Genomic DNA, 55,653 nt, shown 5'->3' with positions numbered 1-55,653 from the left:
TGCTCATTGACCCAGGTGCACAGCATGCTGTTACGGTTGGTTTCCTGGTCGTTCAGGGCATAGTGCTTGATGTAAGCGTATACACCAAACTGCTCGGCACCCTGAATGGCCTGGGCAGCCAGCTTGCCGCTGAGCAAGCCATCCTCGGAGTAGTACTCAAAGTTACGGCCGCTGAAAGCAGAGCGATGAATGTTCATGGCAGGAGCATACCAGCCGGAAACATCCAGATCATTGGCCATGCGGCCGATGGAAGAACCAAACTTGTAAACCGTATCGGTATTCCAGGTGGAGGCCATCAACACAGTACCAGCAAAGCCGATGGAGCCCTGTTTGGTAAAGTTGTTGTTGATGGAAGCAGGGCCATCACAGTCGTAGGTCTGCACCTTGCCGATGTTTGCCACAGGGGCAGTCTGGTAGCCGCCCAGAGCAATCAGGGTATCCATGTCGGTAACGGTGAGCTGATCCAGGAAGGTATCCCACTGGGCATCATCGTAGGCAACGCCGCGCATATCCACCAGCTGCAGGCCATTTTGGGCACCGGTGGTGGGCATCTGGTCATCGGCGTTGTTGTAGTTTGCAGGGTCGTAGTTGGCGTTGTTCAGGAAGGCAGCCTTGTGCTCCTCAGACATGGAGAGGCTTGCAGGGACAGCAGTTGCCTCCTGATAGTTGGCAAAGCCATCCTTACGGGAAAGGTAAACCACATCGCCCTCCACATCCTGGAACTGGTTGGTGGGAGCGGTTTTGTCGGTGGAACGGCCATCGCTGTACACAATGGTGGAAGGCACATTGTATACCTGGCTGTCCAGCACGGTATGAGAGTCGGAATTGATGCTGATGACATAGTCACCGGCTTCCAGCACATAGGCAGCAGCGCCGTAGCTGTCGTAGGAAGCCATGTCCTCGGCCTTAAAGCTGATGGTCACAGTCTGAGATGCGCCGGGCTCCAGAAGATCGGTTTTGTCAAAAGCCACCAGGTTGGCGGTTGCCTTCTCGATGCCGCCGTTGGTGTAGGGAGGATTGAAGTAAACCTCCACAACCGTCTTGCCGGCCACGCTGCCGGTGTTGGTAACGGTTACATCAAAGCTGAGGGTGCCGTTTTCCTCGGTGATGGGGCCCATCTTCTGGCTGAAGGTGGTGTAGGACAGGCCGTAGCCAAAGGGATATGCAACAACAGCGTCGTAGTCAATCAGGCCTTCGGCGGCAGCAGTTTCGTAGAACTTATAGCCCACATAAATGCCCTCAACATAGTTGATAAAGCTGGGCATTGCAGTGGTTTCCTGCTGGGTGATAAAGTTCACGGAAACCACCTTGTGTTCGTCCATGTTGTCGTAGGTGAACTGACCAAAGTTGTTGGCAGTGGGAGACTGGAACAAATCGTACAGCCAGGTATCCACCGTTTTGCCGGAGGGGTTTACCTCGCCGGTAAACACCTTGCCCACAGCATCAAAGCCGTTTTGGCCAGGGCAGGGAGTGTAGACAGCGGCGTTCACACCATACTCCTCCAGGAAGCCCAGCTCCATGGCGTTGTTGGTGTTAATAAGTACAATCACCTTGTCGAAGTTCTTGCTGACCATATCCAGCAGGTCTTCTTCCCGGTTGCTCAGCTCCAGGTAGTGGTCCCCTGCATCCCAGTCAGCGCCTTCGTTCAGGTCTTCGTCGTATACACCGTTGAAGTAGCTGTTGCCGGTGAGGGCATCCCGCTCTTTCCAGCTGCCATCAGCCACAGAAACCATATCGGTGGGCATATCCGCATTTTCGCCGCCGGGACGGGAGATTACCACCAGCGCAGTGTCAGAAAATTCCTTTGCACTGTTCATCAGCTCGTCGGTATAGGCATTCACATTGGGTTCGGGAAGAGTCCAATCCTGTGCCCACATACCCACGCTGGGACGCTCGGCCTGATAGGTTTCGTAGAAGTTTACCAGGTCCTCGTTCACATTCAGGCCAGCGTTTTTAAGGCCGGTAATCAGGTCGGTTACAGCGTACTGGTCGTTCAGAGCACCAGAACCAACACCACCGTACACGGGAGCGGTGGATGCCCAGCCAAATACATTCAGGTTGGAGCCGCTGGTCAAAGGCAGGACGCCGTCGTTCTCCAGCAGGGTTACACCCTCACCAACCAGTTCCATATTTACTTCGTATGCCTCGGCCATGCTCTCATCCGTGATGGAGCCGCCGCCCATGGCCAGGTTGATTACGGTGAACATGGGGCCAAAGCAGATTGCGTTCACAGTAACAATCAGGGCCAGCAAAAGAGCCATGCCTGCCTGGCTGCGCACCAGGAACTTTTTGCTTTTGGACAGTTTGACGCAGCCCACCATTGCAACAATCGCCAATAGCAGCACTACGCCGAAGCCAATCAGCTCGGTTTTAATTGATGTGAGAATCTTTACAACATCGTCCATATTGATAGACAGCATTTTGTTTCCTCCTTATACGCAAAATTTCGTCTATTCAGCCATTTTGCCGCATCGCTGTGCCTTAATGGCCACCGTTCCCGATCGGCAGCCATGTTGCAGCGTACCCTCCGCAAACTGACTGTAAAGCAGGGAGCTACCGCAAGATAACCGTCCCTGCTTTTTTCATTGCCAGTATATCACATTTCTTACCGATTCTTTACAAAGCCTTCACAAACTGTACATTTTTTGCGCAAACAGCAGTTTGGATTGTCTGTTTATCACAAACAAAAGCCGCGGAGTTTCGGCAATTTGCCAAAAACCCTGCGGCCACCTGATTAATTAAGTGGATTTTGCTGTATTGTTATCCGACTCCGGCAGCGGAATCAGCACCTTTACCACAAACCAGTCCTCCTGCTGTTCCACCTTTACGCTGCCGCCATACTTTGCAGCAGTATACCGGATGCTTTTAAGGCCAAATCCATGGTAGTTTTTATCCTGCTTGGTGGTAATGGGCAGCCCCTGCTCAAACTGCCGCCGGTCTTTGCAATAGTTCTCAAACCGCAGCAGCAAAAACGCTTTTTGAGCGCTGACCGTTACATGAATGAGCCTGCAATTTTTATCCGGAATGGTAAGTTCACACTCGATGGCGTTGTCCAGTGCGTTGCCAAAAATAGTGCAGATGTCCCGCACATCCAAAAAGTCCAGCAAGCTTCCATCTGCCACGCAGGTAAGGGCAATGCCGTGTTTTTGGCAGTACAGGCTCTTGCCGGTGAGCACGGTGTCCAGCACAGGGTTGCCCGTTTTGTTCTGGGCCTCGTAGGCCTTAATGTCCTGTTCCATCTCATCCAGCCAGGCATTCCGCCGCTGGGGGTCCTGTTCTGCCCGCAGGGCCGCAATCTGATGCTTCAGGTCGTGATATTTGCGGTCGATTACCTCAATGGTATCCCGTGATTGGCGGTACTGCACATACTGGTTTTGGAGTACATTCTGGATGGAATCCAGCTCGTAACGCATCTGAAGCTCCCGCCGCTGAAGGTGGTAGGCATACAGCACCGCAACACCGCCCAAATCCACCAGAGTGCGGGTGTTGAAGATATCCAGCAAAAAGGGACTGCTAAAGCCGGTATCTGCGTAGGCATAGCTCAAATTGCTCACAAAAAAGGCCGTCAAAACAATAATTACAGCCCCTCCCAGCTCCCGTGGGGTAACGGCTGTGTGGATTTCTGCCAGGCTGATGCGGCCTTCCAGCCGGTACATAAACCCAAAGACCAGCCCATAGCAGCCCAGCATACAGCCCAGCTGCATCCACAAACCCGGGCCTATCCCCTGCACTACCAAAAAAGCGTAGGTCTGCCACTCCAGGGCCGCTGCAAATTCTGCCAGCACAAACGCCCGCATACACTGATAGCTGGCCTGGGCAAACCCAGTGCGGCCAGCCAGCTGCAAAAACAGCTGCATTAGGGCCACTGCCACCCCCATGCAGGGCATCCAGAACAGCAGGGGGACATTATCGGTCAGCTGCAAAAAAAGCATCTGCACTGCCAGCACCGCCAGGGCCGCCATCCAAAAGCGTTTGCCCCGCACACGCTGGGGCTCCTGGCTCAGATACACAAGGCAGGCCAGCCATTCGGCCAGGGCTGTATGCAGCCGGGGAATATCCCCTAGTAGATCAATCATTTTGCCACCTCACCCACATAGCCGGCCAGTGCCTCCATAAAATCATTTTTGCGGGCACGACTGATGGGCAGCTCCTGCCCTTTTACCAGTGCACAGCCATCCCGTACCGCATCCACATACTCCAGATTCACCAGGTACCCCTTGTTGCACCGAAAAAAATTCTGACCTTCCAGTTTTTCCTCTGCTTCCTTCATGGTTCCGCTGCTGGTGTATATTCCATCCTCTGTATGGAACAACAGGTTATGTCCCTGGCTTTCCACATAATGCAGCCGCCCGATATCCAGCTTTTGCGCGCCGCCGCGAATGGAGATGGTCATATACCGCCTGGCCCGTTTTTTCATCCGGCCAATGGCCCGGTTAAGCCGCTGGGAAAAAGCAAAATAGCTTACCGGCTTGAGCACATAATCCAGCGCATCCACCGCATAACCCCGGATGGCATACTGGGCCATATTGGTAATGAACACAATCACCACTTCCGGGTCCACCTTGCGGATTTCTTCGGCGGCGGTCATACCATCCATGTATTTCATCTCCACATCCATCAAAACAATGTCGTAGGCGTGGTGGTACCCTTCCACAATTTCGTCTCCATCGGTAAACCGGCAGACGGCGATCTGCTGGCCACTTTCCTGGGCATACCGCCGCAAAAACTCCTCCAGCTGAGCTGCATAGCTATCTTCATCCTCTACAATGGCAATGCGAATCACCCACAGCACCCCTTCCCCCGGTATTGACTCTGTTCTTTGGCAGATATTGTACTATCTATTATAAGGGGATGCCCCTGTCTTTTACAAGAACAACCTTTGCTGCAAGCCCTTTTGATTGGCAATTTTGCTTGCCCCTATCCCATCTGTTTTTTTGCATTGTTTATATTTCCCCCTTGATTTTTAAAAAAAAATATTGCACAATGATAACAACAACAGGTCCTTTGCCAAAGCGGCTTTAGCCGTTTTCACATCCATAGCCCTGTTGTTTTATTGCGTAATACAACAACGAGGTACCCGTCTCATGATGATTTCTACCAAGGGGCGTTATGCCCTGCGCGTGATGCTGGACCTGGCCTCCAGCCCGCCGGAGGATTATGTCTCCCTGGCTGGCATCGCAGAGCGGCAGAGCATTTCCATGAAATACCTGGAAGCGATTGTGGCCCTGCTTAACAAAGCAGGCTTTTTGGAAAGCCGCCGGGGTAAGTCCGGCGGTTACCGGCTTTCCCGCTCACCCGAAACCTACTCCATCTGTGCTATCTTAAAGGCAGCCGAAGGAGAGCTTACCCCCGTAAATTGCCGGGGCTGCTCAGACGGCGACTGCCCCCGGGCCGACCAATGCAGCACGCTGCCCCTATGGCTGCGGCTGGAAGCTTTGGTGGACGGATTTTTGGAAAGCATTACCTTAAAAGATTTGATGGACGGCACACTGCCGGACTCCTTCGCTGCCCGTTCCAGCAGCGAAATTTCAGCCCAATAGATTTTCAAGTCCTATTGACTTGGTGGGAATTAAGTGTTATCATAACAATGTCGATGCCGGACCAGGCGGATGCCGGGTCTGTGCCGAATATAACTTCCACCGCCGGGCCGGTTCCCGCGCCCTTGTGCGGTTTGTATTTTTAGGAGGACAGTAATGAACCGGATTTATGCCGATAATGCGGCTACCACCAAACCCAGCCGCCGTGCAACTCAGGTTATGCTGGAGGTTATGGAGCAGAATTACGCCAACCCCTCCAGCCTGCACACCCCCGGCCAGCTGGCCGCCGTTGCTTTGGCCGAAAGCCGCAGCAAGATTGCCAGCATCCTGAACTGTGAGCCGCGGGATATTATTTTTACTTCCGGCGGCAGCGAGGCCGACAACCAGGCCATCCTCACCGGTGCTGTGCTGGGCGAGCGCAAGGGCAAAAAGCACATCGTATCCACCAAGTTTGAGCATCACGCTGTGCTGAACACCCTGCAAAAGCTGGAAAAACAGGGCTTTGAGGTAACCTACCTGGATGTTCATTCCAACGGTATGGTGCACCTGGACGAGCTGGAGGCTGCTCTCCGGCCGGACACTGCTCTGGTTACCATTATGTATGCAAACAACGAAATCGGCTCCATTCAGCCCATCCGTGCCATTGGCGAAATCTGCCGCAAGCATGGCGTGCTGTTCCACACCGACGCTGTGCAGGCGGTAGGCCATCTGCCCATTGATGTACAGGCCGATAACATTGATATGCTCAGCCTGTCCGGCCATAAGTTCCATGGCCCCAAGGGCGTTGGTGCGCTGTACATCCGCAAGGGTGTTGCCCCTGCCGTTCTGATTGAAGGCGGCGCCCAGGAGCGTGGCAAGCGTGCCGGTACCGAAAACCTGCCCGCCATTGCTGGCATGGCTGCTGCACTGGAAGAAGCTGTGGAGAAGATGGACGAGCACACCGCTCACCTGCGCGCCATGCGTGACCGCCTGATTGAAGGCATCACCAAGATTCCCCACTCCACCCTCACCGGCGACCCGGTCAACCGTCTGCCCGGCTGCGCCAGCTTCTGCTTTGAAGGCATTGAGGGCGAGGCTCTCCTGCTGCTGTTGGACCAGAAGGGTGTATGCGGTTCTTCCGGTTCTGCCTGCACCTCCGGTTCTCTGGACCCCAGCCATGTGCTGCTGGCCATTGGCCTGCCCCATGAGGTAGCTCACGGCTCCCTGCGTTTGAGCCTGAGCCACGAAAACACCATGGAAGAAATGGACGCTATCGTGGAAGCCGTTACCGAAGTAGTTGGCTATCTGCGCTCTATCTCCCCCGTATGGGATGATCTTCAGAAAGGAAACAAGGATTATGTTATACAGTGAAAAGGTAATGGACCATTTTCTGAAACCCCGCAATGTTGGCACCATCGAAGACGCTGATGGCGTGGGCGAGGTTGGCAACGCCAAGTGCGGCGACATCATGAAAATCTACCTGAAAATCGACAACGACATCATTACCGATGTAAAGTTCAACACCTTTGGCTGCGGCAGCGCCATTGCTTCCAGCAGCATGGCTACCGAGATGATTAAGGGCAAGTCTGTAGACGAAGCTCTCAAGCTCACCAACAAGGCTGTGACCGAGGCTCTGGACGGTCTGCCCCCTCAAAAAATTCACTGCTCTGTGCTGGCTGAGGAAGCTGTACAGGCCGCCATTGCCGACTATCGCACCCGCAACGGCTTGCCTGTGGATGATATCCCCTCCTGCAACGGCTGCTGCTCCGGCTGCTCTCACGAGCACGAGCATCTCCACGGCCATGGAGAAGACGAGGAATAATTCTTCTTTCTTTTATGCATAATCTCCCCCCCTGGGTTTTCTCACCTTGCCGGTGAGTCTGCCCAGGGGGCTTTTTTCAGGCCGGGCAGCTGCGGCATCCCGCTTTTTTGCCGCTTTTAAAGCAAAACTTGCCCATATTCAAAACCTTACCCCTGCGGCAAGGCCGGTTTGCTTGGCTCCTGTGTAAACCTGGCTTTTTTCAACTTTTTCTTGTAATAAGTTTCCAATCCCAGTATACTGAATATGATAGACTTTTTTGAATAAAAGTGCTTGACATCTTGAAAGGAGGATTCATGTTGAAACACAGCAATCGTATCATAGCTGCACTGCTGTGCGCAGCCATGACCTTATTTTTTGCCGGCTGCTTTGCCAAAGGCTCCAAGCTGAGCCTGCCTGCGGAAGTTGAATTAAAACAGGGCCAGATTCAGCAGCTGATGGTGGAACAAAACACGCAGGGTTTGCAGCTGAAATGGAGCAGCAGCAACTCCCAGGTAGCCCAGGTGGATGAGGATGGCTTTGTGGCCGCCCTTTCTCCTGGTACTGCGGAAATTTCTGTATGGGATACCGGCAGTGCCCTGAATGCAAGCTGCAAAGTCACCGTGATTGCCGCCGAAACCGCCATCCAGGTGCCCACCAATTTAACCCTGGCCTTGAACGGCACCTCCAGCCAGCCACTTAACCCCCTGATAGAAGGCGAGGATACCACTGCCCAGCCGTTTACTTACAGCAGCAGTGACCCCTCCATTGCTACTGTGGACGAGCAGGGCACTGTTTCTGCTGTTGCTGTTGGCAGCTGCATTATTACCACTCAATGGACCAGCGGTGAACGCTCCGCCACCGCCCAAACCCGTGTGACGGTGGTAATTCAGCCCGAGAAACTAACCTTAAACAAGAATTCCGGCACTGTGGAAGAAGGCGAAAAAGAGACCATTTCCCTTTCCTTTGCACCTGCCGAGGCCACCTTGCCTTCGGCCCAGGATGTGAAATGTACCGTAGAGAATGCTTCCATTGCCAAGGCCACCGTACAAAAATCCAGCAAGGAACCTGCAACCTTGGAGCTGGTGGTGGAGGGTCTGAAGGAAGGCAGCACCAACATTACCCTGACTTTGGGCGAGCTGAACACCGCCTATGCCATTACGGTGAAAAAGGCAACCAAACCCACAGCCACCCCCACTGCTACCCCAGTTGCTGCTGCACCTGGAGCCGAAAATCCAGCCGTGCCCGAGGTAACACCCGAACCTGCACCGGAAACAACGGCTGAACCTGCACCGGAGGACTCTGCCAGTGATGCGCCTGTGGCCACCCCCACGCAGAACCCCACCATCGCACCCACCAAAGCCCCGGCAAACAGTTCCAAACCATCTGGGGGTTCCACCTCAAAACCCACTACTTCTAACCCTGCTGTACAGCCCACGGCCGCTCCTACTCTCACATCCACTCCCTCGCCTGAGCCTACCCCTCAGCCTACTCCTCAGCCTACTCCCCAGCCTACCCCCGAACCCACTCCTGAACCTACTCCCGAGCCGACCCCCGAGCCCACTCCAACACAGCCTCCCGCTGCTTCGGAACCGCAGCCGGATTCCCTTCCTGACGCTGCCCCTGGGGAGTAACGAGTATCATATGTAAACAAACAGCTCCTTCTTAGCTGCCTTCCCAAAGTGCAGAGCTGTTTTATAGCAAGAAAATCCCCACCTGGAAAGAGCCTATGCTCGAAATCCAGGTGGGGATTTTTGCTTATTTTTATAAGTCTTTGCGAAAGCTTCCAACGCAGCCTTGCATCCGCAGTATCACTGCCTCTTGGATGAAATAGAGTGCCTGCTGCATTATTGGCTTACCACCGCCCCCAGCTCCTGCTGGGTGCTTTCAAAGAGATTCAGGCTGCTGGCCGATACCAGATACACGCTGCTCTCCCCTTGTTTTTGGAGGTAGCGGCTTTGGGTCATGGTATTGGTAATGCCGCAGTTCCAGGTGGTAGTCTGCCCGTTCACCGTTACCCAGATGGTCAACTCCGGTTCCTCCAGACCATATTCCGGGGCAGCCTGCTCCAACTGGCGCTGGGCTGTGAGGGTGGACAGTGCGGTGAGCATACTGGATATTGTGCTTTGGTCCAGTTGATACTCCGGCTCCTGGGTGAGATACCAAACAAGCTCGGTTTCCGGCTCCTGCTGGGTGTCCGTGTCGCTCTCCTGGCTCTGTGCCGGGTCACTTTCCTCACTTTCTTCCGGGTCGCTTTCCACCACCTGTTCCCGCTGTGCAAAGGAGAGGCTCTCCCCCTGCCAGGTGTAGCCAAATGCCTCGATATCGGCCGACGCAAAATCCGAAAGAGATAGGGTGGTTTCTGTGCTCTCCGGCTCTTGCTGGGCCAGATTGGCCCAGCACAGCAGCCCGCCCAGCACCAAAATAGCCAGGCCAAACACCAGAGCCAGCTTGTGTTTTGCTCCCATTATGCTCTCCTCCTGCGGCGAATGGTAATAACTGCACCGGCTACCAAGCAACCCACCGGCAAAACCAGCGTGGTCAGGTTGCCCCACAAAGCAGACTGTGCCGCATTCACTGTGAGAACATCGCCGGAAAGGCTTTTTGCTGCAATCAGAATGCCGCTGTCCTGGCCGCTCATCCAGCTGGCACAGCCCAGCAGCAGCTGGCTGTTGCCGCCGCCCACTGCATAATCCATGGACTCCTGCATCATCCCTGCACTGGTAAGCCAAATCAGCTTGCTCTCGCTCTCATTTTCGTTGGTGCGTACCGCTGCGGCACCCACCACAAAGGGGCCTTCAATATCGCCCGCTTCTTTTTCGGTGGTGGTCATCTCGTAGCCTGCGGCTTTGTTGTAGGCAGAGGAACTGGTGCGCAGCAGTTCTTCCTGGGTTACATTCTCCAGCTCCGAAAACTGAATAGCCTGGGCATAGGGCAGCATTACATACAAATCATCCAGGCCGCTGGTGCTCTCGTGGCTTTGCACCTTGGGCAGCAGATAGTAGTTGTAGCCCCTTGCATGGTAGGAGGAATTGCCTTCCACCACCAACCCCTGCTGCCGCTCCATGCCGAATTCCGCCATCAAGCTGTCCAGATTGGGGGTGCTGACGCTACTGTCGGTAAGCACCATCAGATTGCCGCCCTGTTCCAGATAGCTGCGCAGAACCTGCACATCCTCCTGGGTGTAGTCCACCGTAGGCCCTGCCACCAAAAGAGCCGAAGCATCTTCCGGAATGCTTTCGGCCGACACCAGAGAAAGGCTTTCCAGCTGAATGTTCTGCATGGCAAGGGCATTCTGCTGGCTGGAGGTCAGGCTTTGCTCTCCATGGCCGGTGAGCTGGTAAATCTTTGGCAAATCCTCGGTTGTTACATAATACACCGCACTGGTAAGCTGCTGTTCGCCGTCAAACTGAACATCATAGCTGCCAGTGGTGTAGTAGTTGGAATAATCGTAGGCATACAGGTCCTGGGCATCCACCAGCTTGCTGCGCTGGCCGCTCACCACCAAAATACTGCCCTGGCTTGCATCGGCTGCATCGTACTGCTGGGCAAAAGTGGGGTAGATGGCCGGATCCTTCTGTTCCCAGTGGAGGTGGCTGCTTTCCTCGGTATACCGCTGCAAAAAGGTTAGGATGCTTTCATCCTCCTGGCCGGTCTGTGCCAGGTAGTAAAAGGTCACATCCTCCTGCAACTGGCTCAGTAGCTGCTTGGTGGTATCCCCCACCGAGTACAGGCCGGAGTGGCTGATGTCAAACTGCGTCCATGCGCTGGGCAGTGCTCCCATTACCAAATTAAGCAGCACCACCACTGCCAGTACGCAGGCTGTGAGTATGCTTGCCATTGTTCCATGCCGGAACGCAGCCTTGCTGCCTTTGGCGCCTGCAAGTTGTGCCTTCCACCGGGCAAGCCACTGTTTGCATTGTTTCATGGTTGTTTGTTCTCCTTTCTGCCCTTAGTTCCAACGGCGTTTTTCCAGCGTTTGTCCCGTAAGGAACAAAAACAGGCCGATTACACTCAGGTAGTACACCAATGCCTGCACACTGAACAAACCATTTACAAACTGCAAAAAGGGCGAAAAAAGGCAAACACCTTCCAGCAGGGCGGAAAACGCCTGGGAAAGCCACCCGCTGCGGGCCACAAACAGCCCCAGCAGCACCGCAAACCCCGCAGCAAACACAAAGAATCCCAGGCTGATGCTTTGGCTGCGCAGGCCAACAACCACTGCCACTGCCAGCAAAATCAGCGCAAACAAGCCCAGTGCCAGCACGCTTCCTGCGGTAAACAGGGTTTGAATACTGGGCATCAGGTAGCTGGCCAGCAGCACACCAAACCCAGCCAGGGCTGCAATGATTTGATTTTCGGTCAGTGCAGAAAGATACATACAAACCGAGAGAGCGGCCGCACCCATGAGCAGATAACACAAAATACCGCTGTAACTGGCCAGCAGGGACACCGTGCCGAACTGCATCATCACCAAAGGATACAGGGCCATCACGCCCACCGGCACCGCAAACACTGCCAGCAAAGCCAGGTATTTACCCAACACAATGGCGCCAATGCTTACCGGGCTGGTAAGCAGCAGCTGATCGGTTTTTGTGCGTTTTTCCTCTGCAAAACTGCGCATTGCAATCAGGGGTACAAAAATCAGCAGCACAATCACAAAGCTGTACAGGGTCATGGTAAAATCCGTGTATCCCCCCTGAAGGTTTACGGCCGTGAAATACAACCCTCCAAACACCAGCAGAACCGCTGTCAGCAGCCAGCCCATCATGCCGTTGTAGTAGCTTTTGAACTCTCGCTTCAAAATGGCAATCATTGGTCTTCCTCCTGTTCCCCTGGCTGTTCAAGCTGGCTATCTTCCTGCGGGCAAGCATCCAGTTCCTGCTGCTCAGCTTCTTGCTGCTCAGGTTCCTGTTGCTCGGTCAGTTGCAGGAACACATCTTCCAGGCTCATGGTGTCCACCACAAGACCCAGAACCGGGCAGCCTGCCTTTGCAAGGTTTTCGCTTACAGCCGCCCGCAGGTCCAATCCCTGAGCCACCTGAAGTTCAACCGTAACCTCGTCTCCCTTTTGCTCCAGAATCTGAATGCTTTCCACGCCCTCCAGGCACTGCAAAGCCTGCTGCACCGGCTGGGCTTGGCCCAGTGCTGTTACCCGCAGCTGGGTTTTTGCCTCCAGCTGCCGGGCCAGTTCCTCAGGCGTTCCCTGGGCCAGCAGCTTGCCCTTTGCAATAATGAGTACATGGTCGCAAAGGGCACTCACCTCGCTGAGGATATGGCTGGACAAAATGACGGTATGCTCCCGGCCAAGTTCCCGAATCAGGCTGCGTATCTCAATCACCTGAGCCGGGTCCAGACCCACGGTGGGTTCATCCAGAATAATCACCTTGGGATTGCCCAGCAGAGCCGCCGCAAGGCCCACCCGCTGCCGGTATCCCTTAGAAAGCTGTTTGATGAGCCGATGCTGGAATTCCACCAATCCGGTGCGCTCCATCACCTGGGCTACCTGCTGGCTGCGCTCTTTGCGGGCTACATCTTTAAGCTCTGCCGCAAAATCCAGATACTCCGCCGGGGTCATATCCAGATAGAGCGGCGGCTGTTCCGGCAGATAGCCTACGCAGGCTTTGGCCTTGGCAGGCTGTTCCAGAATGTCCCACCCGGCAATGCTTACCTTGCCCTCACTGGCCGAAATATACCCGGTAAGCACATTCATGGTGGTGGATTTGCCTGCCCCGTTGGGGCCGAGCAATCCGCAGATGGTGCCCTCCGGCACCTGAAACGAGATGTCCTCCACAGCAGTATGTCCGCTGTATCGCTTGGTCAAATGTTCCACTTGAATCAAGCAAACCACACTCCTTTTTGCGCTCCCAGGCTGCACAAAGCCCGGGGCAGTTTGTGGTTCAGTATACTCTTTGATGGTGAAAATTCTGAAAAATCCATTTGAAAATCCTGCAAAAGTTTTGCTTTGCACCAGCCTGTCAGCGCCTGCTTTGCAATCTCACTATGCAGGTTGGATTGGGTACTAAAAGATACTCTTTAAGTTAGAGCAGTCGGTACTGTAATCCTGGCATAAGCCATCTGCCTTGCCGATATTCTTCCATCCTTCATCTTACTATCTTCTTTTAAGGCTCTCTTAGCACCCGTTCCGTCTTTTTATGCAATTGCTCCTACCCGGCACCTGGGATAATTTATAAAAAAACAGACTCCAGGCATACCCTGAAGTCTGTTTTTTGTTGATGTTTAGGACTTTTTTTCGCCAAATTTGTACTCTGTGCCATTCAGCAACCGCTGGATGTTGGCTCGATGCATCCAAATCACCAATGCAGCCATTACAGCCGCACAAACCACCGTAAACAGGACGCTGCGGTGGCTGTACCAGGACCAAAGTCCGGTGAACACCGGATAAAGGGCCGCCGCTGTGATGGAAGAAAGGCTTACAATGCGGGTGGAAAAGGCCAGCACAAAGAATACCACCAGCAGAGCCAGCAGCACCACCGGCTCACTGGCCAGAATGGCACCGGCAGCTACCGCAACGCCCTTGCCGCCCTTAAAGCCAAACCAAACCGGCCACAAATGCCCGCACACTGCACCGATGGCTGCCAGGTAGCCAGCGTATACACCGTTCACTTCGGCACCAGTTGCCAGGGTAGCCAGCCAGTGGCAGAGCAGCACTGCCACCACACCTTTGCCCATGTCCCCTGCCAGGGTAAGGGCCGCAGCCTTTTTACCGTAGGTGCGCAGGATATTGGTGGTGCCTGCGTTGCCGCTGCCCTTGCTGCGCACATCCTCGTGGTAGATGCAGCGGCTTACAATCACACCAAAGTTGATGCCGCCCAGCAGATACCCTACCAACAGGGCAACCACCAACAGCAAAGCCACAGTCTGTGTGAGATTCATGGAACTACTCCTTCCAGTGTTGTTGTGGGGATTATTTTATGCCGCAGCGATTACTTGGTATTTCCGTCGCCCCGTTCCCGCACAACCAACCGGATGGGAGTACCTTCCAAACCAAAGGTCTGGCGAATCTGGTTCTCGATATAACGCTGATAGGAGAAATGGAACAAGTCCTTGCGGTTTACAAAGCACACAAAGGTGGGCGGGCGGGTGGAAATCTGGGTCATGTAGTAGATTTTCAGCCGGCGGCCCTTGTCGCTGGGGGGCTGTACGCGGGCAGTGGCACGGGCCAGCAGCTCGTTCAGCATACCAGTGGTTACACGCAAGGCATTTTGCTGGTCCACATACTTAATCATCTCAAACAGCTTATCCAGCCGCTGGCCGGTTTTGGCACTGATGAAGATAATGGGGGCATAGCTCATAAAGCTAAAATCGTTTTCCAGCTGTTTGCGGAACACATCCATGGTTTTGTCATCTTTTTCGATGGCATCCCATTTATTCACTGCAATGATGCAGGCCTTGCCCTGCTCATGGGCGTAGCCCGCCACCTTGGAGTCCTGTTCGGTAAAGCCCACGGTGGCGTCAATCATAATTACGCACACATTGCTGCGCTCCACCGCTGCCAAGCTGCGCAGAACACTGTAACGCTCCACACCTTCCTCCACCTTGCCCCGCTTGCGCAGGCCAGCGGTGTCGGTAAAAATAAAGCTGCCGTGCTTGTTGTCCACCTGGCTGTCGATGGCATCACGGGTGGTACCTGCCTGGTTGGCAACAATCATCCGCTCCTCGCCCAGAATGCGGTTTACCAGGCTGGACTTGCCCACATTGGGGCGGCCGATGACTGCCACGCTGATGCGGTCATCTTCTTCGCCGCTGTTTTCGCCAAAGTTCAGATGCTCACAGATGGCTTCCAACAAATCACCGGTGCCGTGACCATGCACACTGGAAATGGGGTATACATCGCCCAGGCCCAGGCTGTAAAAATCGTACAGCTCCAGGGGCGGCTCACCGATTTTATCCACTTTATTTACAGCCAGAATCACAGGCTTGCCGCTGCGCATCAGCATATTGGCAATGACCTGGTCCTGTGCGGTTACGCCGGCCCGCAGGTCGGTCACCATCACAATGCACTCCGCTGCATCAATGGCCAGCTGGGCCTGCTGGCGGATGTGCTTGAGGATGTCGTCATCCCCCATCTCAATGCCGCCGGTATCCACCAGCAAAAATTCGTGGTTCTGCCATTCACAATTGCCAAAAATCCGGTCTCGAGTTACACCGGGTGTATCTTCCACAATGGCCAAACGCTGGCCAATGAGTTTGTTAAACAGGGTGGATTTGCCCACATTGGGGCGGCCAACCACTGCCACAATGGGTTTTGCCATAAAAGCCTCCTTTGTTGAGGGATGGATAGAGTTGTTCCGGCCGCCAGATCCATGCCTTGATCCGGGCCGCTGCATCGGGCCAATTTGCCCGCAAAAACGACAAGAAAAAGGGGAAGGCGAAGCCCTCCCCTTGCTCTTACGGAAAGCGGATTACGCTTCCTTCTTGATGATTTCCTTGCCCTTGTAGTAGCCGCAATTGCCGCATACCTGGTGGGGGAGCTTGTACTCGCCGCACTGGCTGCACTTCACCAGTGCAGGGGCTTCCAGCTTCCACACAGAGGAGCGACGCTTGTCGCGCCGTGCCTTGGAAACCTTTCTCTTTGGTACTGCCATTTGTAAGCACCTCCTCAATGTGAATGAAGTTAATTCAGCAGTTGTTTTAATATAGCAAGCCGTTCGTCTACGGGAGTAGTGGAGCCCTGCTCACAACAGGTACAACCTGCTGCTTTGGGTTTTCCGCAAACATGGCATAGCCCTTGGCAATCCGGACTGCACAGCAGTACCGGGGGGATTTCCATCATAAGTTCCTCGCAAACCAGTTCTTCCAAATTCAGTTTGCCGGTCTCATCGATGGGCAGTTCCAACAGGTCGTCATCCAAATCAACCTGGCGTACCAGCCAGTCCCGCTCAATGCTATATTGCTCATGAATGGGGGCAAGGCAGCGGGCGCATTCGGTTGTAACCTGTGCGGTTGCAGTCAAGTGCAGTTCCACACCATTTTCGGTTGGATGTGCAGAAAACGCTCCCTCCACCGGTGCAAGCACCTGGTAACCTGGGAAATCGTATTTGCTTACATCAAAATGCAGGGTTGCACGGTACGGCTCCCGTCCATTCTGAAAAAACCGCTTTAAATCAAATTGCATGGTTCACCTCTAAAAGACTGCCTTACCAGTATAACGAATCTGTTTGAATTTGTCAATACAAAAATTAAAAGCGGGAGCCATTTTTTCGACTCCCGCCCCTGGTTATACCTTTACAGATATTTTTTTACTTCTTCGGGCAGAGTTTCTTCGGCCGTGGACAGGGTAATGGTTACATTGGTATCCCCTGCTGCGGCCTCCACATCGGCCAGGAATTTTGCCAGACCAGTCAGGTCCTTATCTACAACCTTCAGCAGACCATCGATGTACAATTCGGTAATGTCGTAGTTGCCGGCCAGGACACCTGCCACGAAACCGAACATCATATCATAACCAGCCACATTGTACCGATCCAGGTCGATCAGGCGTGCTGCATGGTCGATGTCGTAAGTAAGCTGCATGGACTTTTCCACTACCACTACATTGCCGTTGGTAGTTTTGGTTACAGCGTTGATGCTGTCGATCATTGCCTTGGTCTTGCCGGTGCCTTTGGTGCCAACAATCAGTTTAATCATAATAAAGTCCCTCCTTAACTGGTGTGGGGCCTAGCAGGCTGGCTGCGGCCCTTTCTATGCTTGTTCCGAAAACAATGCCTTAGTGCAGCTTTGCTTCCAGTTCTGCCTTACGGTCTTCGTAGCCAGGCTTGCCCAGCAGAGCAAACATATTCTTTTTGTAGCTCTCCACGCCAGGCTGGTCAAAGGGGTTTACTGCCAGCAGGTAGCCGCTGATGGCACAGGCCCGCTCGAAGAAATAAATCAGATAGCCCAGATCGTACTCGCCCAGGCTGGGAGTCTCCAGTACAATGTTGGGAACACCGCCGTCGGTGTGTGCCAGAATAGTGCCTTCCATGGCCTTGCGGTTGACCACGCTCATCTCCTGACCGGCCAGGAAGTTCAGGCCATCCCGGTCCTGTTCATCCAGCTGGATGAACAAATCCCGTGCGGGTTTTTGGATGTCCACCACTGTTTCAAACATGATGCGGGCGCCTTCCTGTACAAACTGGCCCATGGAGTGCAGGTCGGTGGAAAATACCACGCTGGTGGGCATAAGGCCCTTGCCGTCCTTGCCTTCGCTCTCGCCAAACAGCTGCTTGTACCACTCGTTCATCATGGTGAAGTTGGGCTCGTAAGCGGCCAGCAGCTCCACAGCCTTACCCTTGCGGTACAAAATGTTGCGGGCGGCAGCGTAGCGGTAGCAGTCGTTCCACTGGGTTCCGTCGGCGTAAGCGGCGCGGGCGTCGGCTGCACCCTGCATCAAAGCGTCGATGTCACAGCCTGCACAGGCGATGGGCAGCAGGCCCACAGCCGTGAGAACCGAGAAACGGCCACCCACATCATCGGGCACCACAAAGGTCTGCCAGCCGGCTTCGTCCGCCTGCTTTTTGAGGGTGCCGCGGCTGCGGTCGGTGGTGGCGTAAATACGCTGTGCCGCCTGCTCGCCATAGCGGCGCTCCATGTAGTCCTTAAATACACGGAAAGCCAGTGCAGGCTCGGTGGTGGTGCCGGACTTGGAAATCACATTCACGCTCACCTCTTTGCCCTCGCAGCAGTCCAGAATGTCCTGCAAGCAGGAGGGAGAGATGGAGCTGCCTGCAAAGAAAATCTGGGGATTGCCTTTTTTGCAGGTGTTGTTGTACATCTGGCCCTGAATGGCCTCGATGGCGGCACGGGCACCCAGGTAGGAACCACCAATGCCGATGACCACCAGAACATCCGAGTCGCTGCGGATTTTTTGAGCAGCAGCCTTGATGCGGGCGAATTCTTCCTTATCGTAATCCACGGGCAAATCTACCCATCCCAGGAAATCGTTGCCGGGGCCAGTACGGTCCATCAGCTGCTGATGGGCTGTCTGAACCTGCGGCCAGATGGCGCTGAACTCAGACTCCTGCACAAACTTTTCCAGGTATTTGCCGTTGAATTTTACACTCATATTGCGACCCCCAATGGTGTGGTTTGTTTGTAATAACTATACCTTTTTGTCATAAAAAAGTCAAGCTAAATCAAGAGTTATGCACAAAATCTTATCACTTTATACACAAAAACAGGCAGGGTTCCCCACACCCTGCCTGCTGTTTCTTTTGTTATTGCAGCAAACCTGCCAACAGCCGGTTCAATGCCAGCCGCAAATCCAGCCGGGGCACCTCCTGGGCTGCCGTTACCGGCCACTGCCCCAGCTGCTGCTGGCCGCACCACACCGTAACGGTGCCAAGCTGCTGGCCCTGCTCCACAGGTGCCTGCACGCTGGGCTCCAGTTCCACCTTTACCTCCAAATCCGCCGTTTCGCCCTGCCGCAGCAGCACACCGCCGGGCATTTGATAGGTAAGAGCCACCGTTTCCTGGCTGCCCTGTTCCACCGCTATGGTTTGAGGTGCTTCGGAAGGCAGGCTGAGGGGATGGTTTTCGTAGTTGGCAAACCCATAGTCCAGCAGTGTTGTAGCCGCCGTGAACCTTTCTCCGCTGCTGGGACTGCCCAACACCACCGCAATGAGAGAAAGCCCATTGCGGGTGGCACTGGCGGTCAGGCATACTCCAGCCCCGCCTGTTGTGCCGGTTTTCAGGCCGGTGATTCCCTCATAGCGTTTCAAAAGCTTGTTGGTATTAATCAGCTGGGTCTGACCCTGACGCAAACTATCCATCCATATGCCGGTGTACTCCATAATTTTGGGGTGCTTGGTTAAAATCTCCCGGCTCATACGGGCCACATCCCGTGCAGTGGAAAGATGGCCCGGTTCGTCCAGCCCGCAGGCGTTGCGAAATGTGGTGCTGGTCATGCCCAGCTCCTGTGCTTTTTGGTTCATGGCTTCCACAAAGGCTTGCTCGCTGCCTGCCAAAAATTCTGCCACTGCCACCGCTGCATCATTGGCGCTGGATACGCAGATGGCCCGCATCATCTCATCCAGGGTCAGCTGCTCGCCTGGCTCCAGCCAAATCTGGCTGCCGCCCATGCTGTATGCGTGCTCGCTCACCGGCACAATATCGGTAAGCTGTACCCTGCCCTGCTCCAGTGCTTCCATGGCAAGCAGCATGGTCATAACCTTGGTGATGGAGGCAATGGGCACCTGTGCATCCGCCTGTTTTTCGTACAGAACAGTGCCGCTGTCCTGGTCAATCAAAATGGCCGTTTTGCAGGGCACATCGAACTGGGGCAGTTCAAAACGGCCCTGTTCCAGGCCCTGTGCCGCCACCGGCAGCGGCAGCAGCATCGTAACCATCAGCAGGGCTGCCGCTGCGCCCGCCTTCCATTTGTGTTTCATAATCCCTTCCACCCTTCTGCATTGCAGCCTGGGGCCGCAGTTTCCGTGTTAGTGCATCTATATGGCCCGGCTGGGCCGGATATGCCCACAGGCCTTGCCATGGGAAGGTTTTTTCTTATATAATAAGGATAAACATTCGTTTTTGATTGACAACCAAAGGAGCAACTTTACATGCGTGTTAGTTTTTATACGCTGGGCTGCAAGGTAAACCAGAACGAAACTGGTGCCCTGGCCCAGCTGTTTTGTCAGAACGGCTACACCCTGGCAGGGCCGGAGGAAGAAGCCGATGTATTTGTGGTGAACAGCTGCACCGTAACCGCCGGGGGCGATAAAAAAAGCCGCCAGTGGCTGCGGCGTGCCAAGCGGCAGTACCCTGGTTCTGTCACGGTTCTTACCGGCTGCTATCCCCAGGCTTTTCCGGAGGAGGCTGCTGCCGTGGAGGAAGCTGATGTGGTAATGGGCAACGCCAACCGGCACGCCATTCTGCGCAATGTGGACATTGCCCTTTCTACCCAGGAACGGGTGGTGGACATTGTGCCTCACCAAAAGGGCGAAGCTTTTGAGGAGCTGCCCATGGAGCGGTTTGAGGGCCACACCCGTGCCTTCATCAAGGTTCAGGACGGCTGCAACCGCCGGTGCGCTTACTGTGTCATCCCCCGTGCCCGGGGCCAGGTGCGCAGCCGCAGCGAGGAGAGCATCCTCAACGAGCTGAAGGCTCTGGCTGCTGCCGGGTACAAGGAGGTTGTGTTCAGCGGCATCAACCTGCCCAGCTACGGCCAGGACACCGGCACCAACCTCACCCAGCTGGTGGAGCGCAGTGCTCAGGTGGAAGGCATTGAGCGCATTCGTTTGGGCAGTCTGGAGCCGGATGTACTCAGCGATGAGGACATCGCCCGCATGGCCAAGGTGAAAAAGCTCTGTCCCCAGTTCCATCTGTCCCTGCAAAGCGGCTGCACCGCTACCCTGCGCCGGATGCGCCGTGTATACACCGCCGAACAGTATGCCGATGTGGTGCAGCGGATGAGGGCCGTGTTTGGCAGCCAGTGCAGCTTTACCACCGATGTGATTGTAGGCTTTCCCGGTGAGACCCAGGAGGAATTCCAGCAGAGCATGGAGTTTGTAAAGAACCTGGGCTTTTTAAAGGTACATGTATTCCCCTACTCCCAGCGCTCCGGCACCCCTGCGGCCACCTTCCCGGATCAGATTGCCGAAAGCGTGAAGGCCCAGCGAGCCAAGGAGATGCAGACCGCAGCAGACCAGGTGCGCAATCAGCTGGCCCAGCAGATGGTGGGCCGCTGTGAGCCGGTTCTGCTGGAAAAGGCCCTCAGCAGCAACCTGTTTACCGGCTATACGCCCCTGTATCTGCCGGTGGTGGTGCAGGCTCCCGGTGCAGAGCCCGGCCAGATTTTGAACTGCAAGCTGGAAGAGTGGGACGGCGAGCGCTGCCGTGCCATCCCAATGCCCACTGTATGATGATTGTTTCTTTTTAAGGTTTTTGCATTTTACCCCCTGTCTGACCTGTACAGATGGGGGGTTTTATGCTATATTTTTACTGTATGGAATCATGCACACATTGGAAGGAGTTATGTGATATGAGCAACATGCGTGGTATTTATACCTCGGTTATCGACATTCGCCGTCGGGTATTTACCGAGGTTGCCCGCCTTTCGTACGAAGGGCAGAATTATGCCGAGGAAGTATCCCGGCTGCCCTACAAAATCATTCCCGGCGAGGTAAACAGCTTCCGGAACAGCGTATTTCTGGAGCGTGCCATCGTTTCTGAACGGATTCGTCTGGCCATGGGCCTGCCCCTGCGCCCCATGGACGACCAGGCTCCTCTGAACGCCGGTATGGAAAACAGCATCATTGCCCAGAAATACTACGATCCCCCGCTGATTAACATCATCAAATTTGCTTGCAACGCCTGCCCCGAAAAGCGGGTGGAGGTTTCCAACCTGTGCCGGGGCTGTCTGGCTCATCCCTGCGTGGATGTTTGCCCCAAGGACGCCCTGACCTTTACCCCCGGCGGTCACACTGTGATTGACCAGGATAAGTGCATCAAGTGCGGCAAGTGCGTGGATGTTTGCCCCTACCACGCCATTGTCAAGATGGAACGCCCCTGTGCTGCTGCCTGCGGCATGAACGCCATCCATTCCGATGCTTTGGGCCGTGCCCAGATTGACCAGGACAAGTGTGTTTCCTGCGGTATGTGCCTGGTAAACTGCCCCTTCGGCGCCATTGTGGACAAGGGCCAGATTTTCCAGCTGGTACAGAGCATCCGTCAAGGCGACCGGGTATACGCCATCATGGCCCCCGCCTTTGTAAGCCAGTTCCCCGGCCTGACCGTGGGCAAGCTGAAGGCTGCCATGCGCACCCTGGGCTTTACCGATACCTTTGAGGTTGCCATCGGCGCCGACCTGTGCACCATCGAGGAAGCCAAGGACTTTATGCGTGAAGTGCCGGAGCACCTGCCCTTTATGGCTACCAGCTGCTGCCCCAGCTGGAGCATGATGGCCAAAAAACTGTTCCCCGAACTGGCCGACAACATCAGCATGGCCATGACCCCCATGGTGCTGTCTGCCCGCCTGGTAAAGAAAAAGCACGGCAAGGACTGCAAGGTGGTATTCGTTGGCCCCTGTGCCGCTAAAAAGCTGGAGGCAAGCCGCCACTCTGTACGCAGCGATGTGGACTTTGTGCTCACCTTTGAGGAACTGATGGGTCTGTTTGAAGCCCGTGAAGTAAACTTCGATGAGCTGGAGGCAGATCCGGAGGACGATTTCAACCAGGCTTCTGCCGACGGCCGCGGCTTTGCCGTCACCGGCGGTGTAGCTCAGGCTGTTGTAAACGCCATCAAGAAAATGAACCCCGAACATGAGGTGAAGGTTGCCAGCGCCCAGGGCCTGGCCGACTGCCGCAAGCTGCTTACTCTGGCCCGTGCCGGTAAGTACAACGGCTACCTGCTGGAGGGCATGGGCTGCCCCGGCGGCTGCATGGGCGGCGCCGGTACCCTGGCCGACCCTGTAAAGGCCGCTGCTGCTTTGGCCAAATACAAGAAGGAAGCTCCCATCGAAACTGCGGTGGAAAGCCCCTTTGAAAACGATCTGCCTTTCCTGAACTAAGCAAAAGGCTGTCTCGTTTATTTATAAAACAAAACAACCCCCGTGCAATGCACGGGGGTTGTTTTGTTTTGTGCTGCGGCACATTATTTCAGGTGATAGCGTGCACCAAATTTTTTGCAAAATAAATCCAAAAGCCCAGCCAAGGCTTGAGCATTGGCTGGGCTTTTGGAAACCATCCGGTCAATTTGGCGTACAATGCGCCGCCCTCCGCCTCTCAGCGTGAATGGTGCGGTGCCGCCTTAAGGTTTGATAGGCCCAATTGCCGTAAAAATCAGCCGGGCTTGTAATCCGCCAGCAGAATTACGCCCCATCCATCCTGGGTTTTGACCCAGGCTTTTCCGTCGGAGGAAGCAGTAGCTGCATCCAAAAAGGTCATGGTGGTTTTTTCACTTCCTGCCAGGCTGATGTAGCCCCAGCCGGTTTCGGTTTTTACTGCGGCACGGTCACCCCAAAAGGGCCGGGCTGCCAGATAAACAGGCTCCACCAGCATCTCCCCGGTAGCCTGGTTCAAATAGCCCCACACATCCTGCTGCTGTACCGCAAACAGGCCGGTGCTGGCCCGCTCCACCGCCTGAAACACCTGTTTGCTCAACAGAGTCCCATCGGGATTAAACAGCATATAGCCCTGTGTTTCGCCCAGCAATACCGGGTGATCTTCCTCCAAAAAGCTGTAACCCTTCCACTGGCTGTTGTCCTTGGTGGTGTCGGTAAGGGTGGCCACCTGTGCCACCACAGGTTCCAGGGTATTGACCACGCCATCGGTCCAGGGCTGAAATACCCCCATATCCGCCACATACAGCCCCTTCCGGTTGGGGTCGAACACTACTTCCGTATCTGCCAGACCGTGACCGCCGGAGCCAACCACCTGGCCCTTTGCATCGTAAATTTCACTCTCATCTGCATTGGTAATACCGCACACCGGGCACCAGTGCACATCCTTTTCGGCGGGGATGACGATGGTTCCGTTTAAATCAATCACACCGGTTTTGCCGTCCTGCTTAAAAAAAGCCAGTTGGTCCCGGTTTTCCAGCTGGGTTTGGGTGGGTGCCGAATAATCCGCCAGGGAGCCGACGATTTCAAACTCCTGGAAGGGCCCCACCAGATACCCTGCCTGGGGCTTGGGGGTGGGGGTGGCAGTGGCAGAACTGTTGGAATTGGGTGCCGGGGCACTGGTTCGCTGGGGCGATATCACTTCCACCTCATAGCTGCCCGCCGGCTTGCTGCAAGCAGAAAACATCAGTGCAGCCAGGCACACAAGACCTGCAACGAAACGCTTGTTCAAAAACATCCGCCTCCTTTTCAGCTGGGCTTACGCCCCTTCTGCTTATTTGTGGTATTTAATGTGGTTGTTGATGGCAAAGGCCCGGTAAAGTTGTTCGGTAAGCACCAGCCGGGCCAGCTGATGGGGCAGCGTAATGCGGCCCAGGCTGATTTTGTAGGCAGCAGCCTGTTTCACCTGGGGAGAAAGCCCGTGGGAGGACCCAATCACAAAGGCCATATCCCCCGCTCCGCTCAGGGCACGCTGGGCAATGCAGTCTGCCAAATCCTCGCTGGAGACCAGCTTGCCTTCCACGCACAGGGCCACAATGGCAGCGCCCTTGCGCACATTGGCCAAAATGGCCTTTGCTTCCTTTTCCAAGGCTTTTTCAATGACCGCCGGGCTTGCGTTTTTTTCCGAGATGGTCTCCTCCGGCAATTCAATGATACGGAACTCACAGAACGCCCCCAGCCGCTTTTGGTACTCTGCCACACCGGCAGCACAGTAAGCGGCATTTAATTTTCCAATGCAAATTAAGTCAATCTTCTGCATATGTATCAAAACTCCATCCAATCACTGGGTTCACTGCGTTTTTGGGCCTGAATCACCACATCCTTCTCTGGCAGAATGCCCGCCATCTGAATGGCAGAACGCACGGTAGCCAGCGCCAGGTCCGGGGTATTGTTTTCTCGGCTTAGATGACACAGAGCAAATTTCTTGCACCCCTGCTGGAGCAATTCCAGCACCTTGGCGGCGCAAACCGCATTGTCCAGGTGTCCCCGGTCGGACTGGATGCGTCGTTTCAGCTGGTAGGGATAACGCCCCATCTGCAAACAGTTCAAATCGTAGTTGGACTCCAAGGCCACCAAATCTGCGCCATGGAGAGCGTGGTGCACCTCTGGGGTGATGGCGCCCAGGTCGGTGGCCATGGTCATGGTGCGGCCGTCCTCTGTTTGAATACGGTAGCCGCAGCAGGGCACATCATGACTGGTGGGAAAGCTATGCACACCAAAGGACCCGATTGCCTCCTGCCGGTCCTGAATGGCAATCAGCTCGGTGGCTGGGGGCACCAAATCCGCCTCGGCCAGTTTTTCCAGGGTAGCGGCCTTGCCGTACACCGGCACATTGTAGTGTTTTAAAAACACCTTTAACCCCTGAATATGGTCGGTATGCTCATGGGTCACCAAGATGCCTTTCAAATCCGAAACTGCCAGCCCCAGCTCCTTTAATCCATTTAAAGTGGTGCGGCAGCTTTTGCCCATGTCCAGCATCAGGTATTCCTGCCCGCAGCGCACCACCGAACAGTTGCCGGAGGAGCCGGAGTACAGGGATGTAAAAAACGCCATACAGTCTCCTTTTGTAACGATACATCTAAAACAAAACCGCATCCTGCCCACACTCGGCTGTAAAAGCCAAGGCCGGGCAAGATGCGGTATCGAAAATTTGCTTGGCCTTACAGAGCCTGCGGCAAACCAGTGCTGGGTTTTTCCACCCGGCGAATGTCTGCACCCAGTCCCTGGAGCTTCTGCACCAGGTCCTCATAGCCCCGTTCAATGTGGGCAATCTCAGAAATCTCGCTGGTGCCCTTGGCGCTCAATGCAGCCATCACAAGAGCTGCACCGGCCCGCAGGTCGGAAGCACGCAGAGGTGCAGGCTGCAATTCACCCACACCCTCAATGACAGCCACCTGGCCATCCACCTGGATGTTTGCACCCATACGCACCAGCTCGTCCACATAGCGGAAGCGGTTTTCCCAGATGCCTTCGGTCACAATGGAAGTACCCTTGGCAATGGTGAGAAGTACGGTCATGAGGGGCTGCATATCGGTGGGGAAACCAGGGTGAGGCATGGTTTTGATTTTCAGGGGCTGCAAATCACCGGAGCGGCTCACCCGGATGGAATCATCAAATTCCTCCACCCGAATACCTGCCAGCTCCATCTTTGCAGTGATGGGCTCCAGGTGCTTGGGGATTACATTCTTAATGAGCACATCGCCGCCGGTGATGGCGGCAGCCACCATGTAGCTGCCTGCCTCAATCTGGTCCGGAATAATGGAGTAGCTGCATCCGTGAAGCTTCTTTTTGCCCCGAATGCGAATGACATCGGTACCTGCGCCACGCACATCGGCACCCATCATATTAAGGAAGTTGGCCAGGTCCACAATATGGGGTTCCTTGGCCACATTTTCCAGCACAGTCTGGCCCTCAGCCAGCACTGCACTGAGCATAGCGTTCATGGTGGCGCCCACCGAAACATTGTCGAAGAATACATGGGAACCTGCGAGGGTTTCGCCGGTTACCTTAATCATGCCGTATTCCACAGAATCCTCTGCACCCAGGGCACAAAAAGCCTTCAGGTGCTGGTCAATGGGGCGAGGGCCCAGATTGCAGCCGCCGGGCATTGCCACCTGCGCAGAACCAAAACGGCCCAGCAGAGCACCCAGGAAATAGTAGCTTGCACGCATCTGGCGGGACAAATCGTCCGGCACTTCGGTGCAGTGCAGATGGGTGGTATCAATTTCATAGGTGTTTTTGTTCAGCATCCGGACACTTGCGCCCAGGGCAGTAAGAATTTCCAGCGAAACTGCCACATCGCTGATGGCAGGCACATTTTCGATGATGCACTTATCTGCTGCCAGGATGGTAGCCGGCAAGATGGCGACTACTGCATTTTTGGCGCCGCTTACCGATACCTCGCCCTTGAGGGGTTTGCCCCCATTGATGACAAACTTTTCCAATTCAAAACTCTCCTTTGTGCGCTCCTAAAAGGCCATTACGCTTTCATGGCATCGCAGTTGCCTTATTATACACCAAATCCTTGCAGGATAAAAGCTTTGCGCTTATTATCTGCTTAATTTGTAACAACTATGCAACCACGCTCTATTCCCGTTATGGTAATTGTAAATTTAGATAGAAAGAAACCGCCCGTACCACCGGAGTTACCAGCATCGGCAGGGCGAAAAAACCTCGGATTTCGACCAAACACGAAATCCGAGGTTTATCATACCAGTTTTCACCGGTAGATGCAAGCCTTTTTGGCCTTGCATCTACCCAAAACAGGGATTTCAACCGCTTTGAAACCCTTTTGTCATTTTCCGGGCAAAAAACTATTTCCAGCCTTTGGATTTATTTGTTGGGGAAGTAGTTTCGGGCACTTACCAGAGAGCCATTTTTGTAAATCTCAAAATGGCAGTGGTTACCGCTGGAGTCACCGGTGGAGCCCACATAGGCAATCACCTGACCCTGGCTAACCGACTGACCTGCCACCACATTCAAACTGCTGTTGTGGGCGTACAGGGTTCGCATACCGTTGCCGTGGTTGATTACCACATAGTTGCCGTAATCCCTGTGCCAGCCTGCGGTTACCACCTGGCCGCTGTCCGCTGCCAAAACCGGCGTACCGTAAGCAGCACAGATATCTGCGCCCTTGTGGTAGCTGCTCATCCAGCGGCTCACATACTTGTAGCCAGGCACCGGCCACAGCAGGCTGCCGCTGCCGGTTTCCACCAAATCGCCATTGGCTGCCTTGGTGCCAATCTTGATAATCTTGTCCTGTGCCTCCTGCAAAATCTGCCGGTCAATTTCAACCACAGAACTGGGGGTTTGGGAATCGCCGTAGTATACCTTTTCTTCGGTAATCTCTACAATGCCATCCACGCCTTCCTGTGCCACCTTCTGGGTGCCAAAGCTCAGCTCGCTGTCCTTTTCCTCCACGGTTTTAAAGGGGATGGATTCGGTGCGTGCCTCGGTGACTGTACGCTTTACCTGTAAGTAGGGCATGGCCTGGCTGATTAACAGGGTATCGCCAGGGAAGAAATTGGTATCCAGATTTTTATCCGGGTTCATGGCTTTCAGCTCATCCACCGAGATGCCAAAGGTACCGGCCACTACCCAAGGGGTATCGCCTGTTTGCACCGTATAGGTTACAGCTCCCTGCTCCTCGCCATGGAGCTTTTGAAGAATCTGCTCCAAGGGAACAATGGACTCGGTCATGTACAGGCCATCCTCGGTGCGCACTTCTTTGGTAAACTCCACCTTCAGGTTGGGGTTATCCGGGTCCTGATAGGGGGCAATCATGTCGTTGATGCTTTGCCGCAGTGTATTGCCATCGGTGGTTACTGCTACCAGCTCATCGTTAACATACAGCGCCGTTGCCTCGCTGATGTCTGCACTGGACACCTCCAAAATGCGGTCAGCCATCTGGTTTTCGTCCATGACCGTCTCGCCCACTGCAATCCGGTAGGCCGGCTCAATAGTCCACTTTCTTTCGTCGCTGGAAACATACTGAATGCGCTGTTCCAGCTCGCTTTTGGCGGAATCAAACACCTGCTCGGTTTGCACATAGCCCACCACCGAGCCATTCACTTCCACCGCCAGCGCATAGTTGTAGTCCAGCACGGTTTGCACGGTGTAAACAAACACGCCCAGTGCAATCACCGGCAGCACATAAGCACCGGCACGCACAAGCAGGGGTGAGTAGCGCAAAATACCCGAAAACAGGTACTCCATACCGCCCTTAAAGCCGTGGATTACACCGCCTTCTTTGTATCGTTCTTTGGCACGCTGGGCAATGCTCTGTACGCCGCTGACCAGGCGTACCACCGGGGCCGCCAATTCGCTGCAGGCGCTTGCCAGCGCCGATTTGCAAAACCGCCCAATCTTTCCCAGGGTCCACACCAGCAGTGCAATGCCACCTCGAAGCCAGGAGGCCAAGGTGTGCAGGATGCTGCGGGCGGTGTACTCACCCCAAAATCCTAAATCGTATAAAAACTGGCCCAGAACAGCCGTCTCCGGGTGCTCCTTTGCATGAGCAATCAAGGGGCTGGCCTTTGCCAGTAACGCCTTTTTCAACACAGCCCAACGGCCGGGGCCTTTGCCCGGTTCCGGGGTACCGTTCGAGTGGGTCTGCTGTTCTTCCTGCTGGGGAATTTTTTCCATAGTAGACAGCCTGACCGCCTCCTTTCGTTGTGATGTTGCCTAAGTTTCATTATAACAAAGCCATTTGATTCGGCAAGTGGTTGGAAGTTTTTTCACAGGACTTTCAAACTTTACTCCTGCACCAGTCTGGCCATATCCGCAGGCAGCTGGCTCTCCAGCACGATAGTGCGGCCGTTGGCCGGTTCTGCAAATTGCATACGGGCACAGTGCAGGGCATGCCGGCCAATCTCCAGGCGATTTCCGCCATACAGCTCATCCCCTGCAAGGGGGCAGCCCAGATGTGCAAAATGCACCCGAAGCTGATGGGTCCGGCCGGTTACCGGCACTGCCGCCACCAGGCTGAATGGCCCCCAAACCTTTTCCTGCCGGTACTGGGTGGTGCTGGGTTTGCCCTGGGGCGAAACACAGCGCAGGATGATGCTGCCCGGTGCCCGGTCGATGGGGGCCTCTATGCAGCCCTCCGCCTGGGGCAGCTGCCCCTGCAGCACAGCCCGGTACACCTTTTGAGCACTTTGGGCCAGAATGGGCGCTGCGTAGGCATTGCGGGCGCAAAGCACCAGGCCGGAGGTATCCTTATCCAGCCGGTTTACCGGCCGGAATACACCGGTTTGCCCTCGCTGGCGCAAAAGGCCCATATAGGCATTCGCCAGGGTGCCGTCCTTGTAATTGAGGGTGGGATGCACCGCCATGCCCGCCGGTTTTTCCAGCACCATGGCATGGGCGCTTTCGTACACGATGTTCAAAGGCAAATCCTCAGGTTCCACCGTGGTGGGGGGCTCTGGGGGCAGGGTAAAGGTTACCAGCTGCCCTGCATGAACAATATCACAGGTGCGGGCCGGACCATCTTCCACCCAAAAACCGCCAGTTTCGTATTTTACTCCCTTCATAAGGGTAGCCGAAACACCTTTAAAGCGCAAAAAATCCCGCAGGCAGGCACCGTCATAGGCCGGTGTTACCACAAAGCTCAGTTCCATGGGTACCTCCCTGTTTTGAATATTCTTCAAGATTATACCACATCTTTGGCTTTTTGCGCAACCAACCTGTCATTTGCACCAAAACTGTGCATTTCCGCCTATAAAAAAACAGCAACAGGGTGAACCCTCACCCTGCTGCTGTTTGCATAAAGTATTTTAACAATTAGTAGGCAACGCCCTGGGCAATCATGCTGTCGGCTACCTTGATGAAGCCGGCCACATTGGCACCCACCATCAGGTTGCCCTCTGCACCGCAAGCTACGGAAGCATCGTAGGCAGAATGGAAAATCCCCTTCATAATGCCCTGGAGCTTCTCGTCCACTTCCTCAAAGGTCCAGGACAGACGCAGGCTGTTCTGGCTCATCTCCAGACCGCTGGTAGCAACGCCGCCGGCGTTGGCAGCCTTTGCGGGACCATACAGCACACCGTTGGCCTGGAATACTTCAATGGCTTCGGGAGTGCTGGGCATATTGGCGCCCTCGCAAACCACCTTGCAGCCGTTGGCTACCAGAACCTTTGCGCTCTCGCCGTCCAGCTCGTTCTGAGTGGCGCAGGGCAGTGCAATGTCACAGGGAATGGTCCAGATGCCGCGGCAGCCCTCGGTGTAGGTTGCGCCTTCCTTGCACTTTGCATACTCGCTGATGCGGGCACGGCGCACTTCCTTAATCTCCTTCACCAGGTCCAGATCGATGCCGTTGGGATCGTAGACATAACCGGAGGAATCGCTGAGGGCCACAACGGTAGCACCCAGCTGGGTGGCTTTTTCGCAGGCGTAGATGGCCACATTGCCGCTGCCGGAAATTACCACAGTTTTGCCTGCAAAGCTATCGTTGCGCATGCAAGCCAAAGCCTCCTGGGTAAAGTAGCACAGGCCATAGCCGGTTGCTTCGGTACGAGCCAGGCTGCCGCCCCACTTCAGGCCCTTGCCGGTGAGCACACCGGTAAACTCGTTGCGCAGACGCTTGTACTGGCCGTACATATAGCCAATTTCACGGGCACCCACGCCAATATCACCTGCGGGCACATCGGTGAACTGGCCAATGTGACGGCTCAGCTCGGTCATAAAGCTCTGGCAGAAACGCATAATTTCTCCGTCGCTCTTGCCCTTGGGGTCAAAGTCGGAACCGCCCTTGCCGCCGCCCATGGGCAAACCGGTCAGGCTGTTTTTGAAAATCTGCTCAAAGCCCAGGAACTTGATAACAGAGGCATTTACGCTGGGATGCAGACGCAAGCCGCCCTTGTAGGGGCCGATGGCGCTGTTGAACTGAACACGGTAGCCCCGGTTCACCTGCACCTTGCCTGCATCGTCCACCCAGGACACCCGGAACTGAATCAGGCGTTCCGGCTCCACCAGTCGCTCCAGAACACCGTTTGCCTCGTATTCGGGATGCTTGTCCACCAGCGGCTGAAGGCTTTCCAGCACCTCGCGGACGGCCTGCAAAAACTCAGGCTCATGGGCATTGCGGGCTTCCACCTGGGAATAAACCCGGGTCAGGTAGGCATTTTGTAACATAAGTCGGATGTCCCCTTTCAATGGTTGCTGGCGGGCTTGTGCCCCGCATCCAAAAGGATGTGAGGATTCCCGCTATGGATTTTATTATAAAACTGCACTAAAGCGTTTGCAAGAAAAACTTCAAAAAGCCGCCGCCGTTTTTTCTTGTTAAACCAGCGTATTTTTTTGTACTTTTCTCACAATACAGCCGCATAAAAAGTCGTTCTTTCCATCCTGCCCTCTTTTTGCGGCCAGCTGTTCCTTCCAACTGCAAATGCCAGTGCCTTTGCTCTTGTATCATGCCCAAAACTATGCTATAATACCTTACGGAAAACGAGTGGAACATACGGCAGCGGGGCGGCATTGCGTTCGCTCTGAGGAAAGTCCGGGCTTCACAGGGGAATGGTAACTGCTAACGGCAGCCGGGGGCAACCCTAGGGATAGTGCAACAGAAAGAAACCGCCATGTTTATAACATGGTAAGGATGGAAAGGCGAGGTAAGAGCTCACCAGCGCACTGGCAACTTTGCGGCTATGTAAACCCTACCAGAAGCAACACCCGTATGGGGCATACAGCGCTCCCCGCGCGCCCCGGAGGTGGCTCGAGCCCTGCGGCGACGCAGGGCCTATACAGATTGTCGTTTAATACAGAACCCGGCTTACGGTCCGGTCGTTTTCTTTCAAAGAGGGCGTCTTTTCTTTACAGGAAAAGACGCCCTCTTTGAATTTTGGCGTTTTGTTCCTACGGCAAACCCAACACCAGCCGCAGCACCAGCAGGCAAACCACCCCCGGCACCCCCAACACCACCGCAAAAAAGCTGGTAAAGGTGTTCAGGCAGATGGTAAGCCCGGTGATGGGCGCTAAAAGCGCCGCCAGTGCCAGGGCACCTGTGCCGGTAACTGCCGAAATCAGCACCTGTTTCAGAGGGCATTTGGTTCGTGCGGCCGCCCAGCTCACCAGCAGCAAAGCCAGAGCAGCCACCGCCCAAAGCGCCCACTGCCCCGTCACAGGATGGCCCGCAGCTGCTGGTTGCGGGCTTTGCGCTGTAAGTAGCGGTAACGGCATTGGAGCGCCTGATATTCGTAAATGAGTTCCTCAATGAGTTCCGGTTCAATCTCCCAGTCAAAGCGTTCCTGGTTGCGGTGCATCTGCGTCAGGCAGTCCCGGAATTCCTGTTCCAGACTGGGCATACAAATCATTACTTCCTGCCCTTGCGGCTGGGTTTGTTCCCGCACCAGCGCACCGGCCAATCGTTCCAGTATGGGCGTTTTTTTTACGGCAATTTCCATGGTACATTCCCCTTTCACAACAACCGTTCATGGTATGGATATGCCAAAAGCTTGGCCCCTTATGTACCAGTTTATTCCGCCCGCACAAAATTCATCCTGCCTGCGGGGGCCATGCCCACCTGCGTCTCGCCCGCAAATCCTTTGAATTTTCTGAATGATACACAAAAAAGGGTGTGCCCTCCCATAACTTGGGGGCACACCCTTTTTGCATTTAAAATGCCTTTGGCCGCTGTACCGTATGCGGGTACAGCAGTGCCGATCAGTCGGAAAATTTATCCCGTTCTTTGCTCCATTCCCCATCGTCCAGGGCGGATTCAAAGGCGTCCCGCACCTGGATGCGGTAACCTTTTTCTTCTTTTTTCAAATCGCCCCGCTGGCACAGCTCGTTGAGGGTGCGCAGCAGATGCCGGTAGCTTACACCCAGATATTCCGCCGCCTCGGTCAACCGACCGGAAAAAAGCCCCTGGCTGCTGTTCAAAAGGATATAAGCCCGGAGCCGGGTATCCAATGGAGCCAGAATATTGAAGGAATCGTTGATGCTGTTACGGGCCACGATGCGAGCCATCATCAAAGCAATCCGGTTCATAAACCGGATGTTGTTCAGCAAATTGTCCCGGTATTTCTGCAAAGGAATCGCCAGGCAGCGCACCGGCCCGGCCGCTTGCAGGGTGCTGCTGGCTGGGCCTTGGGTCATCAATTCCACCTCACCCACCAGTGCACCCGGTTCGTTGTAACAAAACAAAAGGGTTTTATCCGCCACTCCAATGGCGCACACCTTTACCCTGCCCTCCACCAAAAAAAGCAGTTCCTCCATGGGGCAGCCCTGACGGCACAGATATTCTCCCCGCTTGTAGCTGCGCAGCTCCACATCCTGAAAATCCTCAATGGCCAGCCCGTAGGCTTCCATATAAGAGCGATAGTCGGCGGGTGTTGGGGTGCGTTTCATGGAAAGTCCTCCTCTGGTTTTGGGTGTATCTGCCAGTTTTATTGTATCATACCAGGGCAGGCTCTTTCAAGTTTGCCAAAAGGGATAGCCCACTGCAAAGCAGTGCCAGCGCACCCGCAGCCAAAAACACCAGATGAGACCCACCGCCCAGCAGCTGACCCATCCACCCGGTGAGGTAAGGGGATGCAAAATAGCCCACATTCACAATGGTAAGTACTACTGCGGTAGCGCCGGGCAAACGGTCGGCACTGGCGCAGCGGGCAAAGCCCAGCATCAGGCAGGGGGCGTACAACCCCATTGCCAAAGCGGCCCCAAGCCCCAAAATCAGCGCACCCGGCACACTAACCCAGATTCCGCCAATCAGGTACCCGGCTGCCAGCAGCCCCAAGGCCCAGGCCATGGTGAAGGAGCCGGTGTACCGCTGGAGAACACCAAAGCTGGCGCTCACCACTCCTGCCGCCACACTGGCCACTGCGGTAATAATACCAGTGAGTACCGAGTCCCCCAGGCCATTTTGTTCCACATACAAGGAGGTATGGGTGTTTACCACATAGTAGAGGGCCGCAAAGGCAAAGCCAACTGCAGAAAGCCGCACCATAGCCCCCCAATCGTACCAGCTTTCGGTGTGGATGGCAGCAGTGCCCCCCTGGGCCTTTGTGCGGGGCAAAAAAGCCAGACCCAGGGCCACGGGCACCAGCACCATCAAAAAGCAAAGATATACATTGTACCATTGGCCAGTGGCCAGCACACCGCCCATGAGTGTACTGGCCACCCGGCCCAGCTGGAGCAGCCCTGTAACCACGCCCATTACGGTGTTCCGCTCCTGGCCTTCAAAGCTGCCGCTTACCAGCAGCGGAAACACCGTGGACTGCATTCCGTAGGCAACGCCCATTACCGCACTGCACCCAATGAGCACAGGCAGCTGGTCATGAAACAGGTAGCTGGATAGCCCCCCTGCCAAAAACACGGTCAGTGCCCCCAGCGAAAGGGTGCGGCGGCTGAACCAGCGTTCCAGCAGTGGTTCCGCCAGAATGCCTGCAATGCCCGTCAGGTTGGGCAGGGTGAGCAGCAGCAGCACTGTATTTTCGGAATAATCTGTAAAGTAAGCCACCATGCCGGACACCGCCACCGAAGGCACCATGTACAGCAGGTTCACAAAACAGATGGCCCCGATGGCCATCTTGATTCCCAGTTTGTTGTTCATTGTTTCATCCCCTGTTCCTGATTGCTATGCTGCATACCAGGCTCCCATTCCACCAGAGCCAGGTCGATGCGGCCCAGAGCCACATCGGTGCGCAGTATCTTCACCCGTACCTTATCGCCAATGGTCCAGCGGCCACCGCTGCGGGCGTCCAGCAGGCGCACACCGTCCTGCACCACTGGCTCACCCTTGCAAAAGCTCTCGCTGTGCACCAGGCCCTCCACAGTGTTAGGCAGCTCCACATACAGGCCCTGCCCTGCCACGCCGCTGATGACGCCGGGCCATTCCTCACCCAGATGCCGGGTCATGCACTCCGCCTTATAATAACTTTCGGCGGTGCGCTCCAGCTGCATGGCCGCCAGTTCCCGGTTGCTGGACTGCTGGCTTGCCTGCTGGGCAAAGGTGCCATACTGCCGCTGCAAAGCCTGGGCAGACTGCCCTTCCAGCCAGGCTGTAAGAATGCGATGAATGGCCAGATCGGGATACCGGCGGATGGGGCTGGTAAAGTGGGCATAGTCCTCCAACGCCAGGCCAAAGTGCCCCTTGGGGCTGGGCTCATAACAAGCCTTTGTCATGCTGCGCAGGATGCTGGTGTGCACCACCGGCTCTACCGGGGTGTTGCGGGTCTGCTCCAGCAGGCGGCAAAGTTCCTGCTGGGTGGGAATATCCTGCTGGAAGGTGTCCGGCAGACCGCAGGCACGCAGTACCGAGCGCAGCCGGTCCACCCGCTCCGGGTCCGGCTGCTGGTGCACCCGATACACAAAGGGCAGCTCCTTCTCACGGGCCAGCTGGGCAGCGCACTGGTTGGCCAGCAGCATAAATTCCTCAATGATGGATTCGCTCAGGCCCCGCTGGGCAGGCTTTACCTCCACACACAGGCCCTGTTCATCCAGAATCAGCTTGCTTTCCCGGCTTTCCAGCTCAATGCCGCCCCGCTCCCGGCGCAAAGCCGCCCGCAGACGGTAGAGCTGGGCCATGGCAGGCAGCTGATGGGCCACCGGCTGGTAACGGCTCACCAGTTCCTCATCCGGGGCCTGGCTGCCGTCCAGCAGCTGGTTGATTTCGGTATAAACGCCCTTGATGCGGCTGTGGATGATGGTTTTTGCAAACCGGAAGTTCACCAGGCGGCCCTTCTGGTCCAGTTCCATCAGGCAGGAGAAGGCCAGCCGGTCCTCACCGGGGTTCAAACTGCACAGGCCGTTGGAAAGCCGCCGGGGCAGCATGGGGGCCACCTGGTCGGCATAATACACCGAGGTGCCCCGGGCAAAGGCTTCCTCATCCAGCAGGGTGCCGGGCTGTACATAATGGCTCACATCCGCAATGTGCACCCCCAGCAAAAAGCCCTGTTCAGTCTGGCTCAGGCTGATGGCGTCGTCAATGTCCTTGGTTTGGGCAGAGTCAATGGTAAAAATGGGCCAGCTGCGCAGGTCCATGCGGTCCTCCATCTCCTGCTGGCTCACCGGCGGCAGGCTGTCTGCCTGCTGCTCCACCTGGGGGGCAAACTCCTGCTTGACGCCAGCAGCATAGGCCAGGGAGCGGGCGCAGTTGGCGGCCTTGTCTCCACTGCCGAACACCACCTGAATGTGTGCCTTCTGGCGCAGCAAGTCCTTATGCCGTTCCGGCAGCTGCAAGGCCACTTTATCGCCCGGCCGGGCTGTCAGTTCAGCAGGCTTCACCGCCAAAAACAACAAAAAGGGGCAGTCGTCCAGTGCGGCATACAGCCGCCCACGCTCCTGGTACAAAGTACCCACAAACTGGGTGCGGGGCTGGCAGACTTCCACAATCTCACCTTCCAGCGAACCTTCCACCCGGGGCCGGTCATACAGCCGAATGATAACCTCATCCCCCGGCAGGGCATTGCTAAGCCCCTTGCCGGGAATAAAAATATCCGCCCCATCGCTTTGGGCTGCAAAACCGAAGGTGGGAGCCAGTTTTACCAGCACCGCCCGGCGCAGCTTGCGGCTGACCGAGGGTTTGGCCGCCAGCTTGTAGACCCCCCTATTTTGTACAATGCGGCCCGCTTTTTGCAGCTGGGCCAAAGCCTGCTTTACCTTTTTGTTGTTGCCTAAAATCGCAGTAAGTTCACCTGCTTTGCAGGGGCGCTGCTCCAGCTGACGCAAAATTTTGGAACGGATAGACATAACGCTTTGTTTCCTCTCTTTTGTTTCAAACAAAAAGGGCCCGCAAAGCGGACCCTTTTGCTGGTTAGTTCATGCTGACAACGCTCAGGATGCTCACGGCAACCACCACCACAAAAAAGACGATGGATACCAGGCGGGTGGCCTTGGCCAACTTAACATCCCGGCCACGAGTGCGGCCTGCTTCCATCATGCCACCCTCGCCCATAATTGCGCCCGACAGGCCACGGCCCTTGGACTCCTGTGCCAGGGTAAGAAGCACGATGGCAATCGCTGCAAGAATCAGCACGACACCGCTGATGATCTCGATGATACTCATAGTGTAAACGCTCCTCTTGGTTTTATGCACGCTACTATACAAATGGTATCTTAGCACACAAGGGTAAAAAATGCAAGAAAATTCTGCTGTGCCGGGGCCATGCAAACCCAGTTTACAGGCTCATCTGATCCAGCCGGTCTTCCTCCCGCACCAGCGCACCGGCAGCAGGCAGGCTCTTGACCCGGTAGCGGGCCGGGTTTGCCAGTTCCAGCTGGGCCGAAGGCCGCACCCACTGGATGGACTGGTTCTTTTTGAGGGTAATTACCGCCACACCGGCGCTGTCACGGGTTTGCTTTTCGCTGATTTGCTGGGTATCTGCCAGCAGCAGGCGGCCGCCCGTGGTGCGCACCGCAATTTCGGCATCCGCTTCCAGCTGGGTCATGCAGGCCAAAGGCTCCTTATCGCTGTAGGCCTTCAGCAGCTTTTTGCGGTTTTGTTTGGTGGCATAGGCAGCCAGCGCAATCTTGGCAAACTTGCCGTTGGCATAGCCAAACAGCATATAGCCCGCATAATCGGTGGTAACGGCCATGTACAAGGGCATCTCTCCCTCGTCCATGCCCAGTGCCGCTGCCACAAATTCACCCATTACGCTGGCCTTGGTGTCGGCAAAATCACCGGCACGGCATTTGTATACCTGCCGCTGGTCGGTAAAAAACAACAGCCAGGCATCGTTGCGGGTTTCCAGCTGCTGCACCACCTCGTCCCCTTCCTTGAGCTTCTGTTCGCCGCTCATGCGCAGGGACTGGGGGGTGATTTTTTTGAAGTAACCCTCCCGGGTAAAGAACACCGTAACCGGGTAGTCCGGCATGGCTTCCTCCTGAGCAGCCTGCTGGGCGTCCGGCACATCGTACAGAATGCCGCACCGCCGAGGCTGGCCATACTTTTTGGCCACGCCGTTCAGCTCATCAATGATAATGCGCCGAATCTTCGCTTCGGATTTCAGGATTTCTTCCAGGCGGGCAATTTCCTGTTCCAGCTGCTCAATTTCCTGGGTGCGTTTGAGGATGTATTCCCGGTTCAGATGGCGCAGCTTGATTTCCGCCACATATTCCGCCTGTACCTGGTCAATGCCGAAGCCAATCATCAGGTTGGGGATAACCTCCGCATCTTCGGCGGTTTCCCGCACAATGCGGATGGCCCGGTCAATGTCCAGCAAAATAGCCTGCAAGCCCTGGAGCAGATGCAGCCGCTTCTGCTTGCCTTGCAGGTCGTGCCAGGTGCGGCGGCGCACACACTCGGTACGGAAGGCCACCCACTCCTGCAAAATCTGGCGCACACCCAGCACTCGGGGCTGCCCGCCAATGAGCACATTGAAGTTGCAGGCAAAGCTGTCTTCCAGCGGGGTGGCACGGTAAAGCTTCTGCATCAGCTTGTCCGGGTCCTGGCCACGCTTTAAATCAATGGTCAGCTTTAAGCCATTCAGGTCGGTTTCGTCCCGCATATCGCTGATTTCCTTGATTTTGCCTGTCTTTACCAGCTCCGCAATCTTATCCATAATGGCTTCCACCGTGGTGGTGGGGGGAATGCGGGTAATTTCCAGCATATTGCCTTCCTTGGCATACTGGTACTGGGCACGCACCCGCACACTGCCCCGGCCGGTTTCGTAAATTTTACGCAGCTCTGCTTCGTTGTACAAAATTTCGCCGCCGCCCACAAAGTCCGGGGCTGGCAGGGTGGTGAGCAGGTCGTGGTCGGGGTGCTTCATCAGGGCCACCGTGGTGGCGCACAGCTCCGCCAGGTTAAAGGAGCAGATGTTGGAGGCCATGCCCACCGCAATGCCCAGGGTGTTGTTGGCCAGAATGGTGGGAAAGGTTACCGGAAGCAGGGTGGGTTCCTGGGTGGTGCCGTCGTAGTTGGGCACAAAATCCACCGTATTTTTATCAATATCCCGGAACAGCTCCTCACAAACCGGCTCCAGGCAGGCCTCGGTGTAACGGCTGGCGGCATAGGCCATATCCCGGCTGTATGCCTTGCCAAAGTTACCCTTGGAGTCCACAAAGGGCACCAGCAGGCTCTCGTTGCCCCGGCCCATGCGCACCATGGTTTCGTAGATGGCTGCATCGCCGTGGGGGTTCAGGTGCATGGTGCTGCCCACAATGTTGGCACTCTTGGTGCGGGCGCCTTTTAACAGGCCCATCTCGTACATGGTGTACAGCAGCTTGCGGTGCGCAGGCTTAAAGCCATCAATCTCCGGTAATGCACGGGAGACGATTACGCTCATGGCGTAGGGCATATAGTTTTTTTCCAGGGTTTGGGTGATGGGGCTTTGCAGCACCACACCTGCATCCAGAATTTCCACATGGTCGCCCAGCTGAGGCCGGGCTGCGGCTTTGGTGGGTTTCTTTTTTGCCATTGGTTGTTCCTTTCCCTGTTACGACAAATCCAAATCGTCCAGATATTCGGCGCCATGCTGGGCAATGTGCTCCTTACGGCCTGCCAGGTTGTCGCCCAAAAGCAGGTCAAACATGGCGGCGGTATGCTCCACACCCTCCGGCTCCACCTTAATCAGGCGGCGGCTTTCCGGGTTCATGGTGGTGAGCCACATCATTTCCGGGTCGTTTTCGCCCAGACCCTTAGAGCGCTGGATGGTGTACTTCTGGCCTTGAATGCGTTCCAGAATATTCGCCTTTTCCGGCTCGGTGTATGCAAAGTAGGTTTTGGTTTTGGTGCCGATTTCATACAGGGGGCTTTCTGCAATGTAAACATACCCTTCCTGAATGAGGGTGGGCACCAGGCGGTAAAGCATGGTAAGAATCAGGGTGCGAATCTGGTAGCCGTCCACATCTGCGTCGGTACAGATTACCACCTTGTTCCAGCGCAGATTTTCCAGGTTAAAGGTGGCCAAATCTTTTTTGGCCTTTCCGCCCAGCTCCACCCCGCAGCCCAGCACCTTGATCAGGTCGGTGATAACCTCCGATTTAAAAATGCGGTCATAGTCTGCCTTCAGGCAGTTCAAAATCTTACCACGAACCGGCATAATTGCCTGATACTCGGAATCACGGCTGGTTTTTACCGCACCCATGGCCGAGTCACCCTCCACGATATACAGCTCCCGGCGGCTTACATCCTTGGTGCGGCAGTCCACAAACTTCTGCACCCGGTTGGCAATATCAATCTGGGAGGTCATGGTTTTTTTGATGCTCTGGCGGGTTTTTTCGGCGTGTTCCCGGCTTTGTTTGTTGATGAGCACCTGCTGGCAGATTTTTTGGGCATCCTCCGGATTTTCCAAAAAGTACACTTCCAGATTGTGCTTCAAAAACTCGGTCATGGCCTGGGCCACAAACTTGTTGTTGATGGCCTTTTTGGTCTGGTTTTCGTAGCTGGTGCGGGTGGAAAAGGTGTTGGAAACATACACAAGGCAATCCTGCACATCGTTGAAGGTAATTTTGCTCTCGTTTTTTTTGTACATTCCCTTGCTTTTGAGGTACCCGTCAATCTGGTTCACAAAGGCAGTGCGCACAGCCCGGTCGGGGCTGCCGCCATGCTCCAGCCAGCTGGAGTTGTGGTAGTATTCCAGCTTCTGCACCTTGTTGGAAAAGCAGAACGCTGCACTCATCTTCACTTTATAGTCCGGCTGGTCCTCCCGGTCCCGGCCCACAGCCGAGGATTCGCAGTACCGCACCGGGGTCAGGTAGTCCAGCCCCACGGTTTCGTTGACATAATCCTCAATGCCCTTTTGGTAGCAGAACTCCTGGGTGATGGGTTCTGCCCCGGTGCGGTCGTCCAGTACCAGGGTAAGGCCTGCATTCACCACCGCTTGGCGGCGCATGGTATCCACAAAATATTCGGTGGGAACATCCACCTCGGTAAACACCTGGGTGTCCGGCTTCCAGCGGATGATGGTACCGGTGCGGCGGCCCTTGTAGGGTTCCTTTTCCAGCTGGCCTACCGGCTCACCGGATGCAAATTCCAGATGATAATGGAAGCCATCCCGGTAGACATCGGCCTTCATCCATTCGCTGGCATACTGGGTGGCGCACAGACCCAGGCCGTTCAGACCCAGAGAAAATTCATAGTTGTCTTCCCCGGCAGAATATTTGCCGCCGGCGTACATCTCGCAGAACACCAGCTCCCAGTTGTAACGCTCCTCGTTGGGGTTGTAATCCACCGGGAGACCCCGGCCAAAGTCCTCCACCTGCACACTGCCATCCTTGAACCGGGTGAGCACAATGCGGTCGCCATGGCCTTCACGGGCTTCGTCGATGGAGTTGGACAGGATTTCAAAAATGGAGTGGGCACAGCCGTCCACACCGTCCGACCCAAAGATAACGGCCGGCCGCTTTCGCACCCGGTCTGCACCCTTCAGGCTGGAAATGCTCTGGTTGCCGTATTCCTGTTTTTTCGCCAAGGTTGGTACCTCCCTTTCTGTAAATCCCCTTGCAAGGGCTAGTGCCGGCAGGTTCCACCGGCGGGGCAGCCCCTCTCCCAAAGGGAAAGGGGCTGTGTAACTACGGTAATGTTGAGAGGTACTTTCCTTGCAGGCAGCAGCCGGTAAATACCGCCGCCGCACTGCTTGGCAGTCCTACTCTTTATAGGCAGCCCGCTCCCATTGTGGCCCCCTTGCGGCAGATTCATTCCCTTGCTGTAAGAAGGCACCGCCCAATGGCAGGGCCGCGCATTGTTCTATTTAACCATGGCCAGCCCGCAAATGTCAAGGCCACCCCTGCCCCCATGGGCTTGCATCTGCCGCAGATTCTCCGCCGGGCGGCAGGGTTCCAACAGCTTTCGCTCCCCCTTTCTTTTGCCAGCGGCGGCGGGATTGAGCTTGACGAATTTACGCAAAAAGTCTCCCTGCCCCGGCAGATGCCGCAGACAGGGAGACTTTTCTGGATACTTTATCCTTGTTGGTTCGGCGCACAAAGGGCAGCAGATCTTACCGCATAAGCAAAAAGCCTGTGAGCGCAATCAGGCCGCAAAGCACTGCGGTGATGGGCGGTGCCCAGCGGATGATTCGCTCCGCCACCAGGTCACGGGGGTCAAATTCCTCATCGTAGCCCTCAGAGTAGTCCTCATAGCCGTCGTAACCTTCACCATCGTCGTACTGGTCGCCCTGCCAGTCCTCCTGGTCCTTCTGTACCGGCTTATCCCGATACAAATCACGGGCAGCACCAGCGGCCCGGCGGCGGGCATCCGGCACAACACGCATATCGCTGTCGTCCTCAGGCTCAGGCTGGGGCGGGGGTACATTGTAGCCCCGCTGGCCAAACTGCTGCACATAGACGCCCTCCTTTTTGAGGGGGGGCACTGCACGGGTGGTAGCCTGATCCTGTGCAGAAGAAACCAGACGGGTGGGCTGTTCATCTGCCGCAACCCGCTGGGCCGATGCACCGGTTTGCAAAAGGGTGGACAGGGTGTTTTGCAGCAGAATGCGGTCACTGCCGCACTCACTGCACCAAACACCCTCCTCCTCTCTGGGATGGAAGGCACCGCAGGCGCAGTACCAGCCCTGGTCCAGCACCTGGGGTACATACTCCAGGCCATTTTTGCGGGTGCGTTCTTCCAGCCGGGAAGCCACATCGGCCGGCAGCTTTTTGGGCGCAGGCAGGCGGGTGCGGCTAAAGCCGGTCAAATCAATAATGCCGCCATCGGCCAGGTAGGCCTCCAGCAAGTCCACCTCCACACTGCCAATGGCATCGGTCCCAATGTACACTGCATCGTCAGAGCCGAATACCTGGCCGTTGGAGGTATCCAGCCCTTGGTAGCAGAATTCATCCTGGCAGACCACAGCGCCGGTGCGGTCCTTGCATTTGAATTGCACCAGCAGAGCCACAATGGGCTGGTTGGTAATATTTTTAAAGGAAAGGCAAACCGCAATATCGCCGGTAACATCTCCTTTAAGCAGCTCCACCTTTACAAACTGAATGGGGCTGCCTTTGGTGTAATAATTGGCACGGGATTGCGCCAGAAGGTCAAAATTTTCCTCCATGGCTCTTTACTCCTTTCGATCAAACAGCATCAGTCCTGCTGCTCCGGCTGGGCCGGTTCGGCAGGCTGGGCAGGTTCAGCGGGCTGGGCCACCTGGGCAGGCTCCGCTGTCTGAGCCGGTTCAGCCGGTGCAGGTGCAGGCTCCTGCTCCAGGCTGGGCAGGCTGCCTCCCTCCATCAGGGTGCGGAACTCCTGACCGGAAAGCTTTTCACGCACCATCAGCTCTTTGGAAACGATGTGCAGCTTATCCATGTTCTCGCTCAGAATACGGCGGGCACGCTCAAAGGCTTCGTCCACAATGTCCCGAATTTCGCTGTCGATTTCCGCAGCGATGGTTTCGGAGTAGCCTTTGCCCTGGCTGAAATCACGCCCCAGGAAGGTTTCGCCTGGGTCAGAGCCGTACACCACAGGCCCCAGCCGCTCGGAGAATCCGTACCGGGTTACCATGCTGCGGGCGGTCTGGGTGGCACGCTCCAAATCGTTGGAAGCACCGGTGGAAATATCCTCCAGTACCAGGCTTTCCGCCACACGGCCGCCCAACAGGCTTACAATGCGCTCCTGCATGGCGGTTTTGGTTACATAGCTTGCATCCTTATCCGGCAGGTACATGGTAAAGCCACCGGCCTGGCCACGGGGAATGATGCTGATTTGATGCACCGGGTCGTTGGTGGGGCAGAACCAGCTGGTAATGGCATGGCCAGCCTCGTGGTAAGCGGTGAGTTTTTTCTCTTTTTCGGTCACCACACGGCTCTTCTTTTCGGGGCCTGCCACCACCTTGATGGAAGCTTCCTCGATTTCCTTTTCGGTGATGGCCTTTTTGCCCCGGCGTGCGGCCAGCAATGCGGCCTCGTTCACCAGGTTTTCCAGGTCTGCACCCGCAAAACCGGCAGTGGACTGGGCAATGGTTTTAAGGTTAACATCGGGAGCCAGAGGCTTTTTGCGGGTGTGTACCTTCAAAATCTCCTCACGGCCCTTCACATCGGGCAGACCCACATACACCTGGCGGTCAAAACGGCCAGGCCGCAGCAGGGCATGGTCCAGAATATCCGCACGGTTGGTGGCGGCAATCACAATCACGCCCTCGTTGGCGCCAAAGCCGTCCATCTCCACCAGCATCTGGTTCAGGGTCTGTTCCCGCTCGTCGTGACCGCCGCCCAGGCCGGTGCCGCGCTGGCGGCCCACGGCGTCGATTTCGTCAATAAAGATAATGCTGGGAGCGCTCTTTTTGGCCTTCTCGAACAGGTCCCGCACACGGGAAGCACCCACGCCCACATACATTTCCACAAAATCGGAACCGGAAATGGAGTAGAAGGGCACGCCTGCCTCACCGGCACAGGCCCGGGCCAGCAGGGTTTTACCGGTACCCGGAGGGCCTACCAGCAGTACGCCATGGGGAATGCGGGCACCCAGACTGTTAAAGCGGCTGGGGTCCTTCAGGAACTGAACGATTTCCTCCAGTTCTGCCTTTTCCTCATCGGCTCCTGCCACATCGGCAAAGGTGGTTTTACGCTTTTCGTCCCCCTGCTCTTTCACCTTGGCACGGCCCACATTCATGATGTTGCCGCCCTGGTTGCCCCGGAACATAAAGAAGAACAAAAAGATCATGCTGCCCACCATGACCGCCATCATCAGAATGTCGGCCCAGGGAATGCTGCTCTTAATGGGGCTGTAATCCTGGTACATGGGTGCGTCGGGGTGTGCATCGTTATAGGCCTGAATGTAAGGCTGTACATCCTCGTAAAAAATGCTAAAATAAGGCACCTGATAGGTTACCCGGTAGATGCCTTTTCCGCTGGGGAATACATCGCTGGGGTCCTGCTGAACACTGCTGCCGGTCATCAGCAGGCTCATCATGCCCCGCTGGGCATTCTGAGCAGCCGCCTTTTCGGTGTCCACAGCCTGCTTGGGCAGCTCCACCGCTCCCTCCACCAGAGCCAGCTTGATGCTGCCGGTGTTCAGGTCCATATCAAAGCCCACAACCTGCTGATTTTTAAAATAACTGAGCATTTTAGAGTAGCTCATGGGCATGGTTTGGGTGTTCATCACAGACCACAGGTTCAGTGCCAGCACACTCAATGCCAGCAGAACCACGATTAGTACGCCATTAAATTTGGGTCTCCGCTGCAAAAATCTCATCTCCTATCTGTTACGGCAAAAGGGAGATTGTGCCAATCTCCCTTTGCGCCGCTCTATCATAAGAAAACGCCTGCCAGGTTTGCCGGCAAAACAGCGTCTTATGGGTCAGTTTTCGTAAACTTCCGGCTTGAGAATTCCCACATAGGGCAGGTTGCGGTATTTTTCGTCGTAGTCCAAGCCGTAGCCTACCACGAATTCATCCGGCACCTGGTAGCCCACATAGTCTGCCTGCAGGTCCACAGCACGGCGCTCCGGCTTATCCAGCAAAGCAGCAATGCGAATGCTGGCCGGGTTGCGGCTGGCCAAAAGGCCCTTGAGGTAATTCAGGGTAATGCCGGAATCCAGAATATCTTCCACCACAAGAATATCCTTGCCGGTGAGGTCCTGGTCCAGGTCCTTGATGATTTTAACCTCGCCGCTGCTGCTGGTGCCGCTTCCGTAGGAGGAAACCACCATAAAGTCAATGGCGCAGGGCATATCGATGCAGCGCATCAGGTCTGCCAGGTAAACCACAGCGCCCTTGAGCACCGTTACCAGCACCAGATTTTTGCCCTGGTAGTCCTTGGTAATCTGTGCACCCATCTCGGCGCACTTGGCTTTGAGCTGTTCCTCGGTAAAAAGCACCTGTAAAATGTCGTTGTTCATGCTCATGTTTCTAACTCCTTTGCCCTGGGGCAGATGGTAAGGATGCGCTGGGTGTGCGGCCCAGGGCGCATATCCTCTGCGGCGCCTTCTCCCCACAGCCACACCACCTGGCTGCCTTGTGCAAGCAGAGGCAGTAGGCTGCGCTGGGCAGCTGGCACCGCTTTTTCATTGAATAGCTTTTTCAAGGTTTTGCTGCCGCCACGCCCTGCCGGACGAAACACATCCCCCGGCTGACGGGTGCGGACAGACAATGCATCACTTATTTTATCATAATCAAGGGCATTGTTTAAGCCTTTTTTGCTGGTTTGCGCAATTTTTTTCATCTGTTGGGCCTGCTGTCCTTCCAGCAAGGTCAGCTCCAGCGTATAGCCCCCCGGCAGGTGGTACACGCCGGGATGGGCAGGCGCAGGGGCCGCCGGGCTGCAAACAGCCAAATCTGCCCAGCAAATCTGGCCCTTGCGCAGCTCCAGCCGCAGGCCGGGGCCCAGCTCCACTGCACTGATTTCTCCGGCACACAACCGGTTCAAAGGCTCCAAATCCGTCTGGCGCAGGGTTCGTTTGCTGGCCACTAGCTGGGCCAATGCTTCCTGAAGAACCGGCTGGGGGGCCTGAGCCAGAATGCACCGCTCCCATCCATGGGGTGTTTTGGCCTTTTGTAGCAAGTTTGCCCCTTCCTGGGCAAAATATTGCTGCCACTGGGCCAGCCGGGTGCAAAAGTCCCCCAGGGCCTGCTGGGCTTTGGGGTTAATCTGCTCCAGCTGGGGAATGACCTTGTGGCGAATGCGATTACGGGCATATCGCTGGTCCAGATTGCTTTCATCCACCGCAAAAAGAATACCGTTTGTGCGGCAGTAATCCTCGGTGCAGGCCCGCTCCACCTCCAAAAGAGGCCGGATGTAGCCGGGCCGCTGGGCCGGGATGCCCACTGCCCCCCTGGGGCCGGTGCCCCGTGCCAGCCGAAACAGTAGGGTCTCCGCCTGGTCGCTTAGGGTGTGGGCGGTGGCAATGACCCCGGGCCGCTGCTCCAGCAGCTGGTCAAAATAGCTGTACCGCAGCTGCCTTGCCCAATCCTCACTGCGGTGCTCTGCCTGGGGCGGATGGCTGAAACAGTGGAGCGGCACGCCTCGGCCAGTACAAAATTCTTCCACCAGCTGCTGTTCCTGTAAAGCCGCCGGGCGCAGGCCATGGTTCACATGCACCGCCTCCACCTGTAGTTCAAACAGCTCCTGCAAGTTCAGCAGACAGGCCAGCAGCGCCATGGAGTCCGCTCCGCCGGATACCGCCGCAATCACCCGCTGACCGGGGTGGGTCTGCTGGGCCAGTGCACGGGCCGCTGCCCGTTCCAGCTCATGCATGGTTGTAGTCCAGGTTCACGAACCGGGTGTGGGCACCATCCCAGCCCAGGTCCACCTTGCCGGTTTCACCGTGACGGTTTTTTGCAATGATGCACTCCGCCGTGCTGGAGTTGCTCTCCTCCAGGCTTTCGCCGCTCATGGAGGCATAGTACCCTTCCCGGTACAAAAACAGCACGATGTCTGCGTCCTGCTCGATGGAACCGGAGTCACGCAGGTCCGAAAGCTGGGGCCGGTGGTCGCTGCGGCCACTGCCCTTTTCCGCCGCACGGGACAGCTGAGACAGGGCAATGACCGGCACATTCAGCTCTTTTGCCATGATTTTAAGGTTTCGGGTAATATCACTGATTTCCTGCACCCGGTTTTCGGTGCGCCGGCCGCTGGTCATCAGCTGCAAATAGTCAATCACCACCAGCCCAATGGGCGCTTTGTCTGGGTCTTGGTTGATTTTGCGAATTTTTGCCTTCACCTCTGCAATGGTAATGCCAGAGGTATCGTCCATAAAAATAGGCACATCGTGGAGCACATCCATGGCGTGGGCCAAATCCTCCCAATCGCTGTTTTTCAGCGCACCGGAACGGAAGGCATGGCTGTCCACACCTGCTTCCGCCGAGAGAATACGGTTGGTAAGCTGCTCCTTGCTCATTTCCAGGCTGAAAATCGCCACCGGAATGCGACTCTTTTTGGCCACATTGGTGGCAATGTTCAGCGCAAAGCTGGTTTTACCCATACCAGGGCGGGCCGCCAGGATAATCAAATCCGAACGGCCCAGGCCGGTGAGAATACTGTCCAGATAGGTAAATCCGGTGGGGATACCTGCATATTTATCTTTATTGGGGCCTGCAATTTTTTGCAGGGTGGCCATGGTTTCCAGAAACGCATCCGAAAGGCGGGTAAGCTCCTCCCGCTTTTGGATGGAGCGGATGTCGGTGAGCTGCTGCTCCAGACTTTCCAGCAGCAATTCTGCATCCGGCCGGTCGCCGCTTTGCTTGAGCACCGACTGGGCCAGGTGCATTACCTGACGGGTAAGGTACTTATCCGCCACAATGCGGGCATACGCCTCAAAATTGCTGATGGAGGGCACCACCTCGGCCAGCCGGGCAATGTACACCTTGGCTGCCTCCAGGCTTTCAAACACACCGGTCTGGTCCACCGCATCAATCAGGGTGACTGCATCCAGTTGTTCGGTGCCAGAAAACAGCTGCACCATCTGGGTAAAGATTTCCCCATTCTGCCGGGAATAAAACATATCCGGTTTCAGGGTATTGATGAGGGCCGGCATCACCCGCTCGCTGTCCAGCAGGGCAGCCCCCAGCACCGACTGTTCCGCCTCCATGTTATAGGGCTCGGACAGTCCCATGGTTTCCAGTTCCAAATTCATATCCTGCATAGGTTTCCTTTCCCCCGCCGGGGCCGCCTAACAATTTGCCTGCGAACAAGTGCGCCCAGCGGCAACCGCTGGGCGCACCAATAGCTGATTACTGCTGCTCTTCCACCTTTACCTTAAAGGTACTGGTTACACCGGGGTGCAGCTTAACGGTGGCGCCATAGGTGCCGAACTCCTTAATGTCCCGCTCCAGTTCCACCTTGCGTTTGTCAATCTCGTGGCCAACCTGCTGGCTCAGGTGCGCTGCCACTTCCTTGGAAGTGATTTTGCCAAACAGACGGCCGCCGTTGCCCTTGGAGCGAATCAGCACAACCTTATCCTTAATGGTATCGGCCAGCTGACGAGCAGCCTCCAGTGCCTCTGCAGCGTGGTGCTCCTTGGCTTCGTTCTTGGTACGCACCATGTTCAGTGCAGTGGCATCGGCCTGGGCAGCCAGATTGCGGGGGAACAAAAAGTTGCGGGCGTAGCCGTCCGAAACCTCATGGATTTCATCTTTTTTACCGATGTTTTTAACATCCTGCTTCAAAATTACCTTCATGGTGTTACTCTCCTTTATTTCCTGTTTGCACCAGCCATACAGGGCTTTTTCCTTTTGGCGGGCACTTATAGCTCCTGAGGGCCATTTTCCTGCCGGGCTGCCTGTTCCTGGTCTGCCCGGTAAGCCGCAATGGCCTGGCGTATCTTTTGTTCGGCAGTTTGAATGTCGGTGTTTTTCAGCTGGGCACCTGCCATGGTAAGGTGTCCGCCGCCGCCCAGCTTCTCCATGATGAACTGCACATTCACAGCACCCATGCTGCGGGCAGAGATGGTTACATCGCTGCCCTTTTGCACCGCCACAAAGCTGGCCCCCACTCCATCAATGGTAAGCAGGTCATTTGCGGCCTGGGGTACCGCCACATCCATACCTGCAGGCAGCGCATCGGACGCCGAAACTGCACACCCCATGTAAAGATGGGCCGATTCCACCAGATTGCACTTTGCGGCGTATTCCTCCATGCTGGAGTTAAACAGCAGCTTCACCCGCTCGGTCATGGCGCCCATCTTTCGCAGATAGGCAGCCGCCTCAAAGGTGCGCACCCCTGTGTGCAGAGCAAAATTGCGGGTATCCAGCATGATGCCAGCCAGCAGTGCTTCCGCTTCCAGCGGGTCTGGCCGGGATTGTCCCTTATTTACATACTGAATCAGCTCGCTCACCAGCTCGCTGGCCGAGGATGCGTAAGGCTCGTGGAACGAAAGCACTGCATCCTCAATATGTCCCACCGCCTTGCGGTGATGGTCAATCACCACCACCTGACGGCATTTTTCATAAATTTCCCTGCTTTCCAGCAATCCTTTAATGTGGGTGTCCACCACAATCAGCAGAGTTTTGGGGGTAATGTAGTCCAGTGCCTTCTGGGGTGCAATAAAATCCTCCCCCCGACCGGCCCGGTCGAAGGCTTGCAGCAGGCTTTGCGCCAGCGTAGCCTCCCGCCGGATGGCAATAACAGCCGGCACATTCATGCTTTTGCAGATGCTCAGCACGCCAATGGCGGAACCCAGGCTGTCCAGATCGCTGAGCCGGTGGCCCATAATAATCACGCTGTCCGCCTGATGAATCATATCCGTGAGAGCGGTGGCAATAATCCGGCTCTTCACCCGGCTGCGCTTTTCTACACTGCGGGACACGCCGCCATAAAAAGCAAAGCCATCCGGGGTTTTTACCGCCGCCTGGTCACCGCCCCGGCCCAGGGCCATATCCAGGCTTTGCTGGGCCAGTTCCTGGCACTGGTGCAGGGTTTGGCCGCCCCGGCCCACGCCAATGGAAAGGGTCATGGGCACAGCGCAATCCAGGCTGCGCACCTGGTCCAGCAGGTCAAACTTTGCTGCCACCATCTCCCGCATATGGCGTTCTTCCACCACAGCTATGTAGCGGGCATCGCTGATGCGCCGCAAAAAACCGGTGGTATGGGCAAAATAGTCCTCCATTACCCGGTTGACTGCCTCAATCTGGCGGGCCCGCTCGGAGTCCTTCATATCTGCAAGCAGCTCGTTGTAGCCGTCAATTTCCAGCAGCATACAGGCGGGGCGGGTGGCGGAATACTCCGCTGCCTCCCACCGCAGCTGGGTTTCATCCAGCAGATACAAAATACGAACATCCTGGGACTGGCTGCCTGCGGGCTGGCTTGCGTGCACGGCATAGGTCTGCTCGCCCACGCTCAGCACCTGGCCTTTGGGCTGTGCGCATTGTTCCAAATCCAGGCCGGGCAGCACCGCTTTCAGGGGCGGAACCACCTGCTCCTGCCCCTGCAAAATGGTGGCGCAGAAGGCACGGTTGTACCAGATAATGGAACAATTGTCCACCAGGGCGGCCGGCAGCTCCAGCCCTTCCAGCCCCAGCTGGCCAGGAGCTTGTGCACCGGCACTGCGTACCATGCGGGCAACCGACCGGGTAATCGTGCGGGACAGCATCCAAAACAGCAGCGCTACCACCGCCAGCAGCGGCACCATAACCCAAAGAATGCGCAAATCCACCAAAGCCAGCAGCACGGTGAGCACCAGACATAGTACCCCCAGGGCTGCACAGCACGCTTCCAGTGTAAACCTTGGCCGTAGATGCATGGCCTTGCCTCCTTTGCAGTTTGCCCCAGCGGGCAAACACCATTAAACTTCCATCAAGATGGGCAGAATCATGGGGCTGCGCTTGGTTTTGCGATAAATATACGAAGAAAGAGCCTCCCGCACACGGGTTTTTACGCTGTTCCAATCCCGCACATGCTCACTGGCGCAGCGCTCAAAGCACTGAGAGACCAGCCGCCGGGCTTCGTCCATCAGTTCCTCGCTCTCCCGCACATACACAAATCCGCGGGATACAAGGTCCGGACCGGCTACTACCTCTCCGGTAATGCTGTCCACCGTGGCCACCACAATCACCAGACCGTCCTCCGAGAGGTGGCGGCGGTCCCGCAGTACCACATTGCCCACATCGCCCACGCTCAGCCCGTCCACCATGACGGCGCCGGAGGGTACCGGCTCGCCGGTTTTCAGCTCATCGGCACTGAGGATGATGTCCTGACCTACCTCGGCAATGTGGATATTCTTTGCAGGAATGCCCAGGCTCTCGGCGGTCATGGCGTGTTTTTTCAGCTGCTTGTACTCGCCGTGTACCGGCAGGAAGTACTTAGGCGCAGCCAGGGTGAGCACCAGTTTTTGTTCCTCCTGGCAGGCATGGCCGGATACATGCACATCGTACATGGACTCGTAAATTACCTGTGCACCCAAGCGCAGCAAACCATTTACCACCTTGGTAACCATCTTTTCGTTGCCGGGAATGGGCGTAGCAGAAATAATAATAAAGTCTCCGGGGCCTACCCGCACATTCCGGTGGCTTGCGCTGGCCATGCGGGACAGAGCACTCAAAGGCTCGCCCTGGCTGCCGGTGGTGATGAGCACCACCTTTTCGGGGGGATACTTGTTAATCTGCTCCAGATCAATGAGCACCCCTTCCGGTGCATGGAGGTAGCCCAGTTCCATGGCCATCTTGGTGTTGTTGGCCATGCTCCGGCCGGAAACAGCCACCTTGCGGCCATTCTCCACGGCCAGGTCAATAATCTGCTGCACCCGGTAGATGTTGGAGGCAAAGGTAGCAATGATGATACGCTTTTTATCTGCCTGACGGAACAGGTTGCCAAAGCTCTGGGCCACCTTGTGCTCGGTGGCGGTAAAGCCAGGCCGTTCTGCGTTGGTGGAATCGCTCAGCAGAGCCAGCACGCCCTTTTTGCCGTATTCGGCAATGGCGGCCAGGTCGGTGGGGCCATCGGACAGAGGGGTGTAGTCAATTTTAAAGTCACCCGTCTGGATGACCACACCGGCGGGGCACTCAATGGCCAGGGCCACCGCATCCGGAATGGAGTGGTTCACATGAATGGGCTCCACGGTAAAGCAGCCCAGCTTGAACTTGCGCCGGGGCTGAATTTCCACCAGCTTGGTGCGGCCCAGCAGACCGTGCTCCTCCAGCTTGTTTTTAATCAGGCCAATGGTCAGCTTGGTGGCATAGATGGGCAGATTCACCTGCTTGAGCAGATAGGGCAATGCGCCAATGTGGTCTTCGTGACCGTGGGTAATGACCACGCCCTTGATTTTATCCTTGTTTTGCACCACATAGGTGAAATCGGGGATTACCAGGTCAATGCCGAACATATCGCTGTCCGGGAATACCAGGCCGCAGTCCACAAGGAGCATATCCCCCTGGCACTCGTAGAGGGTGATGTTTTTGCCCACCTCGCCCAGGCCGCCCAGCGGGATAATGTGCATGGGGATAGCAGGGGTGCGGTTCTTTTCCTTGGGAGCCTTGCCGCCGGGTTTGCGGCTGCGGCCGTAGTAAGTGCGGCGGCGGGGTGCCTGCTGGCCATTCTCGCTGCGCTGGGGGTTGTTTTTTACGGCAGGACGGGGCTGCCGTTCTTTTTTGGGCTGTGTTCCAGCCGAGCGTTCGCTTTGGTTCATAGATTATTTTCTCCTTTACAATCAAGCCACGGACGGTGCAGAAATGCCAAAAGCTCCTGTACCGGGTTGGATTTAAGTAAGCAGCCGTGTTGCGCTGCTGGTTCAGTTTGTTTTGATGTGCGGCAGCACCTGCTACCCCACACCCGATAAAATCAGGCAATCAACAGCCTTTGGGCGCAGCGGGTCCATTTGTTCAATGCGACCGGGCCCCTTTTTTATCACGCACAAAGAGCATGGCTGCTCGTGGCATTCTGCGGCCCTGCTCGGCTAAGGCGGGTAAACTTTCCCAACCTAAAGTTGATTTCATTATACTATTTATACCAACGCCGTGTCAATTATTCCCCTTGTGGGCCGCTTTAAAACAGGCTATAATGAAACAGTAATTCGGCGGCGGCGCAGCTGTGCGCAGCCCGGCCTGCAAGGAGGCACCATGAAACACATCGAGATTTTTACCGACGGCGCTTGCAGCGGCAACCCCGGCCCAGGGGGGTGGGGTGCCGTTCTGCGCTACAAGCAGCACGAAAAAGAGCTGTCTGGCGGCGAGGCCGAAACCACCAACAACCGTATGGAGCTCACTGCTTTTATCCGGGCTTTGGAGCAGCTGAAGGAGCCTTGTCACATTACCTTTTGCAGCGACTCTAAATATGTAATAGATGGTTTAGAAAAGGGCTGGGCCAAGGGCTGGCGGGCAAGAGGCTGGAAAAAGAGCGATAAATCCCCCGCCCTTAACTCGGACCTTTGGGCCCGTCTGCTGGATTTGTGCGAGCCTCATACCATTGAATACAAATGGATTAAGGGCCACGCAGGCCACCCGGAAAACGAGCGGTGCGACCGGCTGGCTGTGGAACAAAGCAAGCGATACGGCGGCCGCCAGGCCTGACCGCACAATCCAACAAAAAAGGAGCGCATACAAACCATGAGTGAGGTACTGTTTCCCGGCAATCAGTTTTCCACCTACGAACAGCAGGACCGGGTGCTGGTGGGTGTTTCCGGCGGGGTGGACTCCGCCGTCTGCGTACATATCTTACAGGACCAGGGGTTTGCAGTGACCGGTGCGGTTATCCGTTTTTCCCCTGCCCACGACAAAGCCGTGGAGGAAGCCAAGGCCGCTGCTGCTTCGCTGGGCATTCCGCTGGAAATTATTGAAGCCGGGCCGGAATTTGAGCAAAGGGTGGTACAGCCCTTCTGCCAGGATTACTGTGCAGGCCGCACCCCCAACCCCTGCATCCTGTGCAATCCGGAGGTTAAATTCAAGCTGCTGGTGCAGCGGGCGGACGAGCTGGACATCCCCTTTGTGGCCACCGGCCATTATGCCCGGGTGGAACAAACCGAACAGGGCGAATACCGCATTGCCCGGCCGGAAAGCACCGCACGGGACCAAAGCTATATGCTGTACCGGCTGGATCAGAGCGTTTTAAGCCGCCTGTGCCTGCCCTTGGGCGAATTTGAAAAAGAGGACATCCGGGCCATGGCACGGGATCTGGGGCTGCCCTGTGCAGACAGCCCGGACAGCATGGAAATCTGCTTTATTCCGGATGGCGATTATGCCGGCTTTATTGCCCGCCGAGGCATGACCGACAAACAGGGCCGCTTTATTGGGCCGGATGGGCAGGATCTGGGCCCCCACCAGGGCGTAAGCCATTACACGGTGGGCCAGCGCAAGGGTCTGGGCATTGCACTGGGCAAGCCTGCCTTTGTAAAAGCCATTCTGCCCAGCGGAGATGTGGAACTGGGCTGGGCCGGGGAGGAATTTTTCAGCAGCATTCAGCTGGAAAACATCTGCACCCCCAGTGGTGTGCCCCTGCCTGCTGGCGACTATCTGGTAAAGGTGCGCAGCGCCGCCCCCCTCACCCCCTGCCAATTTGACGGTGAGTGCACGCTGGTATTTCAGGAGCCCACCCGTGCCCCTGCACCGGGGCAGAGTGCGGTACTCTACCAAAACAACCAGGTGGTAGGCGGCGGCATCATCGCCCGCAGCCTGTAACCTCCAGCCTGGCGGCCTTCTGTGTTTTTTACCATTTCCTTTTCTTTTGCCCTGTCCTGGTCTGCCTCCGGGACAGGGCTTTTTTTTAACCCTTTGTGCCAGCTTCATTCCGCCGTGCAAAGGGCCTTACAGCAAGGCTGTGCCGGCCATCTTAAAAAATTTTCAAAAAATTTTCAAAAACAGGGTTGACTTTCCCTGAAAGCTGTCGTATAATAATCATCGTCGCTGGTGCGGCAACGCAAGTGGCCCGGTAGTTCAGTTGGTTAGAACGCTAGCCTGTCACGCTAGAGGTCGTGGGTTCGAGCCCCATCCGGGTCGCCATTTGCTGCTATGGCTCAGGTGGTAGAGCACATCCTTGGTAAGGATGAGG

At 55.9% G+C, this 55,653-nt stretch carries 45 protein-coding genes, 1 tRNA gene and 1 other RNA gene; 10 read left to right on the top strand and 37 right to left on the bottom strand.

Annotated elements, in window-relative coordinates:
• The 3 genes from ACH2EM_RS08770 to ACH2EM_RS08760 all read right to left on the bottom strand — a co-directional run.
• Nucleotides 1-2,420 (bottom strand): glycoside hydrolase family 3 C-terminal domain-containing protein (locus ACH2EM_RS08770; RefSeq protein WP_395151949.1); only part of this gene is annotated, 2,420 nt, incomplete at its 3' end.
• Nucleotides 2,421-2,738: 318 nt separating this feature from the next.
• The gene (locus ACH2EM_RS08765; protein WP_395151947.1) at nt 2,739-4,076 is read right to left on the bottom strand and encodes a GHKL domain-containing protein; all 1,338 of its coding nucleotides are present in this window, start codon (nt 4,074-4,076) and stop codon (nt 2,739-2,741) included.
• Nucleotides 4,073-4,783 (bottom strand): LytR/AlgR family response regulator transcription factor, encoded by a 711-nt coding sequence (locus ACH2EM_RS08760; RefSeq protein ID WP_395151945.1) that lies wholly within the window; start codon nt 4,781-4,783, stop codon nt 4,073-4,075. Before ACH2EM_RS08760 ends, ACH2EM_RS08765 begins: the two co-directional genes overlap by 4 nt.
• A 301-nt stretch (nt 4,784-5,084) precedes the next feature.
• Between ACH2EM_RS08760 and ACH2EM_RS08755 the strand changes: the two genes are divergently transcribed.
• The 4 genes from ACH2EM_RS08755 (at nt 5,085) to ACH2EM_RS08740 (ending at nt 8,948) form a co-directional block, all read left to right on the top strand.
• Nucleotides 5,085-5,540: an RrF2 family transcriptional regulator gene (locus ACH2EM_RS08755; protein WP_395151943.1), complete on the top strand. Its 456-nt coding sequence runs from the start codon at nt 5,085-5,087 to the stop codon at nt 5,538-5,540.
• 153 nt (nt 5,541-5,693) lie between these two features.
• Nucleotides 5,694-6,887, top strand: a complete 1,194-nt coding sequence (locus ACH2EM_RS08750) for a cysteine desulfurase family protein (protein WP_395151941.1) — start codon at nt 5,694-5,696, stop codon at nt 6,885-6,887.
• Nucleotides 6,874-7,338: a Fe-S cluster assembly scaffold protein NifU gene (gene nifU / locus ACH2EM_RS08745; protein ID WP_395151939.1), complete on the top strand. Its 465-nt coding sequence runs from the start codon at nt 6,874-6,876 to the stop codon at nt 7,336-7,338. Before ACH2EM_RS08750 ends, nifU begins: the two co-directional genes overlap by 14 nt.
• Nucleotides 7,339-7,631: 293 nt before the next feature.
• On the top strand, nt 7,632-8,948 hold the full coding sequence (locus ACH2EM_RS08740; RefSeq protein ID WP_395151937.1) for an Ig-like domain-containing protein: 1,317 nt from the start codon (nt 7,632-7,634) through the stop codon (nt 8,946-8,948).
• A gap of 213 nt (nt 8,949-9,161) precedes the next feature.
• Here ACH2EM_RS08740 and ACH2EM_RS08735 read toward each other — a convergent pair whose 3' ends face one another.
• The 11 genes from ACH2EM_RS08735 to ACH2EM_RS08685 all read right to left on the bottom strand — a co-directional run bounded on the left by ACH2EM_RS08735 (nt 9,162) and on the right by ACH2EM_RS08685 (nt 19,702).
• The gene (locus tag ACH2EM_RS08735) at nt 9,162-9,782 is read right to left on the bottom strand and encodes a DUF4340 domain-containing protein (protein ID WP_395151935.1); all 621 of its coding nucleotides are present in this window, start codon (nt 9,780-9,782) and stop codon (nt 9,162-9,164) included.
• The gene (locus ACH2EM_RS08730) at nt 9,782-11,242 is read right to left on the bottom strand and encodes a GldG family protein (protein ID WP_395151933.1); all 1,461 of its coding nucleotides are present in this window, start codon (nt 11,240-11,242) and stop codon (nt 9,782-9,784) included. The genes ACH2EM_RS08735 and ACH2EM_RS08730 overlap by 1 nt, the downstream gene beginning before the upstream one ends.
• Before the next feature lie 24 nt (nt 11,243-11,266).
• On the bottom strand, nt 11,267-12,130 hold the full coding sequence (locus ACH2EM_RS08725; RefSeq protein ID WP_395151931.1) for an ABC transporter permease: 864 nt from the start codon (nt 12,128-12,130) through the stop codon (nt 11,267-11,269).
• Nucleotides 12,127-13,146, bottom strand: coding sequence for an ABC transporter ATP-binding protein (locus ACH2EM_RS08720; protein ID WP_395151953.1), 1,020 nt, complete (start codon nt 13,144-13,146; stop codon nt 12,127-12,129). Before ACH2EM_RS08720 ends, ACH2EM_RS08725 begins: the two co-directional genes overlap by 4 nt.
• Before the next feature lie 407 nt (nt 13,147-13,553).
• Nucleotides 13,554-14,210, bottom strand: coding sequence for a glycerol-3-phosphate 1-O-acyltransferase PlsY (plsY, locus tag ACH2EM_RS08715; RefSeq protein ID WP_395151929.1), 657 nt, complete (start codon nt 14,208-14,210; stop codon nt 13,554-13,556).
• A 50-nt stretch (nt 14,211-14,260) separates the two neighbouring features.
• Nucleotides 14,261-15,589 carry a ribosome biogenesis GTPase Der gene (gene der / locus ACH2EM_RS08710; protein ID WP_395151927.1) on the bottom strand — a complete coding sequence of 443 codons (1,329 nt, stop codon included), beginning with the start codon at nt 15,587-15,589 and terminating at the stop codon, nt 14,261-14,263.
• Nucleotides 15,590-15,739: 150 nt separating this feature from the next.
• Entirely contained in the window at nt 15,740-15,922 is a 183-nt protein-coding gene (rpmF, locus tag ACH2EM_RS08705) for a 50S ribosomal protein L32 (RefSeq protein WP_058967140.1), read from the bottom strand.
• Between the two features lie 29 nt (nt 15,923-15,951).
• Complete coding sequence (locus ACH2EM_RS08700) at nt 15,952-16,452, bottom strand: YceD family protein (protein WP_395151925.1); 501 nt, start codon at nt 16,450-16,452, stop codon at nt 15,952-15,954.
• A gap of 110 nt (nt 16,453-16,562) precedes the next feature.
• Nucleotides 16,563-16,964: a hypothetical protein gene (locus ACH2EM_RS08695; RefSeq protein ID WP_395151923.1), complete on the bottom strand. Its 402-nt coding sequence runs from the start codon at nt 16,962-16,964 to the stop codon at nt 16,563-16,565.
• A 79-nt stretch (nt 16,965-17,043) separates the two neighbouring features.
• Nucleotides 17,044-18,378 carry a glucose-6-phosphate isomerase gene (locus ACH2EM_RS08690; RefSeq protein WP_395151921.1) on the bottom strand — a complete coding sequence of 445 codons (1,335 nt, stop codon included), beginning with the start codon at nt 18,376-18,378 and terminating at the stop codon, nt 17,044-17,046.
• A 151-nt stretch (nt 18,379-18,529) separates the two neighbouring features.
• Entirely contained in the window at nt 18,530-19,702 is a 1,173-nt protein-coding gene (locus ACH2EM_RS08685) for a D-alanyl-D-alanine carboxypeptidase family protein (protein ID WP_395151919.1), read from the bottom strand.
• A 171-nt stretch (nt 19,703-19,873) separates the two neighbouring features.
• On the opposite strand from ACH2EM_RS08685, the gene mtaB reads away from it, so the two are divergent.
• Together mtaB and ACH2EM_RS08675 are read left to right on the top strand one after the other, a co-directional pair.
• Nucleotides 19,874-21,175 carry a tRNA (N(6)-L-threonylcarbamoyladenosine(37)-C(2))-methylthiotransferase MtaB gene (gene mtaB, locus ACH2EM_RS08680; RefSeq protein WP_395151917.1) on the top strand — a complete coding sequence of 434 codons (1,302 nt, stop codon included), beginning with the start codon at nt 19,874-19,876 and terminating at the stop codon, nt 21,173-21,175.
• 128 nt (nt 21,176-21,303) lie between these two features.
• Nucleotides 21,304-22,821: a 4Fe-4S dicluster domain-containing protein gene (locus tag ACH2EM_RS08675; RefSeq protein ID WP_395151951.1), complete on the top strand. Its 1,518-nt coding sequence runs from the start codon at nt 21,304-21,306 to the stop codon at nt 22,819-22,821.
• A 271-nt stretch (nt 22,822-23,092) separates the two neighbouring features.
• Here the strand turns inward: ACH2EM_RS08675 and ACH2EM_RS08670 are convergent, their stop codons facing one another.
• The 7 genes from ACH2EM_RS08670 to gdhA form a co-directional block, all read right to left on the bottom strand.
• Nucleotides 23,093-24,103 carry a WG repeat-containing protein gene (locus ACH2EM_RS08670; protein WP_395151915.1) on the bottom strand — a complete coding sequence of 337 codons (1,011 nt, stop codon included), beginning with the start codon at nt 24,101-24,103 and terminating at the stop codon, nt 23,093-23,095.
• Between the two features lie 42 nt (nt 24,104-24,145).
• Nucleotides 24,146-24,631 carry a 23S rRNA (pseudouridine(1915)-N(3))-methyltransferase RlmH gene (gene rlmH / locus ACH2EM_RS08665; RefSeq protein ID WP_395151913.1) on the bottom strand — a complete coding sequence of 162 codons (486 nt, stop codon included), beginning with the start codon at nt 24,629-24,631 and terminating at the stop codon, nt 24,146-24,148.
• 5 nt (nt 24,632-24,636) lie between these two features.
• Nucleotides 24,637-25,425, bottom strand: coding sequence for an MBL fold metallo-hydrolase (locus ACH2EM_RS08660; protein ID WP_395151911.1), 789 nt, complete (start codon nt 25,423-25,425; stop codon nt 24,637-24,639).
• 107 nt (nt 25,426-25,532) lie between these two features.
• Nucleotides 25,533-26,816 (bottom strand): UDP-N-acetylglucosamine 1-carboxyvinyltransferase, encoded by a 1,284-nt coding sequence (locus ACH2EM_RS08655; RefSeq protein WP_395151909.1) that lies wholly within the window; start codon nt 26,814-26,816, stop codon nt 25,533-25,535.
• A 388-nt stretch (nt 26,817-27,204) separates the two neighbouring features.
• The gene (locus ACH2EM_RS08650; RefSeq protein WP_395151907.1) at nt 27,205-29,016 is read right to left on the bottom strand and encodes a peptidoglycan DD-metalloendopeptidase family protein; all 1,812 of its coding nucleotides are present in this window, start codon (nt 29,014-29,016) and stop codon (nt 27,205-27,207) included.
• A 110-nt stretch (nt 29,017-29,126) separates the two neighbouring features.
• On the bottom strand, nt 29,127-29,990 hold the full coding sequence (locus ACH2EM_RS08645) for an RluA family pseudouridine synthase (protein ID WP_395151905.1): 864 nt from the start codon (nt 29,988-29,990) through the stop codon (nt 29,127-29,129).
• A 163-nt stretch (nt 29,991-30,153) separates the two neighbouring features.
• Nucleotides 30,154-31,503 carry an NADP-specific glutamate dehydrogenase gene (gene gdhA / locus ACH2EM_RS08640; protein ID WP_395151903.1) on the bottom strand — a complete coding sequence of 450 codons (1,350 nt, stop codon included), beginning with the start codon at nt 31,501-31,503 and terminating at the stop codon, nt 30,154-30,156.
• Between the two features lie 313 nt (nt 31,504-31,816).
• Between gdhA and rnpB the strand changes: the two genes are divergently transcribed.
• An RNA gene (gene rnpB, locus ACH2EM_RS08635) (RNase P RNA component class A) lies at nt 31,817-32,158 on the top strand.
• A 65-nt stretch (nt 32,159-32,223) separates the two neighbouring features.
• Here rnpB and ACH2EM_RS08630 read toward each other — a convergent pair.
• From ACH2EM_RS08630 to ACH2EM_RS08555, 16 genes are all read right to left on the bottom strand, one after another.
• A complete protein-coding gene (locus ACH2EM_RS08630) occupies nt 32,224-32,490 on the bottom strand; it encodes a pro-sigmaK processing inhibitor BofA family protein (protein WP_395151901.1) in 267 nt (88 codons plus the stop codon).
• On the bottom strand, nt 32,487-32,771 hold the full coding sequence (locus ACH2EM_RS08625; protein ID WP_395151899.1) for a DUF2508 family protein: 285 nt from the start codon (nt 32,769-32,771) through the stop codon (nt 32,487-32,489). The genes ACH2EM_RS08630 and ACH2EM_RS08625 overlap by 4 nt, the downstream gene beginning before the upstream one ends.
• 259 nt (nt 32,772-33,030) lie before the next feature.
• Nucleotides 33,031-33,717, bottom strand: a complete 687-nt coding sequence (locus ACH2EM_RS08620; protein ID WP_395151897.1) for a cyclic nucleotide-binding domain-containing protein — start codon at nt 33,715-33,717, stop codon at nt 33,031-33,033.
• 46 nt (nt 33,718-33,763) lie between these two features.
• Nucleotides 33,764-34,921: an MFS transporter gene (locus ACH2EM_RS08615; protein ID WP_395151895.1), complete on the bottom strand. Its 1,158-nt coding sequence runs from the start codon at nt 34,919-34,921 to the stop codon at nt 33,764-33,766.
• Entirely contained in the window at nt 34,918-37,059 is a 2,142-nt protein-coding gene (locus ACH2EM_RS08610; protein WP_395151893.1) for a ribonuclease R family protein, read from the bottom strand. The genes ACH2EM_RS08615 and ACH2EM_RS08610 overlap by 4 nt, the downstream gene beginning before the upstream one ends.
• A 64-nt stretch (nt 37,060-37,123) precedes the next feature.
• Nucleotides 37,124-37,375, bottom strand: coding sequence for a preprotein translocase subunit SecG (gene secG, locus ACH2EM_RS08605; RefSeq protein WP_395151891.1), 252 nt, complete (start codon nt 37,373-37,375; stop codon nt 37,124-37,126).
• A gap of 112 nt (nt 37,376-37,487) precedes the next feature.
• The gene (locus tag ACH2EM_RS08600) at nt 37,488-39,728 is read right to left on the bottom strand and encodes a DNA gyrase subunit A (protein ID WP_395151889.1); all 2,241 of its coding nucleotides are present in this window, start codon (nt 39,726-39,728) and stop codon (nt 37,488-37,490) included.
• Between the two features lie 18 nt (nt 39,729-39,746).
• Nucleotides 39,747-41,723 carry a type IIA DNA topoisomerase subunit B gene (locus ACH2EM_RS08595; protein WP_395151887.1) on the bottom strand — a complete coding sequence of 659 codons (1,977 nt, stop codon included), beginning with the start codon at nt 41,721-41,723 and terminating at the stop codon, nt 39,747-39,749.
• A 525-nt stretch (nt 41,724-42,248) separates the two neighbouring features.
• The gene (locus tag ACH2EM_RS08590) at nt 42,249-43,301 is read right to left on the bottom strand and encodes a hypothetical protein (protein WP_395151885.1); all 1,053 of its coding nucleotides are present in this window, start codon (nt 43,299-43,301) and stop codon (nt 42,249-42,251) included.
• A gap of 29 nt (nt 43,302-43,330) precedes the next feature.
• Nucleotides 43,331-45,436 (bottom strand): ATP-dependent zinc metalloprotease FtsH, encoded by a 2,106-nt coding sequence (gene ftsH, locus ACH2EM_RS08585; RefSeq protein ID WP_395151883.1) that lies wholly within the window; start codon nt 45,434-45,436, stop codon nt 43,331-43,333.
• Between the two features lie 105 nt (nt 45,437-45,541).
• Nucleotides 45,542-46,087, bottom strand: coding sequence for a hypoxanthine phosphoribosyltransferase (gene hpt, locus ACH2EM_RS08580; protein ID WP_395151881.1), 546 nt, complete (start codon nt 46,085-46,087; stop codon nt 45,542-45,544).
• On the bottom strand, nt 46,084-47,436 hold the full coding sequence (tilS, locus tag ACH2EM_RS08575) for a tRNA lysidine(34) synthetase TilS (protein WP_395151879.1): 1,353 nt from the start codon (nt 47,434-47,436) through the stop codon (nt 46,084-46,086). Before tilS ends, hpt begins: the two co-directional genes overlap by 4 nt.
• On the bottom strand, nt 47,429-48,823 hold the full coding sequence (dnaB, locus tag ACH2EM_RS08570; RefSeq protein WP_395151877.1) for a replicative DNA helicase: 1,395 nt from the start codon (nt 48,821-48,823) through the stop codon (nt 47,429-47,431). The genes tilS and dnaB overlap by 8 nt, the downstream gene beginning before the upstream one ends.
• 88 nt (nt 48,824-48,911) lie before the next feature.
• Nucleotides 48,912-49,358 carry a 50S ribosomal protein L9 gene (rplI, locus tag ACH2EM_RS08565; protein WP_395151875.1) on the bottom strand — a complete coding sequence of 149 codons (447 nt, stop codon included), beginning with the start codon at nt 49,356-49,358 and terminating at the stop codon, nt 48,912-48,914.
• Nucleotides 49,359-49,423: 65 nt separating this feature from the next.
• Nucleotides 49,424-51,418 carry a DHH family phosphoesterase gene (locus ACH2EM_RS08560; RefSeq protein ID WP_395151873.1) on the bottom strand — a complete coding sequence of 665 codons (1,995 nt, stop codon included), beginning with the start codon at nt 51,416-51,418 and terminating at the stop codon, nt 49,424-49,426.
• A 42-nt stretch (nt 51,419-51,460) separates the two neighbouring features.
• Nucleotides 51,461-53,299 (bottom strand): ribonuclease J, encoded by a 1,839-nt coding sequence (locus tag ACH2EM_RS08555; protein ID WP_395151871.1) that lies wholly within the window; start codon nt 53,297-53,299, stop codon nt 51,461-51,463.
• Between the two features lie 430 nt (nt 53,300-53,729).
• Between ACH2EM_RS08555 and rnhA the strand changes: the two genes are divergently transcribed.
• From rnhA to ACH2EM_RS08540, 3 genes are all read left to right on the top strand, one after another.
• Nucleotides 53,730-54,179, top strand: coding sequence for a ribonuclease HI (rnhA, locus tag ACH2EM_RS08550; RefSeq protein WP_395151869.1), 450 nt, complete (start codon nt 53,730-53,732; stop codon nt 54,177-54,179).
• A gap of 36 nt (nt 54,180-54,215) precedes the next feature.
• Nucleotides 54,216-55,283: a tRNA 2-thiouridine(34) synthase MnmA gene (gene mnmA / locus ACH2EM_RS08545; protein WP_395151867.1), complete on the top strand. Its 1,068-nt coding sequence runs from the start codon at nt 54,216-54,218 to the stop codon at nt 55,281-55,283.
• A gap of 244 nt (nt 55,284-55,527) precedes the next feature.
• A tRNA-Asp gene (locus ACH2EM_RS08540) sits at nt 55,528-55,604 on the top strand.
• The last annotated feature ends 49 nt before the right edge of the window (nt 55,605-55,653 follow it).

The sequence above is a fragment of the uncultured Allofournierella sp. genome, assembly GCA_944382705.1.
Classification (GTDB): Bacteria; Bacillota; Clostridia; order Oscillospirales; family Ruminococcaceae; genus Allofournierella.
This window is presented reverse-complemented; position numbering and strand designations above follow the sequence as displayed.

What these genes read in the sequence shown, in the direction of transcription:
- ACH2EM_RS08765 (WP_395151947.1), bottom strand. Translation starts at nt 4,076, where the DNA reads ATGATTGATCTACTAGGGGATATTCCCCGGCTGCATACAGCCCTGGCC.
- ACH2EM_RS08755 (WP_395151943.1), top strand. Translation starts at nt 5,085, where the DNA reads ATGATGATTTCTACCAAGGGGCGTTATGCCCTGCGCGTGATGCTGGAC.
- ACH2EM_RS08750 (WP_395151941.1), top strand. Translation starts at nt 5,694, where the DNA reads ATGAACCGGATTTATGCCGATAATGCGGCTACCACCAAACCCAGCCGC.
- nifU (WP_395151939.1), top strand. Translation starts at nt 6,874, where the DNA reads ATGTTATACAGTGAAAAGGTAATGGACCATTTTCTGAAACCCCGCAAT.
- ACH2EM_RS08740 (WP_395151937.1), top strand. Translation starts at nt 7,632, where the DNA reads ATGTTGAAACACAGCAATCGTATCATAGCTGCACTGCTGTGCGCAGCC.
- ACH2EM_RS08735 (WP_395151935.1), bottom strand. Translation starts at nt 9,782, where the DNA reads ATGGGAGCAAAACACAAGCTGGCTCTGGTGTTTGGCCTGGCTATTTTG.
- ACH2EM_RS08730 (WP_395151933.1), bottom strand. Translation starts at nt 11,242, where the DNA reads ATGAAACAATGCAAACAGTGGCTTGCCCGGTGGAAGGCACAACTTGCA.
- ACH2EM_RS08725 (WP_395151931.1), bottom strand. Translation starts at nt 12,130, where the DNA reads ATGATTGCCATTTTGAAGCGAGAGTTCAAAAGCTACTACAACGGCATG.
- plsY (WP_395151929.1), bottom strand. Translation starts at nt 14,210, where the DNA reads ATGAATCTCACACAGACTGTGGCTTTGCTGTTGGTGGTTGCCCTGTTG.
- der (WP_395151927.1), bottom strand. Translation starts at nt 15,589, where the DNA reads ATGGCAAAACCCATTGTGGCAGTGGTTGGCCGCCCCAATGTGGGCAAA.
- rpmF (WP_058967140.1), bottom strand. Translation starts at nt 15,922, where the DNA reads ATGGCAGTACCAAAGAGAAAGGTTTCCAAGGCACGGCGCGACAAGCGT.
- ACH2EM_RS08700 (WP_395151925.1), bottom strand. Translation starts at nt 16,452, where the DNA reads ATGCAATTTGATTTAAAGCGGTTTTTTCAGAATGGACGGGAGCCGTAC.
- ACH2EM_RS08695 (WP_395151923.1), bottom strand. Translation starts at nt 16,964, where the DNA reads ATGATTAAACTGATTGTTGGCACCAAAGGCACCGGCAAGACCAAGGCA.
- ACH2EM_RS08690 (WP_395151921.1), bottom strand. Translation starts at nt 18,378, where the DNA reads ATGAGTGTAAAATTCAACGGCAAATACCTGGAAAAGTTTGTGCAGGAG.
- ACH2EM_RS08685 (WP_395151919.1), bottom strand. Translation starts at nt 19,702, where the DNA reads ATGAAACACAAATGGAAGGCGGGCGCAGCGGCAGCCCTGCTGATGGTT.
- mtaB (WP_395151917.1), top strand. Translation starts at nt 19,874, where the DNA reads ATGCGTGTTAGTTTTTATACGCTGGGCTGCAAGGTAAACCAGAACGAA.
- ACH2EM_RS08675 (WP_395151951.1), top strand. Translation starts at nt 21,304, where the DNA reads ATGCGTGGTATTTATACCTCGGTTATCGACATTCGCCGTCGGGTATTT.
- rlmH (WP_395151913.1), bottom strand. Translation starts at nt 24,631, where the DNA reads ATGCAGAAGATTGACTTAATTTGCATTGGAAAATTAAATGCCGCTTAC.
- ACH2EM_RS08660 (WP_395151911.1), bottom strand. Translation starts at nt 25,425, where the DNA reads ATGGCGTTTTTTACATCCCTGTACTCCGGCTCCTCCGGCAACTGTTCG.
- ACH2EM_RS08650 (WP_395151907.1), bottom strand. Translation starts at nt 29,016, where the DNA reads ATGGAAAAAATTCCCCAGCAGGAAGAACAGCAGACCCACTCGAACGGT.
- ACH2EM_RS08645 (WP_395151905.1), bottom strand. Translation starts at nt 29,990, where the DNA reads ATGGAACTGAGCTTTGTGGTAACACCGGCCTATGACGGTGCCTGCCTG.
- gdhA (WP_395151903.1), bottom strand. Translation starts at nt 31,503, where the DNA reads ATGTTACAAAATGCCTACCTGACCCGGGTTTATTCCCAGGTGGAAGCC.
- ACH2EM_RS08625 (WP_395151899.1), bottom strand. Translation starts at nt 32,771, where the DNA reads ATGGAAATTGCCGTAAAAAAAACGCCCATACTGGAACGATTGGCCGGT.
- ACH2EM_RS08620 (WP_395151897.1), bottom strand. Translation starts at nt 33,717, where the DNA reads ATGAAACGCACCCCAACACCCGCCGACTATCGCTCTTATATGGAAGCC.
- ACH2EM_RS08615 (WP_395151895.1), bottom strand. Translation starts at nt 34,921, where the DNA reads ATGAACAACAAACTGGGAATCAAGATGGCCATCGGGGCCATCTGTTTT.
- ACH2EM_RS08610 (WP_395151893.1), bottom strand. Translation starts at nt 37,059, where the DNA reads ATGTCTATCCGTTCCAAAATTTTGCGTCAGCTGGAGCAGCGCCCCTGC.
- secG (WP_395151891.1), bottom strand. Translation starts at nt 37,375, where the DNA reads ATGAGTATCATCGAGATCATCAGCGGTGTCGTGCTGATTCTTGCAGCG.
- ACH2EM_RS08600 (WP_395151889.1), bottom strand. Translation starts at nt 39,728, where the DNA reads ATGGCAAAAAAGAAACCCACCAAAGCCGCAGCCCGGCCTCAGCTGGGC.
- ACH2EM_RS08590 (WP_395151885.1), bottom strand. Translation starts at nt 43,301, where the DNA reads ATGGAGGAAAATTTTGACCTTCTGGCGCAATCCCGTGCCAATTATTAC.
- ftsH (WP_395151883.1), bottom strand. Translation starts at nt 45,436, where the DNA reads ATGAGATTTTTGCAGCGGAGACCCAAATTTAATGGCGTACTAATCGTG.
- hpt (WP_395151881.1), bottom strand. Translation starts at nt 46,087, where the DNA reads ATGAGCATGAACAACGACATTTTACAGGTGCTTTTTACCGAGGAACAG.
- tilS (WP_395151879.1), bottom strand. Translation starts at nt 47,436, where the DNA reads ATGCATGAGCTGGAACGGGCAGCGGCCCGTGCACTGGCCCAGCAGACC.
- dnaB (WP_395151877.1), bottom strand. Translation starts at nt 48,823, where the DNA reads ATGCAGGATATGAATTTGGAACTGGAAACCATGGGACTGTCCGAGCCC.
- rplI (WP_395151875.1), bottom strand. Translation starts at nt 49,358, where the DNA reads ATGAAGGTAATTTTGAAGCAGGATGTTAAAAACATCGGTAAAAAAGAT.
- ACH2EM_RS08560 (WP_395151873.1), bottom strand. Translation starts at nt 51,418, where the DNA reads ATGCATCTACGGCCAAGGTTTACACTGGAAGCGTGCTGTGCAGCCCTG.
- ACH2EM_RS08555 (WP_395151871.1), bottom strand. Translation starts at nt 53,299, where the DNA reads ATGAACCAAAGCGAACGCTCGGCTGGAACACAGCCCAAAAAAGAACGG.
- rnhA (WP_395151869.1), top strand. Translation starts at nt 53,730, where the DNA reads ATGAAACACATCGAGATTTTTACCGACGGCGCTTGCAGCGGCAACCCC.
- mnmA (WP_395151867.1), top strand. Translation starts at nt 54,216, where the DNA reads ATGAGTGAGGTACTGTTTCCCGGCAATCAGTTTTCCACCTACGAACAG.